Source organism: Pseudomonas sp. RIT-PI-a, from assembly GCF_001187875.1.
GTDB lineage: Bacteria > Pseudomonadota > Gammaproteobacteria > Pseudomonadales > Pseudomonadaceae > Aquipseudomonas > Aquipseudomonas coleopterorum.
Genome location: NZ_LGIR01000014.1, coordinates 170,202 through 227,121, shown reverse-complemented (window position 1 = coordinate 227,121; position 56,920 = coordinate 170,202). Strand labels below are relative to the sequence as shown.

At 59.5% G+C, this 56,920-nt stretch carries 54 protein-coding genes, 1 tRNA gene, 4 pseudogenes and 1 riboswitch (2 of these 60 only partly in view); of the genes and pseudogenes, 35 read left to right on the top strand and 24 right to left on the bottom strand.

Annotation, left to right across the window (positions count from 1 at the left end; genetic code table 11):
* The 3 genes in view from AC788_RS11375 to AC788_RS11365 are tightly spaced (at most 22 nt apart) and all read right to left on the bottom strand, a layout consistent with a single transcriptional unit that may run on beyond the window.
* Window positions 1–63, bottom strand: the 5' portion of a protein-coding gene (locus AC788_RS11375; protein ID WP_049860744.1) for an arsenate reductase ArsC. The gene continues 408 nt to the left of window position 1, outside the view; only the first 63 of its 471 coding nucleotides appear in the window; it begins with the start codon at window positions 61–63; its stop codon lies off the left edge, out of view.
* 9 nt (window positions 64–72) lie between these two features.
* Entirely contained in the window at window positions 73–1,362 is a 1,290-nt protein-coding gene (locus tag AC788_RS11370) for an arsenic transporter (RefSeq protein ID WP_049860743.1), read from the bottom strand.
* A gap of 22 nt (window positions 1,363–1,384) precedes the next feature.
* Entirely contained in the window at window positions 1,385–1,735 is a 351-nt protein-coding gene (locus tag AC788_RS11365) for a metalloregulator ArsR/SmtB family transcription factor (RefSeq protein ID WP_049860765.1), read from the bottom strand.
* Window positions 1,736–2,373: 638 nt separating this feature from the next.
* Between AC788_RS11365 and AC788_RS11360 the strand changes: the two genes are divergently transcribed.
* Window positions 2,374–3,351, top strand: coding sequence for an SIR2 family protein (locus AC788_RS11360; RefSeq protein ID WP_236690506.1), 978 nt, complete (start codon window positions 2,374–2,376; stop codon window positions 3,349–3,351).
* Window positions 3,352–3,353: 2 nt separating this feature from the next.
* Window positions 3,354–5,060 carry an ATP-binding protein gene (locus AC788_RS11355; RefSeq protein WP_049860742.1) on the top strand — a complete coding sequence of 569 codons (1,707 nt, stop codon included), beginning with the start codon at window positions 3,354–3,356 and terminating at the stop codon, window positions 5,058–5,060.
* Between the two features lie 376 nt (window positions 5,061–5,436).
* On the opposite strand, the gene AC788_RS21360 is transcribed toward AC788_RS11355, so the two are convergent.
* A protein-coding gene (locus AC788_RS21360) for an IS3 family transposase (protein WP_152965737.1) occupies window positions 5,437–6,599 on the bottom strand; the annotation gives its coding sequence in 2 pieces (ribosomal slippage) (window positions 5,437–6,347 and window positions 6,347–6,599; 1,164 coding nt in all).
* 102 nt (window positions 6,600–6,701) lie between these two features.
* Between AC788_RS21360 and AC788_RS22005 the strand changes: the two are divergent.
* The 7 genes and pseudogenes from AC788_RS22005 to AC788_RS11330 all read left to right on the top strand — a co-directional run bounded on the left by AC788_RS22005 (window position 6,702) and on the right by AC788_RS11330 (window position 10,843).
* Window positions 6,702–7,133 (top strand): annotated as a pseudogene (locus tag AC788_RS22005) (AzlC family ABC transporter permease).
* A gap of 267 nt (window positions 7,134–7,400) precedes the next feature.
* Complete coding sequence (locus AC788_RS21355; RefSeq protein ID WP_082223643.1) at window positions 7,401–7,703, top strand: AzlD family protein; 303 nt, start codon at window positions 7,401–7,403, stop codon at window positions 7,701–7,703.
* Window positions 7,704–7,905: 202 nt separating this feature from the next.
* A pseudogene (locus AC788_RS22000) lies at window positions 7,906–8,061 on the top strand (fluoride efflux transporter CrcB); the annotation flags it as partial.
* 10 nt (window positions 8,062–8,071) lie between these two features.
* Window positions 8,072–8,140: pseudogene (locus AC788_RS21995) on the top strand (DUF190 domain-containing protein); the annotation flags it as partial.
* A 146-nt stretch (window positions 8,141–8,286) separates the two neighbouring features.
* A riboswitch (Fluoride riboswitch) is annotated at window positions 8,287–8,359 on the top strand.
* A 79-nt stretch (window positions 8,360–8,438) separates the two neighbouring features.
* On the top strand, window positions 8,439–9,785 hold the full coding sequence (locus AC788_RS11335) for a voltage-gated chloride channel family protein (RefSeq protein ID WP_049860741.1): 1,347 nt from the start codon (window positions 8,439–8,441) through the stop codon (window positions 9,783–9,785).
* Window positions 9,786–10,089: 304 nt separating this feature from the next.
* Window positions 10,090–10,241 (top strand): annotated as a pseudogene (locus AC788_RS21990) (inorganic diphosphatase); the annotation flags it as partial.
* A complete protein-coding gene (locus AC788_RS11330) occupies window positions 10,241–10,843 on the top strand; it encodes a uracil-DNA glycosylase (protein ID WP_049860740.1) in 603 nt (200 codons plus the stop codon). The pseudogene AC788_RS21990 and the gene AC788_RS11330, both read left to right, overlap by 1 nt.
* Window positions 10,844–10,851: 8 nt before the next feature.
* On the opposite strand, the gene AC788_RS11325 is transcribed toward AC788_RS11330, so the two are convergent.
* Window positions 10,852–12,021 carry a TDT family transporter gene (locus AC788_RS11325; protein WP_049860739.1) on the bottom strand — a complete coding sequence of 390 codons (1,170 nt, stop codon included), beginning with the start codon at window positions 12,019–12,021 and terminating at the stop codon, window positions 10,852–10,854.
* Window positions 12,022–12,138: 117 nt separating this feature from the next.
* Between AC788_RS11325 and AC788_RS11320 the strand changes: the two genes are divergently transcribed.
* The 10 genes from AC788_RS11320 to nadE all read left to right on the top strand — a co-directional run bounded on the left by AC788_RS11320 (window position 12,139) and on the right by nadE (window position 23,012).
* Window positions 12,139–13,035, top strand: a complete 897-nt coding sequence (locus AC788_RS11320; protein ID WP_049860738.1) for a LysR family transcriptional regulator — start codon at window positions 12,139–12,141, stop codon at window positions 13,033–13,035.
* A 158-nt stretch (window positions 13,036–13,193) separates the two neighbouring features.
* Window positions 13,194–14,186, top strand: coding sequence for a beta-propeller fold lactonase family protein (locus AC788_RS11315; RefSeq protein ID WP_049860737.1), 993 nt, complete (start codon window positions 13,194–13,196; stop codon window positions 14,184–14,186).
* A gap of 322 nt (window positions 14,187–14,508) precedes the next feature.
* Entirely contained in the window at window positions 14,509–14,889 is a 381-nt protein-coding gene (locus tag AC788_RS11310) for a COG4315 family predicted lipoprotein (RefSeq protein WP_049860736.1), read from the top strand.
* Window positions 14,890–15,950: 1,061 nt separating this feature from the next.
* Entirely contained in the window at window positions 15,951–16,850 is a 900-nt protein-coding gene (locus AC788_RS11300; protein WP_236690505.1) for an SIR2 family protein, read from the top strand.
* Between the two features lie 115 nt (window positions 16,851–16,965).
* Window positions 16,966–17,646: a hypothetical protein gene (locus AC788_RS11295; RefSeq protein WP_152965736.1), complete on the top strand. Its 681-nt coding sequence runs from the start codon at window positions 16,966–16,968 to the stop codon at window positions 17,644–17,646.
* Window positions 17,647–18,171: 525 nt separating this feature from the next.
* Window positions 18,172–19,029, top strand: coding sequence for a glucose 1-dehydrogenase (locus AC788_RS11290; RefSeq protein ID WP_049860734.1), 858 nt, complete (start codon window positions 18,172–18,174; stop codon window positions 19,027–19,029).
* Window positions 19,022–20,275: a D-mannose isomerase gene (locus tag AC788_RS11285; protein ID WP_049860733.1), complete on the top strand. Its 1,254-nt coding sequence runs from the start codon at window positions 19,022–19,024 to the stop codon at window positions 20,273–20,275. The genes AC788_RS11290 and AC788_RS11285 overlap by 8 nt, the downstream gene beginning before the upstream one ends.
* Window positions 20,276–20,468: 193 nt before the next feature.
* On the top strand, window positions 20,469–21,455 hold the full coding sequence (locus AC788_RS11280) for a LacI family DNA-binding transcriptional regulator (RefSeq protein ID WP_161804297.1): 987 nt from the start codon (window positions 20,469–20,471) through the stop codon (window positions 21,453–21,455).
* 192 nt (window positions 21,456–21,647) lie between these two features.
* Complete coding sequence (gene copM, locus AC788_RS11275) at window positions 21,648–21,989, top strand: CopM family metallochaperone (RefSeq protein WP_049860731.1); 342 nt, start codon at window positions 21,648–21,650, stop codon at window positions 21,987–21,989.
* Window positions 21,990–22,184: 195 nt separating this feature from the next.
* Complete coding sequence (nadE, locus tag AC788_RS11270) at window positions 22,185–23,012, top strand: ammonia-dependent NAD(+) synthetase (RefSeq protein ID WP_049860730.1); 828 nt, start codon at window positions 22,185–22,187, stop codon at window positions 23,010–23,012.
* Window positions 23,013–23,105: 93 nt separating this feature from the next.
* Here the strand turns inward: nadE and pdxJ are convergent, their stop codons facing one another.
* From pdxJ to rpoE, 11 genes are all read right to left on the bottom strand, one after another.
* Window positions 23,106–23,849: a pyridoxine 5'-phosphate synthase gene (gene pdxJ / locus AC788_RS11265; RefSeq protein ID WP_049860729.1), complete on the bottom strand. Its 744-nt coding sequence runs from the start codon at window positions 23,847–23,849 to the stop codon at window positions 23,106–23,108.
* Between the two features lie 41 nt (window positions 23,850–23,890).
* Complete coding sequence (gene recO / locus AC788_RS11260; protein ID WP_049860728.1) at window positions 23,891–24,577, bottom strand: DNA repair protein RecO; 687 nt, start codon at window positions 24,575–24,577, stop codon at window positions 23,891–23,893.
* A 207-nt stretch (window positions 24,578–24,784) separates the two neighbouring features.
* Window positions 24,785–25,687, bottom strand: a complete 903-nt coding sequence (era, locus tag AC788_RS11255; protein WP_049860727.1) for a GTPase Era — start codon at window positions 25,685–25,687, stop codon at window positions 24,785–24,787.
* Window positions 25,680–26,369: a ribonuclease III gene (rnc, locus tag AC788_RS11250; protein WP_049860726.1), complete on the bottom strand. Its 690-nt coding sequence runs from the start codon at window positions 26,367–26,369 to the stop codon at window positions 25,680–25,682. Before rnc ends, era begins: the two co-directional genes overlap by 8 nt.
* Entirely contained in the window at window positions 26,366–26,743 is a 378-nt protein-coding gene (locus AC788_RS11245) for a DUF4845 domain-containing protein (RefSeq protein WP_049860762.1), read from the bottom strand. Before AC788_RS11245 ends, rnc begins: the two co-directional genes overlap by 4 nt.
* Window positions 26,744–26,795: 52 nt before the next feature.
* Window positions 26,796–27,650 (bottom strand): signal peptidase I, encoded by an 855-nt coding sequence (gene lepB, locus AC788_RS11240; protein ID WP_049860725.1) that lies wholly within the window; start codon window positions 27,648–27,650, stop codon window positions 26,796–26,798.
* Between the two features lie 9 nt (window positions 27,651–27,659).
* Window positions 27,660–29,456 (bottom strand): translation elongation factor 4, encoded by a 1,797-nt coding sequence (gene lepA, locus AC788_RS11235; RefSeq protein ID WP_049860724.1) that lies wholly within the window; start codon window positions 29,454–29,456, stop codon window positions 27,660–27,662.
* Between the two features lie 254 nt (window positions 29,457–29,710).
* The gene (locus AC788_RS11230) at window positions 29,711–31,096 is read right to left on the bottom strand and encodes a DegQ family serine endoprotease (protein WP_236690508.1); all 1,386 of its coding nucleotides are present in this window, start codon (window positions 31,094–31,096) and stop codon (window positions 29,711–29,713) included.
* 320 nt (window positions 31,097–31,416) lie between these two features.
* Window positions 31,417–32,367, bottom strand: coding sequence for a MucB/RseB C-terminal domain-containing protein (locus tag AC788_RS11225; protein WP_049860722.1), 951 nt, complete (start codon window positions 32,365–32,367; stop codon window positions 31,417–31,419).
* A gap of 8 nt (window positions 32,368–32,375) precedes the next feature.
* Complete coding sequence (locus AC788_RS11220) at window positions 32,376–32,969, bottom strand: sigma-E factor negative regulatory protein (RefSeq protein WP_049860721.1); 594 nt, start codon at window positions 32,967–32,969, stop codon at window positions 32,376–32,378.
* 30 nt (window positions 32,970–32,999) lie between these two features.
* A complete protein-coding gene (rpoE, locus tag AC788_RS11215; protein ID WP_011535354.1) occupies window positions 33,000–33,581 on the bottom strand; it encodes an RNA polymerase sigma factor RpoE in 582 nt (193 codons plus the stop codon).
* A gap of 566 nt (window positions 33,582–34,147) precedes the next feature.
* On the opposite strand from rpoE, the gene nadB reads away from it, so the two are divergent.
* Window positions 34,148–35,764 carry an L-aspartate oxidase gene (gene nadB, locus AC788_RS11210; RefSeq protein ID WP_049860720.1) on the top strand — a complete coding sequence of 539 codons (1,617 nt, stop codon included), beginning with the start codon at window positions 34,148–34,150 and terminating at the stop codon, window positions 35,762–35,764.
* On the opposite strand, the gene AC788_RS11205 is transcribed toward nadB, so the two are convergent.
* Both AC788_RS11205 and AC788_RS11200 read right to left on the bottom strand, forming a co-directional pair.
* Window positions 35,733–36,185 carry a protein YgfX gene (locus tag AC788_RS11205; protein ID WP_049860719.1) on the bottom strand — a complete coding sequence of 151 codons (453 nt, stop codon included), beginning with the start codon at window positions 36,183–36,185 and terminating at the stop codon, window positions 35,733–35,735. The two genes, nadB and AC788_RS11205, sit on opposite strands and share 32 nt — an antisense overlap.
* A complete protein-coding gene (locus tag AC788_RS11200; protein WP_043187050.1) occupies window positions 36,169–36,423 on the bottom strand; it encodes an FAD assembly factor SdhE in 255 nt (84 codons plus the stop codon). Before AC788_RS11200 ends, AC788_RS11205 begins: the two co-directional genes overlap by 17 nt.
* Window positions 36,424–36,549: 126 nt before the next feature.
* Here AC788_RS11200 and ygfZ point away from each other — a divergent pair, with 126 nt between their 5' ends.
* Window positions 36,550–37,491 (top strand): CAF17-like 4Fe-4S cluster assembly/insertion protein YgfZ, encoded by a 942-nt coding sequence (gene ygfZ, locus AC788_RS11195; protein ID WP_049860718.1) that lies wholly within the window; start codon window positions 36,550–36,552, stop codon window positions 37,489–37,491.
* A 74-nt stretch (window positions 37,492–37,565) separates the two neighbouring features.
* Complete coding sequence (locus AC788_RS11190; RefSeq protein WP_049860717.1) at window positions 37,566–38,378, top strand: HDOD domain-containing protein; 813 nt, start codon at window positions 37,566–37,568, stop codon at window positions 38,376–38,378.
* On the opposite strand, the gene AC788_RS11185 is transcribed toward AC788_RS11190, so the two are convergent.
* The gene (locus AC788_RS11185) at window positions 38,375–39,757 is read right to left on the bottom strand and encodes a sensor histidine kinase (RefSeq protein WP_049860715.1); all 1,383 of its coding nucleotides are present in this window, start codon (window positions 39,755–39,757) and stop codon (window positions 38,375–38,377) included. The genes AC788_RS11190 and AC788_RS11185 overlap by 4 nt on opposite strands.
* Window positions 39,750–40,421: a response regulator gene (locus tag AC788_RS11180; RefSeq protein WP_049860714.1), complete on the bottom strand. Its 672-nt coding sequence runs from the start codon at window positions 40,419–40,421 to the stop codon at window positions 39,750–39,752. The genes AC788_RS11185 and AC788_RS11180 overlap by 8 nt, the downstream gene beginning before the upstream one ends.
* A 281-nt stretch (window positions 40,422–40,702) precedes the next feature.
* Between AC788_RS11180 and AC788_RS11175 the strand changes: the two genes are divergently transcribed.
* The 4 genes from AC788_RS11175 to AC788_RS11160 all read left to right on the top strand — a co-directional run bounded on the left by AC788_RS11175 (window position 40,703) and on the right by AC788_RS11160 (window position 44,858).
* Window positions 40,703–41,686, top strand: coding sequence for a Bug family tripartite tricarboxylate transporter substrate binding protein (locus AC788_RS11175; RefSeq protein WP_049860713.1), 984 nt, complete (start codon window positions 40,703–40,705; stop codon window positions 41,684–41,686).
* 167 nt (window positions 41,687–41,853) lie between these two features.
* Entirely contained in the window at window positions 41,854–42,312 is a 459-nt protein-coding gene (locus AC788_RS11170; protein ID WP_049860761.1) for a tripartite tricarboxylate transporter TctB family protein, read from the top strand.
* 1 nt (window position 42,313) lies between these two features.
* A complete protein-coding gene (locus AC788_RS11165) occupies window positions 42,314–43,828 on the top strand; it encodes a tripartite tricarboxylate transporter permease (protein WP_049860712.1) in 1,515 nt (504 codons plus the stop codon).
* Window positions 43,821–44,858 (top strand): AbrB family transcriptional regulator, encoded by a 1,038-nt coding sequence (locus AC788_RS11160; protein WP_049860760.1) that lies wholly within the window; start codon window positions 43,821–43,823, stop codon window positions 44,856–44,858. The genes AC788_RS11165 and AC788_RS11160 overlap by 8 nt, the downstream gene beginning before the upstream one ends.
* On the opposite strand, the gene ung is transcribed toward AC788_RS11160, so the two are convergent.
* Window positions 44,855–45,541, bottom strand: coding sequence for a uracil-DNA glycosylase (gene ung / locus AC788_RS11155; protein ID WP_049860711.1), 687 nt, complete (start codon window positions 45,539–45,541; stop codon window positions 44,855–44,857). The two genes, AC788_RS11160 and ung, sit on opposite strands and share 4 nt — an antisense overlap.
* 157 nt (window positions 45,542–45,698) lie before the next feature.
* Between ung and AC788_RS11150 the strand changes: the two genes are divergently transcribed.
* From AC788_RS11150 to AC788_RS11135, 4 genes are all read left to right on the top strand, one after another.
* Entirely contained in the window at window positions 45,699–46,811 is a 1,113-nt protein-coding gene (locus tag AC788_RS11150; protein WP_049860710.1) for an enoyl-CoA hydratase/isomerase family protein, read from the top strand.
* Window positions 46,812–47,490: 679 nt separating this feature from the next.
* Window positions 47,491–47,715, top strand: coding sequence for a cysteine-rich CWC family protein (locus AC788_RS11145; RefSeq protein WP_049860709.1), 225 nt, complete (start codon window positions 47,491–47,493; stop codon window positions 47,713–47,715).
* Between the two features lie 7 nt (window positions 47,716–47,722).
* Entirely contained in the window at window positions 47,723–48,415 is a 693-nt protein-coding gene (locus tag AC788_RS11140) for a pseudouridine synthase (protein ID WP_049860708.1), read from the top strand.
* A 165-nt stretch (window positions 48,416–48,580) separates the two neighbouring features.
* Window positions 48,581–48,654: transfer RNA gene (locus AC788_RS11135), tRNA-Gly, on the top strand.
* 148 nt (window positions 48,655–48,802) lie between these two features.
* Here the strand turns inward: AC788_RS11135 and AC788_RS11130 are convergent.
* Complete coding sequence (locus AC788_RS11130; RefSeq protein WP_049860707.1) at window positions 48,803–49,720, bottom strand: LysR substrate-binding domain-containing protein; 918 nt, start codon at window positions 49,718–49,720, stop codon at window positions 48,803–48,805.
* A gap of 190 nt (window positions 49,721–49,910) precedes the next feature.
* Here AC788_RS11130 and AC788_RS11125 point away from each other — a divergent pair, with 190 nt between their 5' ends.
* The 4 genes from AC788_RS11125 (at window position 49,911) to AC788_RS11110 (ending at window position 53,948) form a co-directional block, all read left to right on the top strand.
* The gene (locus AC788_RS11125; RefSeq protein ID WP_049860706.1) at window positions 49,911–50,660 is read left to right on the top strand and encodes an SDR family NAD(P)-dependent oxidoreductase; all 750 of its coding nucleotides are present in this window, start codon (window positions 49,911–49,913) and stop codon (window positions 50,658–50,660) included.
* 100 nt (window positions 50,661–50,760) lie between these two features.
* Complete coding sequence (locus AC788_RS11120) at window positions 50,761–52,062, top strand: MFS transporter (protein ID WP_049860705.1); 1,302 nt, start codon at window positions 50,761–50,763, stop codon at window positions 52,060–52,062.
* Between the two features lie 18 nt (window positions 52,063–52,080).
* Window positions 52,081–52,929 (top strand): transketolase, encoded by an 849-nt coding sequence (locus tag AC788_RS11115; RefSeq protein ID WP_049860704.1) that lies wholly within the window; start codon window positions 52,081–52,083, stop codon window positions 52,927–52,929.
* Window positions 52,926–53,948 carry a transketolase family protein gene (locus AC788_RS11110; RefSeq protein ID WP_049860703.1) on the top strand — a complete coding sequence of 341 codons (1,023 nt, stop codon included), beginning with the start codon at window positions 52,926–52,928 and terminating at the stop codon, window positions 53,946–53,948. Before AC788_RS11115 ends, AC788_RS11110 begins: the two co-directional genes overlap by 4 nt.
* Before the next feature lie 124 nt (window positions 53,949–54,072).
* Here the strand turns inward: AC788_RS11110 and AC788_RS11105 are convergent, their stop codons facing one another.
* Together AC788_RS11105 and AC788_RS11100 are read right to left on the bottom strand one after the other, a co-directional pair.
* Window positions 54,073–54,807, bottom strand: coding sequence for an aspartate/glutamate racemase family protein (locus AC788_RS11105; RefSeq protein WP_049860702.1), 735 nt, complete (start codon window positions 54,805–54,807; stop codon window positions 54,073–54,075).
* A 19-nt stretch (window positions 54,808–54,826) separates the two neighbouring features.
* The gene (locus tag AC788_RS11100) at window positions 54,827–55,540 is read right to left on the bottom strand and encodes a GntR family transcriptional regulator (RefSeq protein WP_049860701.1); all 714 of its coding nucleotides are present in this window, start codon (window positions 55,538–55,540) and stop codon (window positions 54,827–54,829) included.
* Between the two features lie 304 nt (window positions 55,541–55,844).
* On the opposite strand from AC788_RS11100, the gene AC788_RS11095 reads away from it, so the two are divergent.
* Window positions 55,845–56,920, top strand: the 5' portion of a protein-coding gene (locus tag AC788_RS11095) for an NCS1 family nucleobase:cation symporter-1 (RefSeq protein ID WP_236690504.1). The gene runs 364 nt beyond the window's last position; the window shows 1,076 of its 1,440 coding nt (coding positions 1–1,076); the start codon lies at window positions 55,845–55,847; its stop codon lies off the right edge, out of view.

The following is a 56,920-nucleotide window of genomic DNA, read 5'->3' as shown; positions in this document are numbered from 1 at the left end:
GAACAGCCCCTCAGAGAGAACGCTCCGACAGCTGTTGGCCGTGCACATAAACAGTACTTTCATGGGTGTCTCCTAGACGGGAATGCTCAGCCGCAACGCCAGTGCCGCAAGCGTTACCAGCAAGATAGGGAGGGTGAGGATGCTGCCGACTTTGAAGTAGTAGCCCCAGGTGATACGGATATTTTTCTGCGCCAGGACATGGAGCCACAGCAGCGTGGCCAAGCTTCCGATTGGGGTAATCTTTGGGCCGAGATCGCAGCCGATGACGTTGGCGTAGATCATGGCTTCACGCACCAAGCCCGTAGCGTCGCTACCCTGAATGGATAGAGCGCCGATGAGCACACTCGGCATGTTGTTCATGATCGAGGACAACAGCGCAGCGGTGATGCCCGTGCCGAAGGTCGCGACCCACAGTCCATGTTCGGCGAACGTGTTAAGCAATCCCGAGAGGGAGTCAGTCAGACCGGCATTGCGCAGGCCATAGACCACCAGATACATGCCCAGCGAGAACACGACGATCTGCCAGGGTGCGTGCTTGATGACTTTCCTCGTCGAGATGATGTGGCCTTTCCCTGCGATGACCAGCAGGATCACCGCACACACAGCAGCGACGGCGCTGATAGGGATGCCTAACGGTTCCAGTGCGAACAGGCCAACCAGTAGTAGGCCAAGCACCCACCAGCCAGCAATGAAGGTCGCCCGGTCACGAATCACAGCCTCTGGTGCCTCAAGCTCATTCGCGTCGTACTGGGCGGGAATGTCCTTTCGATAAAACATCCAGAGCATGAACAGCGTCGCGGCCACTGCCACTAGGTTCACTGGCCACATGACTGAAGCGTACTCTCCGAAACCTACGCTGAAAAAGTCTGCCGAAACGATGTTGACCAGGTTCGACACCACCATGGGCAGACTGGCGGTATCGGCGATAAAGCCTGCGGCCATCACGAACGCCAAGGTCGATGCAGGGCTAAAGCGCAACGCCGTGAGCATCGCTATAACGATGGGAGTGAGGATCAGTGCTGCGCCGTCGTTGGCGAAAAGCGCCGAGACGGCTGCCCCGAGCAAGATCATCAAAGCAAACAGGCGCCCGCCTTTCCCACCGCCCCAGCGGGCGACATGAAGCGCTGCCCATTTGAATAAACCCGCTTCATCAAGCAGCAAACTGATGATGATTACGGCGATGAAAGTCGCGGTAGCGTTCCAGACGATGTGCCACACCACCGGCACATCCCCCAGGCTCACGACGCCAGCCAGTAGTGCCAAAACGGCACCCGCTGCCGCGCTCCAGCCGACACCTAACCCCTTGGGTTGCCAGATAACAAGGACGAGCGTAACTACGAAAATCGACGCAGCGATGAGCATGGGTATCTTCCAGATCAGGAGGTCAGCAGCAGGAGGCCTGGCGTACGGGCCGGTCTTCCATGGAAGCCAGCCTTCCTTGATGGTCGTTAACCCAAGACAGGTGGGCCTGCGTAGTGACGTTCAGAACATCCAGCGCCCACTGTTCAAGCTCGGGATGCAGCCGGTAGTAAACCCACTGACCCTGCCTGCGATCCGCGAGTAACCCGCAAGCACGCAACTGTGCAAGGTGTCTGGAAACCTTCGACTGGTTATCGTCCAGAGCCCAGATCAACTCGCAGACGCACAGCTCACCCTCAGCCGAAAGCATGAGCATAATCCGAGCGCGGGTTTCGTCCCCGAGGCATTTGAAGAAGGTGTGTGGTGGAAGGCTCACAAGCAATCAACCTCAATATGTGAATAACCGAATATACGCATATAAACATATCCAGCTCGCTTGTACAAATACCTAGTGACGGGACTCGATGATCCGGGCTTCAGTGATCGCCGATCACTTCAGCAGCGCGACGGAGATATCACTCGTCAGCCATCATATGCTCGGAGGTTTGGAGCTTGGCTGATCCCCCATGGACTCCCCATCTGACTCGGCTCCGGTGTAGGCGATCTGCCATACGTCGCTAAGTCCGCTTGCGATATGATGCCAAGCAGATATCAACACAGGCAGCTTGGGAACGGTTGAAGACCGAGGCTGTATGGCTTTCATTTCACAACACAGGATCGTGTTCTATGCCAGTCGACGCACCTCCATTTGTCCCTCCACCACGACTGCCTGTAATTCCTCTCCCACCTCCGTACCAAGGGCAGCAGGCATACCTTCCGCCAGGTGCGAGTGAGTGGATGCCGCTGACAGCTGAGGCTTATCAAGTCCTGAAAGGGGTCGAGCCTGATGATGAAAATATGATCAGCTCGAACAGGAATAGGCTTAGCGAGATGTTTTCGTCTGCTCTTCAGGTACCTAACCTAGGGTTTTTTGCTGGAAGCGGTACATCTCTAGGCAACCCAGGCGGGCCTAGCATGTGGAAGCTATGGCAAGACTCGATGTGCGACCCGCAGACCCATGCGCTGACAGCTGCCGGTCAGCAGGTTACTGAGCGTGTCCGTTACGCCGAGCGCCGAAATCCGAACATCGAGCATTTCTTATCACAGTGCGATGCCTACCTGGCGTTCAATGACGACCCAGTCGTTGATGAGTTTGTCGCACTCGTGAAGGAGCAAATCCTACACGCTTGCTCAACGTTCATTACCCTGCCCACTTCAGACATATCGGCATATCGTGAACTCCTCCAGAAGCTGGCTAGGAGAAGGGTTCGTGACCCGCGCCTGAAGGTGTTTACTACAAACTATGACATGTGTTTCGAAACGGCAGCGTCGGAACTGGGTATGGTCATTATTGACGGATTTTCCTACACCCGCAGACGCCGGTTTGACGGCAAACATTTCACGTACGACATCGTACGCCGGGAGGCAGACAGCCACGAGTTTGCCGAAGGCATTTTTCAACTGCTGAAGCTACACGGATCAGTCAGCTGGAGCCGAGATGGTCATGAAATCTACGAGGACAGCCGACCGACGCCGGAAAACGCGTGCCTAATATATCCCGCAAAAGGAAAATACCAGCAAGCGTTTCTTCAACCCCACTTGGAGCTGCTTTCAAGATTTCTGGAGTTTTTACGACAACCAAACAGCTGCCTGGTTGTGTCAGGATTCGGGTTTAACGATGACCACCTTTCCGAACCGATTTATTCGGCATTGCAATCCAACCCCAGCCTGAAGCTGATTCTCTGCGACTACAATGGCATCAGCCATGTCCACAACCGTGGGGACAATGGATCGAGCCCCTACTGGGGAAAATTCCGCGATCTCGCTGAACGCGGTTTCGACGTCCATTTCGTCAGCGGTTCATTTGGCGATTTGGCGGCTCACATCCCCCACCTGCGCACCGCTTCGCCAGCTGAACAGTTGGCGAATGCTGTTAAACGGATCGGTAGATAACCATGTCTCCAGAAGGGATACTTCTTAGCACACTGAAAATCGGAGTGGTCACCAGCGTTGCAGCGCAATTGATCAAAATCAACCTGGCACATGCTGGAGAAAACAGCGGTCGATATCTAGGTCAAAATCGCTATGGCAAAGGTGAGGTGGGGGAACTGGTACTGATCGAGGGTCAGCAAGCGGTGCTCCTAGGACGCATTACTGAAGTGAACCTTCCTGATCGTGAGCGTACCGAAATTTCCCAAGACTTCGCTGGCACGCAGGCTATTGACGCAATCGGCTTGATACGCCTGCTAGGGTCTGTTCACCCACACACCTTGAAGGTCACTGCAGGCGTCAGCTCCTACCCACGACTAGGAGACCGGGTCTACTCAGCACCCGGCTCGTTTATCTCCAAAATCCCGACACTGATTTCGAGCGGGATAAATGGGGAGCCCCCTCGCGTAGCGCTCAATCTCGGACATGTATCTGGGGATGGCGGTTTCGCGATTGCTGTAACGCCAGAAAAACTCTTTGGTCGACATTGCGCGATCTTGGGCTCAACTGGAGGTGGGAAAAGTTGGACGACTTCAAAGCTCATCGAGGAATGCCGTCGATACGCTTGCAAGATCGTGCTTGTGGACGCGACAGGGGAATACCGGTCACTCGAAGGGGAAGACACAACACATCACCATCTCGGAAACCCGCTGCATCGAACTCCAGGCTCTCTTGAGGTAGGTATTCCGCCCAGATGCTTCAATGAAACTGATTTCATCGCACTCTTCCAGCCGTCAGGTAAAACCCAAGGCCCCAAACTCAGAGAAGCCATAAGGAGCCTGAGGCTTGCCGCCTTAGCTCCAGATATCTTCACAGAAGGGTACGTCCCGAAGGTAGGTCAACTCAAAGCTGATTTTCGTCGAGCGATGAACAGGGATGACAACGCCAACCGGGTAGGCAATCCAAATCTTCCCTTCGATATGAGCATGTTGGTTCGGCAAATTGTCGAGGAATGCTGCATGCCGACGGGATACAACAACGACATGACCAGATGGGGCGCTGCAAGCACCGAGCTATCGTACTGCTCCTCTCTCATGACGCGAATCATGAGCGTAATGGACTCTCCGTCGTTGAGCTGTGTGTTTCGCCCGGCAGAAGGCCTTCCGAGCCTGGTTGAACATCTCGATGAATTTATCGCTGGAGAAAAGCGGCTGTTCAGAATATGCCTCAGCTCAGTCGGCTATGAATTCAACGCGAGAGAAGTCATCGCCAACGCCATCGGCAGACTGCTATTGCTGCGAGCCCGTCACGAGGCCTTTCGACAGCGACCGTTGATCGTCATTTTGGACGAGGCTCACAACTTCCTAGGGAAAACCCTAGGAGGTGAAGATGACGTTCAGAACCTGGATGCGTTCGAACTCATCGCGAAAGAGGGCCGAAAGTACGGACTCAACATTTGCCTGGTCACCCAGCGACCACGAGACATTACCGAAGGAGTGTTGAGTCAGATGGGCACGTTGCTGGTTCATAGACTGACCAATGACCGTGACCGAGAAGTGGTTGAACGTGCGTGTGGGGAGCTGGATCGTTCAGCCGCCGCTTTCTTGCCCAATCTGAAGCAAGGTGAGGTGGCTTTGGTAGGTGTAGATTTCCCAATTCCGGTGACTATTCAGATCGGGCGTCCCACCCAGCCTCCAAAATCGGATGGGCCAAGCTTTCAAGGGCTATGGTGAAATCGCAATCCTTGTCGATGGGCGCTAGCTTATCCGGGCGGACAATTTACCTGCAGCTTCGGGTTGGTCAGGGACGTCCACGTAAGAAAATTTTGGGTCGAAATTTGGCTGATAAGGCGTATACTTCGACCCTGAAAATGAAGCTGAAACGGCCAAAAGTATACGTTTTTACCCGAGCGTACCGGCTAAGACTTGATGAAAGCCCCGCCAGCGCTGAGCTTCGCGAATGTATACACAGACGGATATGAGTATTTTGCCAATGAAATTCAGGTAGGCAAAAGCGTATACATTAATCTAAAAAACACTAAGAACCCCCTTGCTAATGAAGGGGGTTTTTTTATAGAAAAATCAACTGCCTATACGCCCCGTGTAGTGGTCAACTGATCCCGGACACTGAATTGAGTTTTTCCTCAGCGACCGCAGGCGTTTGCCCTTCGTTGAACTGATGCGGTCGCCGCCAGTTGTATCGCTCCATCAGGAACCGGCCAATATCCTGTTGCGCTAGCGAAGCGCTCATATAGCCCACCGTCGGTATCCATTCAGTTTTCAGGCTGCGAAATAGCCGCTCCATTGGCGCGTTGTCATGGCAGTTGCCGCGCCGACTCATGCTCTGTGTGAAGCGGTATCGCCATAGTCTCTGGCGGAAACTCCGGCTGCCGTATTGACTGCCTTGATCACTGTGAAACAGCACATTTTGAGGCCGACCACGCTGCTCATAGGCCATGTCCAGCGCTTTGATCACCAGGTCGGCGTCGGGCTTGGCCGAGAACGCCCAGCCCACAACCCGGCGCGCATAAAGATCGATTACCGCCGCTAGATAGTGCCACCGACCTTCGGCCCAAACGTACGTGATGTCACCGCACCAGACCTTGTCGGGGGACGCCACGCTGAACCCTCGATCAAGCACGTTCGGGATATCAGGTCGCTCCACGGTCGCCTTTTTGTAGGCATGTGAGCCCGGCTGTTTGCTGATCAAGTTCATCTCGCGCATCAACTTACGTACCTTGAATCGCCCGATCTGCATGCCGTCCTCTTTCATCATCAGCATGATGCTCCTGCTGCCCGCAGCGCTTCGGCTTTGCGTAAACAGCTTGTTCACGCGACTGCGCAAAACCACCCGTTCGGCATCTGGATACCGACGTTTCCGGCAGTACGCGTAGTAGCACGATCGGGTTACTTCAAATACCGAGCACAACAGATCAATCGGCTCTTGAGCCCGAAGTTGATCGATTAACGCGAACGCTCGTGTTCCTCGGCCATCAAGAGCGCGGTGGCCTTTTTTAAGATGGATTTTTCCCGTTCTAGCCGGTTGATACGGGCTTCGAGTTCCTGGATTTTTTGCTGCTCAGGCGTCAGGGCTTTGCTGGTCGGAGTAGTACCGCCACGTTCTTGCTGGAGCTGGTTCACCCAACGGCGCAAGGCCGACTCAACAAGCCCAAGCGAACGGGCTGCTTCGGTATGGCTGTAGCCTTGGTCGAGCACCAGGCACGCCGCCTCGCGCTTGAACTCAGGGGTAAAGGTACGACGTTGCTTGGTCATCAGACACCTCTCTGTGGCGAGCATTCTCGCCTAAATGGGTGTCCGGTTTCATTAGACCACTACACTGGATAACGCTATTCGCTGGAGCACAAGAACGCTGCCATGATCGAAGAAAACATCAGAGCCGAAGTTGTAAGGGGCGTGAAAGACGCATTCCCCGTGCTGTTCGCCGTCGCGCCCTATGCGATGGTGCTAGGAGCTCAAGCATCCCAAGTCAGACTCTCCGTTGGGGAAGTGACCACCATGACAGGGCTGAATTTCGCTGGGGGATCTGAGTTTGCGGCTATTCAGCTCTGGTCGGCCCCTATCCCGATTTAGACGATCATTCTGATCACCTTCCTGATCAACAGTCGCCATATCGTCATGGGCGCTGCTTTGGCCCCATACCTCCAGCACCTTCCAAAAAGGAAAATTGTTCCGGCCCTTTTCTTCATGGCTGACGGAGGCTGGGCAATAAGCTATGCCGATACGCTGCGACGTTCTCTCGCCGGTTATGAAACGGCTTTCTGTAGGCCGTACTACTGGGGAGCGTAATTCCCCTTTTATCCGGTATGGGGGGGTTTGCTGTTCTCGGCGCTTTGATGGGGCCGGTGCTGGGAGATATAGACCGCTACGGGTTCGCCACGGCATTCCCAGGGGTCTTCATTGTCCTGCTCCGTGGCATGTGGAACGATTTGCCAAGCCGAGGCTGATTGGCTTGATAGTGGCAGCAGCTACCTTTCTCTTGGTTCCAGGCGCGTGGTTCGTATTAGCGGGCACCGTTGCAGGCATTGCTTGAGCATACCTAGAGGCTTCAGTCGAATGATCAGTTACGCCTCTCTCATGACGATAATAGGTATGGCTCTGGTGACTTACGCCACGCGAACCAATGGGTTTCTGCTGTTGCGAAACCGTAAGCTCAGTCCACGGGCACGGGCGGTACTAGACGTTGCGCCTGGTTGCGTTTTGATTGCGGCTATCGCACCGCACTTCGTCTCGCCACACCCTGAAAAACTTCTTGCATTGGCAATTACGATAGCGGCTGCCTGGAAAAGACCAATGTTGGTGATCGTGGCAGCTGGTGTTTCTTCGCTGGCACTTTTCAAATACCTGTTGAGCAGCTAGGGAAAACTACCGTCGAAATGGATCGATCTCTGATTCACTCGCGATGGGTGTAATTGCATTCACTTGACCACCCGTTTGCATTCGACTTGACCAGTCGTTTGCATCCGACTTGACCAGTGCACATGATGCGTACGTGAACCTTAGACAGGGTGCGTAGGTGTATCAGCTTCATGTCGCCAATCCAGGACAGGACTATGATTGGTTAACTACCTTTTTTACGTTTTCGGCAGAAACCGTTGTCCTAATCCAGAAAGGCAGGCTGTTCTGGGTGCTCGGCTCAGTTTCACTACACGTCTTGGGTTCGCTGGCAATGACGGCTGCCGGGCTTCTGTCCTATCAAATATTCGACACGCGCTGAGGAGATGAACATGAAAAGTTTCCTGGTGACTTTCTTTACCCAACAGAACCGTCGCTATCAGGGAAAGATGCTCGGCGAGGATATCTCGTGTTTTTCATAAAGACCCCAATTGAGATGGGCTTCGTCGGAAAAGATGCTACGTAGTCTAACGTGCTTTCATAAGCTGTGACTTGACGACGACTTTCCGTAACACGATTTTACATTTTGGACAGGACTAGCTAAGATCGGCGCATTGGAGATGGCATTCCTCCATTAACCAACCGCTGCGCCCGTAGCAGCTGATGATGCCTACAGAAACCTGATCAAACCAGGTCTGTAGGCGTTCGCGCTCAGAATCCCTTTTTGGTCAGGCCTACTTACTTTTTGTGGCTGGCCAAATGTCTAAATTTCGACGACCTGAACAACTCGACCTACTGCCCTATATTGCGAAATGGCTTGCGCTTGCTGGTCTTGTAGCTCTTTTGGCAGGCTCTGCCTCTGCGTTATTCCTCCTTTCTTTGGATCATGCCACCCAATGGCGAGAAGCCCATCCCTGGGTGCTCTGGCTCCTGCCAGTTGCTGGCTTCGCCGTCGGACTTGCGTATCACTTGATAGGCAAACCCGTTGATGCCGGAAACAACCTGATCATCGATGAGATCCATGATCCTAAGAAGATCGTGCCTTTGCGCATGGTGCCGATGGTGCTAATCGGAACCGTGGTTTCCCACCTCTTCGGTGCATCTGTGGGACGTGAGGGAACGGCGGTGCAGATGGGCGGCGCTCTTGCCGATCAACTGACGCATGTCTTTCGGCTACGCCGCGAAGATCGCCGGGTGATTCTCATGGCCGGTGTCAGTGCTGGCTTTGCGTCCGTCTTCGGCACCCCTCTTGCCGGGGCTTTGTTCGGACTTGAAGTGTTGGCCATCGGACGTATGCGTTACGACGCGCTTTTCCCTTGCGTGGTTGCGGCAATCGTTGCTGACCAAGTGGGGCAAGCCTGGGGAGTGGTTCATACGCATTACGTCATTGGCGAAGTGGTTCCCGTGCAGCTCTGGAGCGTCATGGCTGTGGTAGCTGCAGGAATTATCTTCGGCCTCACTGGCCTTCTATTCGCGACGGCCACCCATAAGCTCGGAGCTTTCGTTAAACGACTTATCTCCTATTCGCCACTACGCCCCTTCGCCGGAGGCCTGCTGATCGCAGTCGCCGTGTGGGCGCTCAGTGGTAACCATTACATCGACGTCGATAAATACATCGGACTGGGCATTCCGAGCATCGTCCAATCCTTTCACATGCCAATGGATCCTTGGGACTGGCTTGGAAAGATGTTGTTCACCGTTGTCTCCCTGGGGACTGGATTCAAGGGCGGCGAAGTCACTCCGCTGTTTTACATTGGAGCGGCCTTGGGGAACGCGCTAGCGCCCCTCTTACATCTCCCCTTCGGCATGCTGGCTGGTATCGGTTTTGTGGCCGTCTTCGCTGGCGCAGCTAATACGCCACTGGCAACCATTGTCATGGCCATGGAGCTCTTCGGCCCTGAAATTGCTCCGCTTGCAGCCATTGCCTGTATCGCAAGTTACCTCGTATCCGGGCATACCGGGATCTATCACGCCCAGCGCGTGGGTCACAGCAAACACCACCGTCCTCTGCCGGAGGAAATCCGGCTCTCCGATATCAAGCAATTTCATGCTCAAAGTGAATCTGCCAGCGAGCGGAAAGTGGCTCCTATAGGGGAAGAGAAATGACCGGACATCGCCAAGATCGCCTGACAGTTTTGCAGCTCTATGTCCCTGGTGCTAGCCGGGCTCGAGTTACAAATTTCTGGCACCACCTGAGTGTGCCCGCGCTTGCCCAACACCTTCTTAAAGTCGCCCAAAAAGATAAGATTGAGCAGATGATGCTCAAGCCGATTCTGCAGGCTATTTACCGGGCCAAGCATTTCCCATCATTACCCAGAGCTCGGTGATATGCGTCATCACGATGAAACGCTGCGCACCGTTGTGCAACCACGCTGACGAGTTGCGCAGGGTGCGAGCTCCCGCGCTATGACTCGCTCAGATTCAGCATTTTTTGAAAACTGCAAGGGACTGGAGCAAGGTAAACGGGTGAAGATAGGGCGTTGGCGTCACGCAGATGAGGTGCGGGAAGAGATTCGTGAATCGGTAGCGGCGTACAACCTGCAGAGGGAGGCTTCCAAGTAGTGTTACTCAATCAGAAGAGCGCAGATCAGGAAATTTCTCTGAAGGAAAGAGAAGACTTTTTGCTGCTGCCGAAAATTGCTGAATTGACGCGCTGGGTAACGGCCCAGTCAACGGGCGAAAGAACATTACCGTATTTCGATCCGCTGGATGGTGGCGTCTTCGCAAGGGTATTGATTTTGTTGGAATCGCCCGCTCGAACGATCAGTCTTCCACGGTACGTGTCAAGAGACAATGCGGGGCCTGCACAACGCAACCTCAAAGGTTTCATTGAGCAGGTTGGACTGGCACGTCACGAAACCGTCCTTTGGAATTTGTACCCTTGGCTACCAGATCTCGAAAAGCCCAAGGGTGCGCTCCGCAGAGCGCAAATCGACGAAGGTATCGAGATGCTGATCACGCTACTGACGCTTTTCCCTGATCTCGTCACTATCGTATTTGCCGGACGTGTTGCCCAGAAAGCCATACCGCGTGTTCGGCTCGCCTTCCCTGATTTTTCATTGCTGAAAATGCCACACCCCAGTCCCCTTTCTGTTTGCACTCACCCGAATGTTAGGCAGCGCATTTTGTCCACATTGCGTCACGCCAAACAGTCGATCGAGTAGCCAAAGGTTCAGGTTTTGCCCGCCTTGTTCAGTGAGGCAATACACGGCGAGACGAACAAGTTGCCGCGATAGGCACCCGCCAGGGTTTTGGCCGCGACGATCATCCACATGACGGTGAGCATCAACACCAGTGCCACGCCAAAGAAGCTAAAGAACGTGAGGTGCAGCATAGCGCCCAATTTGAGGGTTGTTACGGCGTACACTCCCAGCGGAAAGGTGAAGCCCCACCAGCCGAGGTTGAAAGGGATGCCCTCCCTAAAGTAGCGCCCGGTAATTAGCAGCGCCAATACCATCCACCACAATCCCAGCCCCCAGAACAGCACACCACCGATCAAGCCGATGCCCTCGGCTACGACGCCGATGCTTGCCATTCCATGAGCAGCAAAGATCGCTGGAGCATCGTTGCCCAGCACCAACATCCCCAAAGCTCCGGTACCGATCGGCCCTAAAGACAGCCAGCTCGATGCTGCCATGCTTTCATGAGGTAGTTTGTGCAGCGCCATGCGCAGTAACAGGATCACCAGGATGCTCAAGGCGACGGGCACCGAGTAGGCCCACAGCACGTAGCTGGTGATGAGCATGGTGAACTGTGCGCTAGCGTCAGCGAGGTGCGGAGCCAATAGACCGCCACTCGCGGCAGCCACCTCAGCCGCAACTACTGGCAGCAACCATACCGCTGTCATCTGATCGATGCTGTGCTGCTGGCGGGTAAACATCATGTACGGGATCAGCACCCCACAGGCCAATGCCATGGCGACATCAATCCACCACAACACTTCCGCTAAAGCGACTACCCCATCCCCCCAGCGTGGCAAACCATAAAGGAGAAAACCGTTGATGATGGTCGCCAATCCCATGGGGATGGTTCCAAAAAACATCGATACAGTGGAGTGGCCGAAGATCTGTTTGGCCTCATCGAAGAACAACACCCAACGGCTCGCGTACATCAGCGTGAACAGGCAAAACAGCACGATATTAAAAAACCACAAAGCTTCCCCTAACGCTTTGGGCCACTGCGCAGCAAAAGGCAGTTGGCCCAGAGCCAGAGCCAGAATCCCGGTGCCCATCGTGGCGGCGAACCAGTTGGGTGTGAACTGCCGGATCGCTTCTCGTGGATTGGACAAGGCCGCCAAGGGATGGCTGCCGCCCATGATAGCTGCGAGTCGTGTATCACTCATTTTCGCGCTCCCGCTTCAGTTTGCCGTCAATATGACATGGCTGAAGTATAGGTTGGTGGGCATAGCGGTAAAAACGGATAGTATAGGTTTACATTACCTATTAAGAAGGTAGATCCCTTGAAGCTTAGCCTGCGTCAGCTACAAATTTTCTGCGCCGTCGCGCAACACGGTAGCACCACCAGCGCAGCCATTTCGGTGTCACTGTCCCAATCTGCAACCAGCGCCGCACTCAACGAGTTGGAAAACGCCTTGGATACCAGGCTGTTCGACCGTGTCGGCAAGCGTTTAGTGCTGAACGATAACGGCCATGCCTTACTGCCTCAAGCCAGAAGGATACTTGAGAATGCACAACAGATAGAGGCCAGTTTCTTACCAGGCCATGCCGGTCTGAAAACACGCTTGCGGGTAGGATGCAGTACCACGATAGGCAATTATGTTCTGCCATTGATTCTCGGTGAGCTGCGTCAATCAACACCACATTTGAGGGTCGATGTCGACATGGCCAACAGCATGGCTATCGCAAGAAGAGTCGCTGATTTCGAGATTGATATGGGCCTGATCGAGGGGCCTTGCCACCTGCCCGAACTCAGTGCCGAGCCTTGGCTTGTTGATGAGTTGCTTATTGTCGCAGGCCAACGGCATCCCTTGGCACTAAAGCAGCAGGTCACACTTGATGATCTTCGTACCGCCGAATGGCTACTGCGCGAGCCAGGTTCTGGTACCCGCGAAGAAGTCGAACAATTGCTGCTGCGTCATCTGCACGATCTCGCCGAAACGCGCCAGATTGGCAGTTCAGAGGCTATCAAGCATACCCTCGCACAAGGCATCGGCATGAGTTGCCTGTCCCGCTGGGTCGTTCGGGATCTACTGGCCTCTGAAGTCCTGGTTGAACTGCCGCACGCCTTGCCTGCACTGACTCGACGTTTTTTTCTGATCCGCCACCGGGACAAATTCATATCGCCTGGGCTTGAGCGATTCTGGGAGAGCTGCAGTCAGTTCTTGAGCCAGAAATAGCCAGACCTATTTATAAAACAGGTAAGAGCTACCAAAACAAGTTGTTTCCGGAATTTATCAAATACGCATAAGGTCAACTCATAGCCCTGCAGCGATGAACGAGTTGTCTTTGCCAAGGCGCGAGTGGATGCTTGGCTTACCCTTATGAGGAAACCCTGATGAATGTGATAAAGAAAACCATCACAGCCCTGACGTTGGGTGTTGCGTTGGCCACAACGATGAGCGCGTTGGCCGCGGACGATCGCTGGACGTTCGACGGCGATATTCACAACAACTCGCTGGCTCTCAGCCCTGATGAAACGACGGCGGTGGTCTCTTACAGTCAGCGTCCAGATGTAGTGGTTTATGATTTGAAAACCGGAAAGGTTCGCCAGGTTCTCACCGGCTACGTCACGCCGCGAAATATTGTGTTTTCGCCAACTGGCGATGTGTTCTACCTCTCCGACAGCAGTTTGGGGGTCGTGCGCAAGATTGACACCAAGACTTTGAAAGTGATCGCAGATATTCCGTTGGGCGCAGGTGCTTTTGGTACCACACTCAGCAAGGACGGAAGCCTGCTCTACGTCAACAATGAAGCGGCCAGCACGCTGTCGGTCATTGACCTTGATCACCAGCGGCCAGTAGCTGTGGTACCTGGCTTCTCCCAACCGCGCCAAGGTATCCGGGTAAGCCCTGACGGCAAAACCGTCTATGTCACCAACTTTCTTGGGGACAAAATTACCCTGGTCGACAGCAAGACCAATATGATTGAAGGTGAGATCACTGGCTTCAACAAGTTGCGCGCCATCTCCATATCGGCGGACGGCAATACGCTGTACGCGGCTAACAGCGGCAGTAACAGCATCGCAGTTGTCGACACTCAAAAACGCGCCATTACAACCACCGTCATGGTGGGCAAAGACCCCTACGGCGCAGCACTTACTCCAGACGGGCTGCACGTCTACTCGGGTAACCTCGGTGACAACAGCCTTTCAGTGATCGACACCAAAACGCTGAAAGTGACCACCACTGTGACCGGTTTGAAGGCACCCCGCCAGGCCATTGTCTTCACCAAAGACAAGTCGAAGGCGTATGTCCTCAATGAGGACTTGAGTATCTCCACAGTCGATCTCGCCAGCAACAAGGTGGTGTCGACGCTAAAGCCCGACTGATTGAACAGCGCAGGCCTTCATGGGGGCCTGCTGATACTCCACGACCAAGTGAATAATAATGAGTGAACGTGATGAGTTCTGGATGATGAATCGCCGTCGCTCATCGAGATGAGCTAGTGATGCTTGACCGTGAGCGTCGCTTTGCTAAATTGAGTAAAGCACAGGGTCGGGGGAGCTCAGGATTCCAGCAAAAAATGATACCGGGACGTTTTTTCTACAGAGTCGAATAAAACTGTTTGTGGCTCGTCTACTGTCTGATGGCTTGCTGTTTCCAATAGCAGGTGAGCCTTCTAAAAATTAAAAAACACCAAAGGAAATACGTATGTTCAAAAAGATGATTCTCTCCGTCGCTGTTGCCGCCTGCTGCATGTCGGGTTTGGCGTTCGCCGATGCGCCAGTCAAGGTTGCTGAAACGGATAAGGGAAAAGTACTCGTAGATGCGAAAGGAATGACTCTTTATACCTTCGGTAAGGACACCTCGGGCAAGTCGGTCTGCAATGGGCCATGCGCTGCAAACTGGCCACCTTTGCCGGTATCCGCAGATGCGAAAGCGGGTCATGATTACTCTGTCGTCACTCGAGACGATGGCACAAAACAATGGGCATACAAAGGCATGCCACTTTACAGCTGGGTCAAAGATACCAAGCCAGGGGATACAACCGGTGACGGCGTCAACCAAGTCTGGCACGTTGCCAAGCCGTAACGTCAAATAATTAATAGGCTGGCTTGCGCCAATGGCTTTGTCAGTGGCGCAAGCCAGAAGAGTACGCACTTGACATTTTCGCCAAGTTCTACTCGAAAAAATCGAACGTAGGGCAAGCGTGGACACCCTTGCTGCGCTGATCGCTATAGTGGCCGAAGCGGATCATCTGGGTAGAAAAACTGCTGCTATCAAGGCAGCAGCCCTTTTACACTAAGTGCTTCTAATGCTGGCGATGGAGCTTCAGGCGCGCGGTGTTACCGTTGGCCTGATCGATTGGCTAGCGTTGAACGTCTTACCTCGTGTCGTACCTGCCCACTTGCATATCTGGATAAGCAGCGCTGCCTACATCCACGCGTATGCACATCTGAACACCGTGGTTTACCAGCATCCGGAAAAGGGGGGAAAAGTTTTGTCCTGGAAGTCTCCTACCAGACTGATGTGCAAGCTGCTTACCGGAGATATGGGAATTGACGTTTTGCACGCAATGCGTGCCGCAGTTAGAGTTGCGGACGGACATATCGAAGGTTGAGGTTCATTTAAGAAGCAGCGACACCGCAAGATCAGCACTCGCCAGCTTGCATGTGATCGACGATTTGGCGTCTAGTTGTTTCCCATGGACTCCCCATCTGACCCGGCTCCGGTATTGGCGATCCCCCATACGTCGCCAAGTCCGCTTGCGATATGATGCAAAGCACATATCAACACAAGCAGCTTGGGAACAGTTGAAAGGCCGGGGCCTTATGGCTTTTATTTCACAACACAGGAACGTGTTCTATGCCAGTCGGTGCCCCCCCATTTGCCCCTCAACCACGACTGCCTGTAATTCCTCTTCCACCCACGTACGGAGGGCAGCAGGCATATCTTCCACCAGGTGCTAGTGAGTGGATGCCGCTGACAGCTGAGGCTTATCAAGTCCTGAAAGGCGTCGAGCCTGATGATGAAAATGTGATCAGCTCGAACAGGAATAGGCTTAGCGAGATGTTTTCGTCTGCTCTTCAGGTACCTAACTTAGGTTTTTTGCTGGAAGCGGTACATCTTTAGGTAACCCAGGCGGGCCTAGCATGTGGACGCTATGGCAAGACTCGACGTGTGACCCGCAGACCCATGCGCTGACAGCTGCTGGCCAGCAGGTTACTGAGCGTGTCCGTTACGCCGAGCGCGATAATCCGAACATTGAGCATTTCTTGTCACAGTGCGATGCCTACCTGGCGTTCAATGACGACCCAGTCGTTGAAGAGTTTGTCGCACGCGTGAAGGAGCACATCCCACACGCTTGCTCAACGTTCATTACCCTGCCCACTTCAGACATATCGGCATATCGTGAACTCCTCCAGAAGCTGGCTAGGAGGAGGGTTCGTGACCCGCGCCTGAATGTGTTTACGACGAACTATGACATGTGTTTTGAAACGGCAGCGTCGGAACTGGGTATGGTCATTATTGACGGATTTTCTTACACCCGCAGACGCCGGTTTGACGGCAAGCATTTCACGTACGACATCGTACGCAGGGAGGCAGACAGCCACGAGTTTGCTGAAGGCATTTTTCAACTGCTGAAGCTGCACGGATCAGTCAGCTGGAGCCGAGAGGGTCATGAAGTCTATGAGGACAGCCGACCGACGCCGGAAAATGCGTGCCTGATATATCCCGCAAAAGGAAAATACCAGCAAGCGTTTCTTCAACCTCACTTGGAGCTGCTTTCAAGATTTCTGGAGTTTTTGCGTCAACCAAATAGCTGCCTAGTTGTGTCAGGATTCGGGTTTAACGATGACCATCTTTCCGAACCGATCTACTCAGCTTTGCAATCCAACCCAAGCCTGAAGCTGATTCTTTGCGACTACAACGGCATCAGCCATGTCCACAACCGTGGGGATAATGGATCGAGCCCCTACTGGGGAAAATTCCGCGATCTTGCTCAGCGCGGGTGCTGGATCTCAACACAGATATCCGATGATACAGCTTGAGAAATTACTCCGGCCACCTGCATGGGTAACGCTATAAACCATTAGAGGCTGTAGTCTCACCTTATCGCTGACGTAGACTCTGGGGATGACGTCCCACTACCGCGAGATCACAGTCATGGCAACAGACATAACTCCCACAGGAGGCTGCGAGCGCGCGGCAGCTCTGTTAGAGGTCTACGGGCGCACGGCCAACGGGCAATTTCTCCCTCGGCTCGCATTGGCAAACAACCTGCTCAAAAGCGTGAACGTCGGAATCACGAACATTCAGGTCAATGTCGCAAATCCGCCTGATCTGACTCCAGTGTTTGATGCGTTAAGGGCGCTGCCACAGCTGCTGCAGGACAAAACTCTTCAGAAGAACTACAGGGCTGTGCTCAACCACTACGAAAACTACCTCCATCACGGGGACGAGCTCTATCTCAAGGATGTGCTACTGCGCTGCGCCACCGAGGTTCCAGATTTCGAGTCTGCGCTGGAAGAAACGCTGAAGGCTCTAGCACCAGACCCGTATGATTATCGCTTTGCCCCAAAAAAACTGGAACCACTTAAAAGCCTCTGCAACTCATACCTCGGCATGCTGGCTTACAACTTCCATGCCGTGACGATCTATCATCCAGACACAGCAACTGACGAGACAGCGATTCAGGTCAAAACCCGACACCATGCAACAGTCCACACCGGCTACTCGCTGCCGAACCGCGCCATCGCCAAATCCACGAAACTGCGAAACATCGGCGTCATGCGCCGATCTTGGGCATACAGGAGATTGGGTGAGCCGGTCAGTATCGCGTACTGAGGCAGTAGCACAGCCAAGGAGCCTTTATTCAGTGCGTCACTGGCCAGCTCTTGGGGCTGGAGCATCACACCAATCCGGGTTCGAAATTAAGCTGATAAAGCGTATACTTCGACTCTCAAAACGAAGCTGAAAAGGCCAAAAGTATACGTTTTCACCTGAGCGTACCGGCTAAGAATTTATGAAATCCCCGTTAACACTGGCCTGTGCGAATGTATACGTAGACCTATATGAATACTATGCCAGTGATCCCAGGTTTCAATACCCCTAGCTCGTAATCGCACCGCCCCCTTCAAGCCTCTGCAAAGAGGCTTGAAGGGTTCACCTACCCCGCCTTTTTCCGCACATTCTTCGTGCTACCCAGCTCGCAAGCTGGAGACCAGCACATCCCTTGCCCGCGTTAACGTTCGATTTTTTTTCAAGCCTCGATGACTGATCGCGAGTGCCTGAATTTTTTTTGCATCGCGATGCAACGAATCTGCTTCGCTCAAATCAGAGGTTTTACACCCCCTGATCGAGAGTCTTGAAATGCAGATACTTCCCCAATCCCAGAATCGCATGCCCGGCCGTGAAACCGAATTGACGCCGCCTGCTGAGCATATCCGGCCTACTTACAAGGGCGCGGGTCGCTTGCAAGGCAAGAAAGCGATCGTGACCGGCGGAGACAGCGGCATCGGCCGCGCCGTGGCCGTCCACTTTGCCCGCGAGAGTGCAGATGTCGCCATCGTCCATTTGCCAGAGGAGGCAGACGACGCGGCGGAATCTATCCGAATGATCGAGGCGGAAGGCGTGCAAGCGCTTTCGATCGAAGCCGACTTGCGCAGCCCCAAAGCGTGCAAACAAGTGATCGACACGGCAATCGGCGCTTTTGGCAGCCTTCATATACTGGTGAACAACGCCGGCATCCAGAAAGTTGCCAAAGACCTGAGCGACATATCAGACAGTGATTGGCTATGGCACTTCGAAATCAATGTCCATGCGATGTTCTTTCTCAGCCGTGCCGCTCTGCCGCACCTCGGCGAAGGCGCATCGATCATCAACACCACATCGGTCAATGCCTTCGCCGGTAACGAGTTCCTTGTCGCCTATTCGACGACCAAGGCCGCTCAAGCAGGTTTTACTCGCGCACTTGCCCTTCAACTGGCCGCCAAAGGCATCAGGGTGAATGAAGTAGCTCCGGGACCTGTCTGGACCTCGATCCAGCCGGCCGGTTTCGGCCCCATGGATCCCCAGATGGTCGCCGACATGGGCAAGGATGTCCCCATGAAACGCATTGGACAGCCCAGTGAGCTTGGGCCGGCGTACGTCTATCTCGCCAGTGAAGAAGCCTCCTTCGTCACCGGGCAGACGATTCATGTCAACGGCGGGATGATCATCAATGGATAATGCCTTCGCCTATGTGGCGCCGCCCCTTTGCGCTTGGATAGACAATCCAAGACACAGCCATTGGCTTGATACGCAGGGGCAGCGCTTACTCGAATTTTCCAAACAATCAAAAGTGACGAACGGTTTCGCCGCGCTTGATGACCACGGTGAACTGACTGCCGATCCAGTGGCTGAAACCATCATCACGGCACGCATGACACACGCCTATGCACTGGGGGCCATTCTCGGCCTGCCCGGGTGCATGCCACTGGTCGAACATGGCGTAACGGCGCTGTTGGGTCCGTTACGCGATCCCGTCAACGACGGTTGGCTACCCGACGCTGCCGATGTATGCGGCCGGAAGCTGGCCTACGTCCATGCGTTCGTTGGCCTGGCTGCATCCTCAGCCTGCGTGGCAGGAGCGCAGAATGCGAGCGTTCTTCTGGACGCAATCGTCAACGTTCTGGAAAGGCACTTTTGGTCAGAGAGCGAAGGGGCGATGCGTGAAAGCTTCGCGGCCGACTGGGGCGATGAGGAGCACTATCGAGGTGCCAACAGCAACATGCACAGCGTTGAAATGTGCATGGCCCTGGCAGATGTACTGGATGCCCCCCTGTGGCGGGACCGCGCGCTCAGAATCGCGACCCGCGTGATCCATGTGCATGCCCGCGCCAATCACTATCGGGTAGCCGAACACTTCGACCCCTCCTGGCACATCGATAAAACCTACAACCAAGACAAACCCACGGATGATCTGCGTCCTTTTGGGATGACGCCCGGTCACTTCTTCGAATGGTCACACCTACTCGTGAAACTGGAAGCTGCGCTTCTGGCCAATGGCAAAGAGGCGCCTGCATGGCTGTTCCAGGATGCGGTAGGACTGTTCAATGCGGGTATTGAAACCGGCTGGGCTGCAGACGGTCTGCCCGGTATTGTCTACACCATTGGTTGGGATGATAGGCCTTGCGTAAAGAACAGAGCCCATTGGGTCCAGGCTGAAGCCATCACGGCAGCAGCCACTCTGCTCAAGCGTACAGGTGATATTCAATATGAAGACTGGTATCGGTCTTTCTGGAATTATGTCGATCAACACGTGATCGACAGACAACTTGGCAGCTGGCACAACGAAGTTGATCCGCAGGGCAAACCTTCTCGTCAGGTGTACCAAGGCAAAGCAGATCTTTATCATGCCTATCAAGCTACTTTGACGCCGACCCTACCCGTCACGCCCTCCATTGCTACAGTGCTAACACGTTGCAACAGGTGAACTGCGGTAACGCTGGACTCTGCTGACGAGGTAGTTGAAATTTCGTTTCAAAGCTTGAACGACTATCGGCAATACTCGATGCATTCCAGCGAGAACACAGGGAACCTGATGTGAATCCACACACGTATAGCCAACCCACCGGGCCCATGACCTCATGACGTCTTCAGGGCGCACGAACGCCACGTCCCACGACGTGGCACGCCTGGCCAACGTCTCGCAGTCAGCGGTTTCCAGGGCGTTCACAGCGGGCGGTAGCGTCTCCGAAGCGAAGCGCAAACGAATCATGGAAGCTGCGGCAGAACTGGGCTACCAGCCCAACCGTCTGCCCGGCATGATGTTGAGCGGTCGGTCGCACATCATTGCCGTGGTGGCTGGAGGTTTCTATAACCCGTTCCACACCATGGCGCTGGACGCCTTTCTCAAGGGCATCAGCGCTCGTGGCAAACAGGCGATGGTCATCCAGGTTGAAAGTGACCGTCTGCTCGACGCGGTGGTTGCAGACTTCGCCGGGTACAGAATCGATGGCGTCGTCAGTTCGCTCTCCGTGGGTTCACATGATATAGCGACAGCCCTCGCTGCTCACCGCGTCCCTGTGGTCACGCTCAACTCAGAGATTACCAACGACTATATCAAGGCAATCAACTGCGACAATCGAGCCGCAGGTCGGTTGGCCGCGCGCCACTTCGTGGAACGGGGAGCTACCCGTTTTGCTTTTATAGGCGGTCCGGGAGATCACATTGCGCATCGAGAACGTGGCCTGGGCTTTGCTCAGGAGTTGGCGGCGCTTGATGCCTGTGCACCTACCATGGTCGAGGGCGACTACACCTATCGTTGTGGATACGATTGGGGCTGTACGTTGGCCACTGACGGCAGCCGTCCGGATGCCGTGTTCTGCACCAATGATCTCATGGCCTTCGGCGTCATGGACGCCATCAGAAAAGAAGGTGGCCTGCGCTGTCCCGAGGACGTGATGATCATAGGCTTCGACAACACACCCGGCGGCGCCTGGAGAAGCTACGACCTGACATCGTTCGATCAGAACCTGGACACTCTCGTTGCAAGGGCACTCAGCCATATCGTGGAACCAGAAGACGAAATCGATGACAGCCAACCGATGCCTCGACTGATAGCAAGAGCAAGTACGAACAGAAATCAGCCAGGCAAAGAACAGGATGTCTAGCCTTTCAGTTCATCGAATGCAGCACGTACTTTCACCAATCGATAACCAATAAACCCGCCCCTTCACGGACTGACCTTGATCGTCCGCGAAGGTTTTCGGAAAACATTGCGTACACTCGAACAGTCCCCACACGGAACCTTCCTCACGGCTGCCCGTCAACCCATCGAACCCACTCTCGGATTGGTCACTACCATGAAAACCACCGTCGCCCTGCTCCTGGCCTGTATGGCCGCCCCCGCCTTCGCTGCCGAGATGTCGCACAGCAACAGCGACATGACGCCGATGCAGCATGAATACATGATGAGCATGGAAACCATGCAGAAATCCATGCACGAAGGCGGTATGGAAAAAGACGCCGACGTGGCGTTCGCCAAAGGCATGCTGGCCCACCACAAGGCGGCGCTGGACATGGCCAGGATCGAGCTCAAATACGGCAAGGACGCGGAAATGCGCAAGCTGGCCGAAGACATCATCAAGGCCCAGCAGGCCGAGATCGACCAGATGGAGACATGGGTCAAGAAGCATCAGAAGTGATGTAGACGTTCGCCTGGGAGTGCCGCCCCCTTCGCCGCTCTGCCCACAAGCCCGCTGCGTCCCACTGTAGGTGCATACACTGTGGGAGCGGGCTCTGCCCGCGAAGAGGCCAGTATGACCACTCCAACACTCCCCCTATTTTCGATGTAAGCTTTCACCCTCCCCGCTCGAACCCCACCTTCAAGGAGTCCGCCCATGAGCAACCGCCAAAGCGAGATCGCCGCCGCCCTGGCCGTGGTCCCCCCGTTCGCCGATGACCACGCCATCGATCAGGAAATAGAACGCCGCAAGGCCTTCATCAAGCAGTGCCTGACCAGCGCAGGCTTGAAAGTCCTGGTGCTGGGCATCAGCGGCGGCGTCGACTCGCTCACGGCCGGACGCCTGGCACAGTTGGCCATTGAGGAACTGCGCGCGAGCACGGGTGATACCGACTACCGGTTCATCGCCGTGCGCCTACCTTACAACGTGCAGCACGACGAGGACGACGCAGCGGCTTCCATGCGCTTCATTCGCGCCGACGTCGAAGAAACGGTGAACATTGCCAGCGCCGTGCAGGGCCTGGCGCAGCAAACCACTCAGCTTCAGGAACTGAGCGATGCCCGTCGCGACTTCGTGATGGGCAACGTCAAGGCGCGGGTGCGCATGGTTGCGCAATACACCATTGCCAATGCCAACAATGGCCTGGTGATCGGTACCGACCATGCGGCCGAAGCGGTCATGGGCTTCTTCACCAAATTCGGTGACGGTGCCTGCGACCTGACGCCCCTGAGCGGTCTGGTAAAGAATCAGGTACGCGCCATCGCCCGCCGCCTGGGCGCGCCGGATAACCTGGTGATGAAGGTGCCAACCGCCGACCTCGAAGAGCTGCGCCCCGGCAAGCCGGACGAAGACGCCCACGGTGTCAGCTACAAGCAGATCGACGCATTCCTCCACGGCGAGCCCGTGGGTGACGAAGCCTATGCGATCATCGTCAAGGCGTACGACCAGACCCGCCACAAGCGGGAGTTGCCGTTTGCGCCTTGAGCAGGGACCGCAGCGAGCCGTTCGCGGCCGCTGACCGCTCCTACAGAGGGCGGAATAGCGTAGAAGCGATCATGGGCCGCGAAAGCCTTGCTTTCAGCCCCTGCTGGCTACCTGAATCAGCGTCTTCATCTCCGCCACCGCCGCTTTGAACCCGACGAACAACGCATGGGCCACCAACGCGTGACCGATGTTCAACTCGTTCACGCCGCGAATCGCTGCGATCGGCTCGACGTTGTGATAGTGCAGGCCGTGGCCGGCATTGACGATCAAGCCCTGCCCCAGGCCGAAGCCGACGCCGTCGACGATGCGCTGCAGCTCAGCGGCCACTTCGCTCGGGGTCTGGGCATCGGCGTAGCGGCCGGTGTGCAGTTCGATCGCCGGCGCGCCGATGCGCTTCGAGGCTTCGATCTGGCGCTCGTCGGCATCGATGAACAGCGACACTTCGCAGCCCAGCTTGCTCAGGCGCTCGACCGCGGCCTTGATCTTGGCTTCCTGTCCGGCGACATCCAGACCACCCTCGGTGGTCAGCTCCTCACGGGTTTCGGGCACCAGGCACACATGGGCCGGACGAATCTGCTCGGCGAAGGTCAGCATGGCCTCGGTAACGCCCATTTCGAAGTTCATGCGGGTCTGCAAGACGTCCTTGAGCAGCAGCACATCGCGCGGCTGGATGTGCCGGCGGTCTTCGCGCAGGTGCACGGTGATACCGTCGGCGCCCGCTTCCTCGGCGTCGAGCGCGGCCTTGACCGGGTCGGGATAGCGCGTGCCACGGGCCTGGCGCAAGGTCGCCACGTGATCGATGTTGACGCCCAACAGAATGCGGTTACAGGTATCCACGAGAACTCTCCGAAAAATCCAAGGCACAGCATACGTGTTGGTCAGGGCTTGCGAAACAACTCGCGGCTGACCAGCGGACGACCGCCCAGGTGCACGGCCAGGGCCTGGCGCATCAGGCGCTTGGCTGCGGCCAGCGCGCCTGGCGTTTCCCAACTGGCCTGGGCCATGGCGAGCAATTCGGCGCCCTGAAACAGTCCGGGTTGCAGCAGCTCGACTCGCTCCAGGCCGGCATCCACCAACAGGCGGTACAAGCCGTCGGTTGCCACCGGGTCACCGTTGACGTCCATGTCCAGGGCGAAGCCATAGCCGAGCTGGTCCAGCAGGCGCCATTCGAAGGAGCGCAGCAGAGGCTCCAGAGCACGCCCGGCACCGAGCGCCTGGAGGGTCGCGGCGTAGTGTTCGAACACCTGAGGATGAGGGTCTTCGCTGGGCAACAGGCGAATGATCAACTCGTTGAGGTACAGGCCGCTGAACAGCGCGTCACCGAGCATCCATACCGCCACCCCGGCGGATTCCATGCGCGAGACGTTCTTGAGTTCGCCTTTGCCGCGAAACTCGACTTCCAGCGGCACGAAGGGCCGCGCCAGGGTGCCGGCCTTGCCGCGCGCATTGCGCAGCACGGCCCGCAGGCGGCCCTGGGGGGTGAGAAAGTCGACCAAGGCGCTGGTTTCGCGGTAGGCACGCGAGTGCAGGACGTAGGCGGGTTGTGGCGTTGGGGTGGTCGACATGTGGGCGACTCGGGATTGGCGGGTGTCTGAGCGGGCCTCTTCGCGGGCAGAGCCCGCTCCCACATAGACCGTGCATGCCCTGCGATGTGCTGCCCCGTGGGAGCGGTCAGTGGCCGCTCCCACAGAGATCGCGAACGCTCGGCGACGTGCTTCCTCGTAGGAGCGGTCAGTGGCCGCGAAAAGGCCAACGCGAGGCCAGGTTGTGGATTACTGGTCGTTATACCCGAGCGAACGCAGCGCGCGCTCGTCATCGGACCAGCCGCCCTTCACTTTCACCCACAGGTTGAGCATGACCTTGGAGTCGAACAGCACTTCCATATCCTTGCGCGCCTCCATGCCGATGCGCTTGATGCGCTCGCCCTTGTCGCCAATGATGATCTTCTTCTGACCATCACGTTCGACCAGGATCAAGGCATGGATGTGCAGGGTCTTGCCCTGCTGCTTGAATTCTTCGATTTCCACGGTGATCTGGTACGGCAGCTCGGCACCCAGCTGGCGCATGATCTTCTCGCGCACCAGTTCGGCGGCCAGGAAGCGGCTGCTGCGATCGGTGATCTGGTCTTCCGGGAAGAAATGCTCGTTCTCGGGCAAGTGCCCGGCAATGACCTTTTCCAGCGCGTCCAGGTTATGCCCCTGCTGCGCGGAAATGGGCACGATCTCGGCGTTCGGCAACTGCTCCTGCAGCCAGGTCAGGTGCGGCATCAGCTCAGCCTTGTCCTCGATGCGATCGGTCTTGTTGATCGCCAGGATCACCGGTCCCTGCACGTACTGCACGCGCTCGAGAACCAGCTGGTCTTCGTCGGTCCACTTGGTGCGGTCGACCACGAAGATCACTACATCGACGTCTTTCAACGCCGCCGACGCAGTCTTGTTCATGTAGCGGTTCAGGGCTTTCTCGTTGCCCTTGTGCATGCCCGGCGTGTCCACGTAGACCGCCTGGATCTCGCCCTCGGTCTTGATGCCCAGCATGTTGTGGCGGGTGGTCTGCGGCTTGCGCGACGTGATCGCCAGCTTCTGCCCCAGGATGTGGTTGAGCAGCGTCGACTTGCCGACATTCGGGCGGCCAACGATGGCTACATAGCCACAACGGGTAACGGGTGCATCAGTCATTGCCATTCTCCACGCCCAGGGCGATCAGGGCAGACGCGGCGGCCACCTGTTCGGCGATGCGACGGCTGACGCCCTGGCCCCGGCTTTTCTCATTCAGAAGGACGACTTCACACTCGACGAAAAACTGTCGGCAGTGCGGGTCGCCCTGGATATCCACCACTTCATAGCGCGGCAGTTCAGCACCGCGCGACTGGAGGAACTCCTGCAGGCGGGTCTTGGGATCTTTGTTGGTATCGACCAGGGTCAGCCCTTCGAACTGACCTTCCAGCCAGGCCAGCACACGATCGCGCGCTGCCTCCATACCGGCGTCCAGGTAGATGGCGCCGATCAAGGCTTCCAGCGCATCGGCCAGGATCGATTCACGACGGAAACCGCCACTCTTCAGTTCGCCCGAGCCCAGGCGCAGGTAGTCGCCCAGATCGAAGCCGCGGGCCAGGATGGCCAGGGTCTCGCCCTTGACCAGGCGCGCTCGCAGCCGTGAAAGCTGCCCTTCACGGGCTTGCGGGAAGCGTTCGAAAAGCGCTTCGCCCGCCACGAAATTGAGGATCGCATCGCCCAGAAACTCGAGACGCTCGTTGTTGCGCCCGGCGAAGCTGCGGTGAGTCAGTGCCAGCACCATCAGGTCCTGGTCCTTGAAGGTGTAGCCCAGTTGGCGCTCGAGGCGGCCGAGGGAAGCGGTCACGGCTTGACCACGCTGAACTGACGATCGAACTTCACTACCACGTCCAGATTCTGGATCAGTGGCTCACGCTTTTCATACTTGAGGTGGGCCTGAAACACATTGCCCGCATCGGTGACGCTCAAAACCTTGTTCAAATCCAGATCCTGAATATTGTTGACCTGCATGGCCCGGCTGACGTGGCCATAGAATTCACCCACCGTATCGACTCGGGCGGACTTGTCGGCGCCGATCGATTCGATGGCTTGGGAGAGGGTCCGGTTATCCATGTAGTGCGGCACCAGCTTGAAAGCCGTGCTCGCCACGAACGCCACCACCGCCAGGGTCAGCAACCAGCCGACGATGGACATGCCTTGCTGAAACTTCACTGCGTTCATGCCGGACACCTCGGAAAACATTCGGCGCCGTCCATGGACGGCGCCGACAGCGCTACTTGATCAGCCCGACTCGGGAGAAGTTGGGCAAGTGGCTGAGCTTGGGTTCAGGCCAGCTCATCCAGATGGCGAAGGCCTTGCCGACGATGTTCTGGTCGGGGACCATGCCCAGCAGCTCCTTGGGAATCGACGGGTCGTCCCAGTAGCGGCTGTCGTTGGAGTTGTCGCGGTTGTCACCCATCATGAAGTAGTGCCCGGCGGGCACGGTCCACTGGCTGTCGGGCGGCGCACGGTAGCGGGACATTTCCTGACGGATCACGTGTTCGACCTCGCCCAGCTTTTCCTTGTACAGCTCGGCGCTGCCCAGACTGCCCGGCTCGCTGCCGACCAGCTGGCGGGCGATCAACTCGCCGTTGACGTACAGCTGCTTGTCCGAAGTGTAGCGAATCCGGTCGCCCGGCAAGCCGATCACACGCTTGATGTAGTTGACGTTGGGGTCGCTGGGGTAGCGGAACACCATGACGTCGCCACGCTTGGGATCGTTGACCTCGATGACCTTCTTGTCCAGCACCGGCAGGCGAATGCCGTAGGAGAACTTGTTGACGAGGATGAAATCACCCACTTCCAGGGTCGGGATCATCGAACCCGACGGGATCTGGAACGGCTCCACCAGAAACGAACGCAGCACCAGCACGATGAACAGCACCGGGAAGAACGACTTGCCGTACTCCACCAGCAGCGGTTCCTTGTCCAGGCGTTCGACCACCGACGGCTCGGGCTGGCTGACGCTGCCCTCGTAGTTGGCGATCGCAGCCCGTCGCCGTGGCGCCAGGAAGACCAGATCAAGCAAGGCCAGCAGACCGCAAACGGCTACGGCGATAACCAACAACAGCGGGAAATTTAGGGACATAGGACTCGATTATTCCAACCTGAGCACAGCAAGGAAGGCTTCCTGTGGAATTTCCACGTTGCCGACCTGCTTCATGCGTTTCTTACCGGCCTTCTGTTTCTCCAACAGTTTGCGCTTACGGCTCACGTCGCCGCCGTAACACTTGGCCAGTACGTTCTTTCTGAGCGCCTTGACAGTGGTCCGGGCGATAATCTGTCCGCCAATGGCGGCCTGGATTGCCACATCGAACATCTGCCGAGGGATCAGCTCCTTCATCTTCTCGGTCAAAGCACGACCCTTGTAGGCCGCGTTGTCGCGGTGCACGATCAGCGCCAGGGCATCGACCTTGTCGCCGTTGATCAGCACGTCCAGCTTGACCAGGTTGGCCGACTGGTAACGCTCGAAATGGTAGTCCAGCGAAGCATAGCCACGGCTGGTGGATTTCAGGCGGTCGAAGAAGTCCAGCACCACTTCGTTCATCGGCAGGTCGTAGCGAACCTGAACCTGGCTGCCGAGGAACTGCATGTCGCGCTGCACGCCGCGCTTCTCGATGCACAGGGTAATGACGTTGCCCAGGTGCTCTTGAGGCACAAGAATAGTCGCCGATACGATCGGCTCGCGGAAGTCCTCGACGGATGAAACATCCGGAAGCTTCGACGGGTTGTCGACATAAATGGTTTCGCCGGTCTTCATGACCACTTCGAAGATCACGCTCGGGGCCGTGGTGATCAGGTCCAGGTCGTACTCGCGCTCCAGGCGCTCCTGGATGATTTCCATGTGCAGCATGCCCAGGAACCCGCAGCGGAAGCCGAAGCCCAGGGCGTCGGAGCTTTCGGGCAGGTACTGCAGCGACGAATCGTTGAGGGTCAGTTTCTGCAGGGCATCGCGGAAATCTTCGAAGTCTTCCGAGCTGACCGGGAACAGGCCGGCGTAGACCTGTGGCTGAATGCGTTTGAAACCGGGCAGCACAGGCACGTCAGGGGTGCTGCTCAAGGTCAGGGTGTCGCCGACCGGCGCGCCGTGAATGTCCTTGATGCTGCCGATGATGAAGCCCACTTCGCCGGCCTTGAGGTCAGCGGTGGCCGTGTGCTTGGGGGTGAAGACGCCGACGCTGTCGACCAGGTGCACCTTGCCGGTGGACTTGACCAGAATCTTGTCGCCCTTCTTCACCCGGCCATGGCGCACGCGCACCAGCGAGACGACGCCCAGGTAGTTGTCGAACCAGGAGTCGATGATCAGCGCCTGCAGTGGCGCATCGATGTCGCCGGTAGGGGCCGGGATGGTATGCACCAGGCGTTCGAGCACGTCGATCACGCCCATGCCGCTCTTGGCGCTGCACGCCACGGCGTCGGTGGCGTCGATGCCGATGATCTTCTCGATCTCGTCCTTGACCTTGTCCGGATCGGCCTGGGGCAAGTCCATCTTGTTCAGCACCGGCATCACTTCCAGGCCCTGCTCGATGGCCGTGTAGCAGTTGGCCACGGACTGGGCTTCGACGCCCTGCCCGGCATCGACCACCAGCAGCGCGCCTTCGCAAGCCGCCAGCGAGCGGCTGACTTCATAGGTGAAGTCGACGTGGCCCGGGGTGTCGATGAAGTTCAGCTGGTAGGTTTTGCCGTCCTGCGCCTTGTAGTGCAGGGTGACGCTGTGCGCCTTGATGGTGATCCCGCGCTCACGCTCCAGGTCCATGGAGTCCAGGACCTGGGCCTCCATTTCGCGGTCGGCCAGGCCGCCGCACATCTGGATGAACCGATCGGCGAGGGTCGACTTGCCGTGATCGATGTGGGCGATGATGGAGAAATTGCGGATATGACTCAAATCACTCACGGGTCAACACTCAAAAAGGCTGCGGGCCGGACGCCCAACGAAAAATAGCCGGGAATTGTACCTGAATAACGTTCGGGTGTGGGAGCCGGTGGGTTACGGGTGGCAGTGCCGACGTCTTCGCGGGCAGAGTCCCGCTCCCACAGTTCATGCGATCACTCGGTTCCGTGTGGGAGCGGGTCTCTGCCCGCGAAGGCCACACCACCGATTACAAAAAAGGCGACCCGAAGGTCGCCTTTCGTTCACCTACCCCAAGCTTATTCGGCCAGCTTGAAGGTAATGAAGCTCGCCCGCCCCTGACGCAGCACGCGCATGGACACCGAACGGTTCTTCGGCAGGCCCTTGGCGATGTCGGCGAACTGCTTCGACGACTCGATGGCCTGGTTGTTCAGGTGGGTGATGACATCACCAGGCTGCAGGCCGATCAGTGCCGCCGGACCGTCCTGCACTTCCTTGATGACCACGCCGCCCTTGAGCTCCAGCGACTTCTTCTGCTCGGCAGTCAGCTCCGCGACCGACACGCCGAGGCGGTTGCTGCTGCGCTCGGTCTGGGCCTTGGCACCGGCATCCAGGTCCTGATCGTCATCGGGCATCGCGCCGACGGTGACGTCGATGGTGCGGCGCTTGCCTTCGCGGATCACTTCCAGGCTCGCCTTCGCACCGGCCTTGAGACCGCCCACGAGATGCGGCAGGTCGGCCGACATGTCGATCGGCTGGCCGTTCATGCTCAGGATCACGTCACCCACCTGCAAGCCACCCTTGGCGGCCGGGCCGTCTTCGAGCACCTGCGCCACCAGCGCGCCGGCCGGCTTGTCCAGACCGAACGACTCGGCCAGGTCCTTGTTGACCTCCTGGATGACCACACCCAACCAGCCGCGGCTGACCTTGCCGTCTTTCTTGAGCTGATCCGACACATCCAGGGCCACGTCGATCGGAATGGCGAAGGACAGGCCCATGAAGCCACCGGAGCGGGTGAAGATCTGCGAGTTGATGCCCACCACTTCACCGTTCATGTTGAACAGCGGGCCGCCCGAGTTGCCTGGGTTGATGGCCACGTCGGTCTGGATGAACGGCACGTAGGCGTCGTTGGGCAAGGTACGACCCTTGGCGCTGACGATACCCTTGGTCACCGAATGGTCGAAGCCGAACGGCGAGCCGATGGCCAGCACCCATTCGCCCACTTTAAGCTTGGCGGAATCACCCAGCTTCACTGTGGGCAGGTTCTTGCCATCGATTTTCAGCAACGCCACGTCGGTCCGTGGATCGGTGCCGACCAGTTTGGCCTTGAGCTCGCTGCGGTCGGACAGACGCACGATGATTTCGTCGGCATCGGCGATCACGTGATTGTTGGTCAGCACATAGCCGTCAGCCGAAACGATGAACCCCGAGCCCAGCGACTGCGCTTCGCGCTGCCGATCGCCGCGCTGCGGAGACCGTGGTCCGCCGCGGGGCATGTTGCGCTCGAAGAACTCGCGGAACATCGGCGGCAGACCTTCCAGGTCCGGCATCTGGCTGGCAGCCACACCGCGGTCCGGCAGTTTCTGCGTGGTACTGATGTTCACCACCGCGGGCGACGCCTGCTCGACCAGTGTCGTGAAATCAGGCAGCGCTTCAGCCTGGACGCTGGCGATCTGGCCCAGCATCAGCACTGCCGCGAACAGTGAAAGAAAGGGTTTGAAACGTGGTATCGACATACGGCTCCCGTTCGTAACGAGCGTGGTTGAGCAATAGGGTTGTGCAGCCGCTGAAGGCAAATTCAGCGCAGAGCGGAATCCATGCTTGACTGCGGCGCACGGCAGCGAACCTGTGACGACTGAAAAGGCTCGCCCCCGAAGCACTGACCTATAAGAAAAAATCCGGCGGTTTGCAACCCGCATGAAACAGGTTTCACGTTAACTCGCGGCGATTATCCAGGCATGAAGCGCTAGCAAGGGCCATGAACACGCCATGACGCACGCCCCCTTCAGCGTAGAACATGAACATCCTGGCGCTGTATGGACAGGGCAATTCGCTCTGCTGTACCCAAGGGAATTTCACCCACCACGGTGATCATCATTTCGCCATCCGAAGACTTCAGGCGACGCGACACGGCTGCCGTGGGACCCAGCTGCACACGGGTATCACGCGCAGAGGCGCCATTGAGCGGTTCGAGAAACACAGAGAAATGCGCAAGGCCATCGGCGTACAGCAGGCTGGTCACATCAGCATTGCTGGCCGAAGATTTGCGCTGAGCGGTCTGCGCCAATTCGAAGCCGGCAGGTACCCAATTGGCCTGCCATGCGAGGGCATTGCCGGGGGCTGAACCGCTGCTCGCATGCAACACAGGCTTACAATTTGGCGTCGCCTTCAAGTCGGCAGGCGCAGGCGCTCCTGGCTGAAGCTGGGTGTACTGCAGACGTTCGAGCAGGCGCCCCTTGGCATCGATCAACAGGGACTTGAGCAACAATCCCGTGTGCGCATCCAGGTGCATTTCGAAGGCGTAGCGATCACGATCACGCGGCACCATGGTCACGACCACAGCGTCGCGCCCGGCGACTCTCGAAGCACCGGCCACACGCAATTGGTACCACGACATCAGCTTGAGCGGATCGAGGGTTGCGGCAGCGCTGCTGGACACCTTGCCACCCCCGGACACCGGGCTGCCCGTCATGCAGGTCAGCCGACCGTCGGTCTGCACCCGCTCGGAGGCGACGCCGTCGAGCTTGAGCACACGGTCGTGCACCGCGCCGTTACCGGCGCGGTGCCATATCTGGTAGGTAGAAAAGTCACCGTCGCGTTCGTAGACGAAGGTCCCCTGAAAATCCTGCGTACGCTCGGCTTGCGCCATTGCGTCCAGCCATTGAGCCGCATCGGGTGCGGCAATGGCCGGTGCGGCCAGGCCAAGTAGAATTGGCAGAAACAGGGCCGCACGCATGATCGGGATTAACGGTTTTCCATGCTCGCGGAGCGGGCGGATGGCAGGGCACTGTCAGAACCTTTGGCAGCGGCTTCTTGCGAATGCTGACGCAGGTAACCTGGCAGACGCTGGTCGTTCAGACCTTCTTCGCCTTTGAGCACACCGCTGGCCATCGGGCCTGGCGCATCGGAGCTGTCCGGTGTGTAACCGGCCAGCACGGCTGGACCTTGCACCATCGGGGTCGACGGGGCTTGCTGGGCTGGCTGCTGCTGAGCGAGCTCGGAGCCGGTGATGTCGTCCTGGTTGTACAGGCGAACACCGGCCAGCACGGCAACGGTCACCGATGCCGCAACGGCCAGACGACCGAGGCTACGCCACGGACCGCGAGCAGCCGGGGCTGGGGCGATGTCTTCGGCAATGGCTACCGACACCGCAGCCGACAGATCCAGACGCGGATCCAGAAGATCCTTGTGCATGACGGCACGAACGAGCTGGTAACGTGCCCAGGTGGCACGGACCTCGACATCGTCCAACGCGGTCAGTACCCGACGCAGTTCCAATTCGTCCGCTTCGTTATCCATCACTGCGGACAGCGATTCCTGCAGGGCTTCACGACTCATGGCGTTCCTCTCTTGGCTATCGCCGCTGTCTCAGGATTCCTGCAACAACGGCTGCAGGGCTTTGTCGATGGCTTCCCGGGCACGGAAAATCCGCGACCGCACGGTCCCCACCGGACACTGCATGACACTGGCAATGTCTTCGTAACTCAGACCATCGAACTCGCGCAGCGTCAGTGCCGTGCGCAGGTCTTCAGGCAGCTGCTGGATGGTTCGATGGACGGTGCCTTCGATCTCATCGCGCAGCAATGAACGTTCTGGAGACTCGAGGTCCTTGAGGCCATGATCGCCGTCATAGAACTCCGCATCTTCAGAACTTACGTCGCTGTCCGGTGGCCTGCGTCCGCGGGACACCAGATAGTTTTTCGCCGTGTTGATGGCGATACGGTACAGCCACGTATAGAACGCGCTGTCTCCGCGAAAGTTGCCCAATGCGCGGTAGGCCTTGATGAAAGCCTCCTGCGCCACGTCCTGGGCTTCATGGGTGTCGTGCACGAATCGCACGATCAACCCGAGAATCTTGTGCTGGTATTTCAGCACCAACAGATCGAAAGCTCGCCGATCACCGCGTTGTACACGCTCGACCAGCTGCTGATCCTCTTCCTGGGTTAGCATGAACACTCCTCATGGGTCCGGAAGGAGCGCTGCTCAGGCCATCGTTCAGGCTTGCAACCATAGACTCGGGCTATTCGCAAAAGTTCTCCCCTCCAGGCAAGTTTCCCGCAGGCCCGGATCAAGCCTGCACGGAAAGCGCAGCTCGAACGTGCCGAGCTGCGCCGATAATCTTTTCACCGATGACAGCACCCAGACCTAGCCAGTGCGCTCGTTGTTCGGCGTTGTTTCCTTCTTACGGGCAACCTTCTATTGATTGCAGGGGTTCTAGGAAAGTTCCCACAAATACGAAGGTGAAGCCCTACACACAAAGGCCATGAATTCCTGGCACTGAAGTGCTTCAGCACCGACTACCTGCCCAAAGTGCCTGCCGCCATAGCGCAAGCCTTGATGTGGCTGCTATAAATGCCGCGCCATACCGGTGGGAAACGATTCCCTCGTGTGTCGAAGGTGCCGCTATTGTGCCGCTACCCCCTTGGATATACCAGCGGGATGTGCACAACGGGCGCGAACGGCGCGGTGGATGGCGACTCACGCGACATTACTTTCGGCATGCGGATGACCTTCGAATGGGTAAGCAACGGCAAAACGATGTTCTTGTAATCGGTAGCGGAGCCGCGGGCTTGAGCCTTGCGCTGGCGTTGCCCGCCACGCTGCGCATCGCGGTCATCAGCAAGGGCGGGCTCGGCGACGGCTCCACACCGTGGGCCCAAGGCGGGGTCGCCGCCGTGCTTGCAGACTCCGACAGCGTGGAAGCTCACGTGCAGGACACCCTCGATGCCGGTGCCGGCCTGTGCAATGAAGAAGCGGTGCGCTTCACGGTGCAGCACAGTCGCGCAGCGATTGAGTGGCTGGTCGAGATGGGCGTGCCGTTCACCCGCGAGGATGATTCGGATCCGGAACATACCGGCTTCCCCTTTCACCTCACGCGTGAAGGAGGCCATAGCCAGCGCCGCATCATCCATGCGGCCGATGCCACCGGCGCGGCTCTGTTCGACACCTTGCTGGCCCAGGCGCGTCTGCGTCCGAACATCGAGTTGCTGGAACAGTGCGCCGCGGTCGACCTGATCACCGAACGGCGCCTGGGCCGCACGGAGGATCGCTGCCTGGGCGCCTATGTGCTGGATCACCGCAGCGGTGAAGTGGACACCCATGGGGCGCGCTTCACCGTCTTGGCCACCGGCGGCGCTGCCAAGGTCTACCTCTATACCAGCAACCCCGACGGCGCCTGCGGCGATGGCATTGCCATGGCCTGGCGCGCAGGCTGTCGCGTGGCCAATCTGGAATTCAACCAGTTCCACCCCACCTGCCTGTACCACCCCCAGGCCAAGAGTTTCCTGATCACCGAGGCGCTGCGCGGTGAAGGCGCCCTGCTCACGCTGGCCAATGGCGAACGCTTCATGCCGCGGTTCGATTCGCGCGCAGAGCTGGCACCACGCGATATCGTCGCACGTGCCATTGACCACGAGATGAAACGCACGGGCGCCGAATGCGTGTACCTGGACATCAGCCACAAGCCGGCGGACTTCGTGCGCAGTCACTTCCCGACGGTGCACCAGCGTTGCCTGGCATTCGGCATCGATATCACCTGCCAGCGCATTCCCGTGGTGCCCGCAGCGCACTACACCTGCGGCGGCGTGCTGGTCGATGAGCATGGCTGCACCGACGTCCCCCGCCTGTACGCCATTGGCGAGACCAGCTCCACTGGCCTGCACGGCGCCAATCGCATGGCCAGCAACTCGTTGCTCGAGTGCATCGTCTATGCGCGTTCGGCTGCCGAGCACATCGTCGCGCAACTGGACCAGACCCAAGCGCCCGGGCCGTTGCCGCAGTGGGACGCGAGCCAGGTGACCGATTCGGACGAAGACGTGATCATCGCGCACAACTGGGACGAGTTGCGTCGCTTCATGTGGGACTACGTGGGCATCGTGCGCACCACCAAACGCTTGCAGCGCGCCCAGCATCGAGTGCGCCTGCTGCTCGACGAGATCGACGAGTTCTACAGCAACTACAAGGTCAGCCGCGACCTGATCGAACTGCGCAATCTGGCACAGGTGGCCGAGCTGATGATCACGTCGGCCATGCAGCGCAAGGAAAGCCGCGGCCTGCATTACACGCTGGACTATCCGGACCTGCTGCCGCAGGCGCAGGACACTATCCTGCAGCCGCCCACCTTCGTCGGCTGAATTTGAGGCGCAGGCGCATGCGCCGGTGGGTGTCTGCGTCCAGGCCGTCGGGCAGCACACAGGCGCTGCGCACGCGACGCTGGCCGGCCAGGCGAAAGCGCAGAATGACCACCTGCGGCAGCGCCATGCTGTCCGGACGCAGTTGCACCGCCTGCCAGCCATCGGCCTCGGTCCACACCGACCAGCCACTGCGATCGCGACGCAAACCGGTGACGGCCTGGGGATGGGCGAGTAACACCTCTCGCGGCAGCACATAAAGCCCATGCGCAATGCACAGCACCCCGGCCGCAAGGTGCACGAGCACCGGCGCCTCCATCAAGCCGTTCGCCAGCCAGGCGGCGGCCTGCGCCAGTGCGTAGAGCGCCAGCAGCCGTCGTGAAGGCTGCCAGTGGCATTCGAAGCGGTTACTTGGGCTGGACACGGTCCAGGATCATCCGGACCATGCGCTGCAGCTCGGGGTCCTGCGACTCGTTGCGCTCCATGAACCAGCCGAACATGTCCTGATCTTCACATTCGAGCAGGCGCACATAGAGGTCGCGATCCACCTGATTCAAGTGGGGATAGACTTCCTTGACGAAAGGCACCAGCAACACGTCCAGCTCCAGCATGCCGCGGCGGCTGTGCCAGTAAAGCCGGTTGAGTTCAACGTTTTCGACCATGGGGGGCTCCTTGAATAGGCGCGCAGTATACAGAGGCGCCGATGGGGTGTCAGGGCGGCAGGGATAGCATTCCCCCGGTGCGGGGCTCTATGATGATGTCCATTCTTTTCAACTCAGCGATAACCCATGTCCGATACCGCTATGTTCTGCACCCTGGCCCACGAGGGCGTCCTGGCCGTTCGCGGCTCGGACGCCAGCAAGTTTCTGCAGGGCCAGCTGACCTGCAATCTCAACTACCTGGACGAGCACACTGCCAGCCTCGGTGCACGCTGCACCCAGAAAGGCCGCATGCAGTCCAGCTTCCGCATCCTGTTGCAAGGCGATGGCTGCGTGCTGGCCATGGCCCGCGGCCTGGTCGAAGCGCAGTTGGCCGACCTGAAAAAGTACGCCGTGTTCTCCAAGTCCAAATTGACAGACGAAAGTGATGCCTGGGTGCGTTTCGGCGTACAGCATGGCGATGGCGCGCTGACTGCTCTGGGCCTGCAACTGCCCCTGGAAACCGACGCGGTGGTGCGCCATGGCGCGCTGATCGCGGTACGGGTATCCCCCGCCCGAGCCGAGCTGTGGGCGCCTGCCGAGCAAGCGGAAAATCTGGCCGCGCGGCTGGGTGAACAATTGGCTCAGGGCTCGCTCGACGAGTGGCTGCTGGGGCAGATCCGCGCCGGTATCGGTCAAGTAGTGGAACCGACCCGCGAGCTGTTCATCCCGCAGATGCTCAACCTGCAGGCCGTGGGCGGCGTGAGCTTCAAGAAGGGTTGCTACACCGGCCAGGAAATCGTCGCGCGCATGCAGTACCTGGGCAAGCTCAAGCGCCGCCTTTACCACGTTCGACTGGCCGGCTCGACACGACCGGAGCCAGGTACCGGGTTGTTCTCGCCGGTGCACGGCAGCGCCATCGGCGAGATCGCCCTGGCCGCACCGACGAGCGATGGCTACGAGGCCCTGGCGGTCCTTCAGGACAACGCCGTCGAAGATGGTCGCATCCACCTGGGTAGCCTGGAAGGTCCGGCGCTGGAACTTCTCACCCTGCCCTATACACTTGATCGAGACCGAGAAATCCAGCGCTAGCAGCGTCCTGCCCAGCGCTAGCAGCGCCCTGCAAAGGGCCTGCGCACTCTACCACCGCGATGCCGAGGCGCCGAATGAACCAGCTGGCCGATACAGTACAACGCGACTTGCTGGCCGCCATCGAGCGAGACGACCTGGTTTTGCCGACCATGCCGGAAGTGGCCATCAAAATCCGCGAAGCGGCGGAGGACGACAACGTCAGCGTCAATCGCCTCAGCCAGGTCATCGGTCAGGACGCGGCGCTCTCGGCGCGTCTGCTTAAGGTGGTCAACAGCCCGCTGCTGCGGGCCAGCTTCGAAGTGACCGACGTGCGCACGGCGATCAATCGCCTGGGTGTCAACTACAGCAGCAACCTGGCCATCGGTCTGGTGATCGAGCAGATTTTCCATGCCCGCGCCCCTGCCGTGCAGAGCCGCATGCGTGAGGCCTGGCGAACCAGCCTGGAGGTTGCGGGCATGTGCACCGAACTGGCGCGGCGTTTCACTTCGCTCAAGCCCGACCGCGCCGCCCTGGCCGGCCTGGTGCACCAGATCGGCGTACTGCCGATTCTGACCTACGCTCAGGAGCGCAACGAACTGCTCTCTGACCCGGTTTGCCTCAGCCATGTGATCGAGCACATTCACCCTCGGATTGGCGACCGTATCCTGCGCAAATGGGATTTCCCGGCGATGCTGGCGAAGGTCCCCGGCCAGTTTCTCGATCTGAACCGGGACAACACCGAAACCGATTACGGCGACCTGGTGATGATCGCCACCCTGCTGCGCCTGCCGCACAACACCGGCCTACCGACCCTGGTCGAACACCCGGCGTATCAACGCCTGGAGATCAAGCAGAGCCCGGTGCTGCTGGCCAGTGACTTGATGCACGCACAGACGCTGCTCAGCTAGAGCGGAAAGTCGACACGCACTTTCAAACCGCCTCGGGCGCCATCGTGCAGGCTGATCCGCGCCATGTGGGCGCGACAGATCTCGCCGACGATCGCCAGGCCCAGCCCGGTACCGGCGCTGTGCGGGTTGCGCCGATAGAAACGCTCGAACACGCGATCGCGTTCATCTGCCGGAATACCCGGCCCGTCGTCCTCCACTTCGAGGATGCCGGGGGCCAGCACACGCAGGATGACGTTGCCGCCAGCCGGGGTATGGGCCAGGGCGTTGTCCACCAGGTTGCTGAGCAATTCGTTGAGCAACGTCGGCTCGCCGCGCAGCCAGATCGGCTGGTCGGCCTCCAGTGCCAAGGCTACCCCCCGGCCATGGGCCAAAGGCGCCATGGCCATGCCCAGTTCGCGCGCCAGCTGGCTCAGGTCCAGACGCTGGGCGCCGCCTTCGGCAATGGCCCGGGCGCCGTTCTCGACCCTGGCCAGGGACAGCAACTGGTTGGCCAGGTGGGTCAGCTTGTCGGTGCCCTGCACCGCTTCCTGCAACGTGGTCCGCCAGACCTCCGGCTGCTCGGCACGCAAGCCTAGCTCGACGCGTGCCTTGAGCGCGGCCAGCGGCGTGCGCAACTCATGGGCGGCATCGGCGATGAACTGCGCTTGCCGCTCGAACTGAACGCGCAGGCGTTCGGTGAAATGGTTGAGCGCCTGCACCAGCGGCCACAGCTCGCGCTGCACTTCCACCAATGGCAAGGGCCGCAGGTCATCGGGCTGACGGTCCTCGACTTCGTCGCGCAGGCGCTCCAATGGCCGCAACGCTGCGCTGACCGTGATCCACACCAGCAGCAACGCGCCGATGCCCAGCATGCCCAGACGCAACAGGGTGTCGGCCATCAGGCTGCGAGCCATGGAGACACGCGCCTCTTCGGTCTCGGCCACGCGAATTTCCGCCATGCCGATCATGTTTGGCTCGCTGACGGCCTTGAGCAGGCTGACCACGCGCACGTCCTGGCCCAGGTAGCGACCGCTGTAGAAGGTGGCCAGGGCCGGATAATCGTCCGTGCGTGGCGTGCCCTTGGGCGGCGCCGGCAGGTTTTCGTAGCCGGAGATCAGTTTGTTGTCGATGTCGTTGACCTGGTAATAGATACGTCCGGCGCTGTCGTAGGCGAAGGTATCCAGCGCCACGTAGGGCACGTCCGCGCTGAGTGTGCCATCGCGCTGGGACAGCCCGGCGGCGATGGTACGCGCCGACGCCAGCAGGGTCCGGTCATAGGCCGTGTCGGCCGCTTCACGCCCGTTCCAGTAGGCACTCAGGCCGCTGGCCAGCATGAGGAAGACCAGCAGCATCGCAAGGTTCCACAGCAACCGCCAACGCAGGCTGCTGACCTCACGCATCGCGGCTTTCCAACAGATAGCCCAGACCCCGGAAGGTGACGATGGCGATCGGCTGCTTGTCGAGTTTCTTGCGCAGGCGGTGCACGTAGATCTCGATGGCGTCGGCACTGGCCTCTTCGTCCAGGCCGAACACCTGGGCCGCCAACTGCTCCTTGCTCATCACCCGCCCTGGCCGGGCGATCAGCGCTTCGAGCACCGCCTGCTCGCGGGAGGTGAGGGTCAGCAACTCCTTGCCCAGGGTGAAGCGGCGCGTGTCCAGGTCGTAGGCCAGCGGACCGCAGCGCTGCTGCCGCTCTCCTCCAAGCACGGTGCGCCGCAGCAGCGCCTTGACCCGGGCTTCGAGTTCGGTGAGCTCGAAAGGCTTGGCCAGGTAGTCGTCGGCGCCCAGGTTCAGACCATGGACGCGATCCTTGACGTCGCTGCGCGCGGTGAGCATCAAGACCGGCAGGTTCTTGCCCCGCGCCCGCAGGCGCGCCAGCACCTCGAAACCATCGAGCCTGGGCAGGCCGACATCCAATATGGCGGCAGCGTATTCTTCGCTGGCCAGGGCCAGGTCCGCAGCCACGCCGTCGTGCAGCACATCGACGGTCAGGCCGGTGGCCTTGAGCGCCTGGGCAACACTTTCGGCCAACTGCAGGTGATCTTCTACAAGCAGGACACGCATCGGTATTCCTCACGGCCAATCTTTTTCAGGTCGAGATGATGTCGCCGCAGTACGATGTTGGCTGCCACCGAAACCTTGCGCGAACGACTCATCAAGCGCTTTATGGGCCCGAGTTTACAGGGCCGCGCCGCGCTGTGAAGCAGTCTTGGCAGATTGGCAGCCACTGAAAGCTTGGTGAAAGGTTCGCAACATATGGTTTCAGCAAGGCGGGTACTCAGAGACCTGCCACGCAAACGTCACCGTACGTTTTCGATAACAAGAACAACAATGGAGAAACACCCATGATCCGCGCCATGCGTCCGCTTGCCCTGGCTGTCAGCTGCCTGTTCATCAGTGCCCCGCTGCTCGCCCAGGAAGAACCCAAACGTCCTGAATGCATTGCCCCAGCCTCGCCTGGCGGTGGCTTCGATTTGACCTGCAAACTCGCTCAAAGCGCGCTGGTCAACGAGAAACTACTGTCCAAGCCCATGCGTGTGACCTACATGCCTGGCGGCGTCGGTGCCGTGGCCTACAACGCCGTGGTGGCCCAGCGTCCGGCCGATGCGGGAACCCTGGTGGCCTGGTCCAGCGGCTCGTTGCTGAACCTGGCTCAAGGCAAGTTCGGTCGTTTCGACGAAAGCGCCGTGCGCTGGCTGGCGGCGGTCGGTACCAGCTATGGTGCCATCGCGGTCAAGAACGACTCGCCTTACAAGACCCTGGATGACCTGGTCAAGGCGCTCAAGGCCGACCCGAGCAAGGTGGTGATCGGCTCCGGCGGCACCGTCGGCAGCCAGGACTGGATGCAGACCGCGCTGATCGCCAAGGCCGCCGGGATCAACCCGCGCGACCTGCGCTACGTGGCCCTGGAAGGTGGCGGCGAAATCGCCACGGCCCTGCTCGGCGGCCACATCCAGGTCGGCAGCACCGACATCTCCGACTCCATGCCGCACATCCTCAGCGGCGACATGCGGCTGCTCGCGGTGTTCTCCGACAAGCGTCTGGACGAGCCGGAAATGAAGGACATCCCGACCGCCAAGGAACAGGGCTACGACATTGTCTGGCCGGTGGTGCGCGGCTTCTACCTCGGGCCGAAAGTGACCGACGCGGAATACGACTGGTGGAAAGCGGCGTTCGACAAGCTGCTGGCATCCGAAGAGTTCGCCAAGCTGCGTGACCAGCGCGAGCTGTTCCCGTTCGCCATGACCGGGCCGGAGCTGGATACCTACGTGAAGAAACAGGTGGCCGAGTACAAGACCCTGGCCAAGGAATTCGGGCTGGTTCAGTAATCGGGCTGGGCCTTGTGATGCCTCTTCGCGGGCAGAGACCCGCTCCCACAGGTCTGCACATTCTGAACCCTTGTGGGAGCGGGGCGGGCGGCGAGCCCTCTGCCCGCGAATGGCTTTCCCCCGCCCCCCACCACCTTCACTCTTCACGAAGGAACATGACCATGATCATGATCGTTCAACGGCTTTTCGCCCTGCTGTTGCTGCTCGTCTGTGCCGGTCTGGCGCTGATGGCCTGGCCGTATCAGGCGCCCTTTTCCTATGAGCCGGTCGGCCCACGTGCCTACCCGCTGCTGATGCTCGGCCTGATGAGCCTGGCGCTGCTCTACCTGGTGTTTCGTCCTACCCCGATCGTGCACAGCGAGGAAGAGCCGCCGCTGGATCGCCCGACCTTGAAGAAGATCGCCATGTGCATCGGCCTGCTGCTGGTGTTCGCCGGGCTGTTCGAGCCGCTGGGCTTCATTCTCAGTAGCGTGCTGATCGGCATCCCGATGGCCCTGCTGTATGGCGGCCGTGCGGTGCCCAGCGTGATCATCATCACCTTGATGAGCATCGGCCTGTACGTGCTTTTCGACAAAGTCATGGACGTGCCGCTGCCCCTGGGTCTGCTCAGCGTTCTGGAGAACTGACATGGATACTCTTGGCTACCTGGGTCAGGGCTTCGGCGTTGCACTGACCCCTTACAACCTCGTCACCGCCCTGTCGGGCACCCTGATCGGCACCGTGGTCGGCCTGCTGCCGGGCCTGGGGCCGATCAACGGCGTGGCCCTGCTGATCCCGATCGCCTTCGCCCTGGGCCTGCCGCCGGAATCGGCGCTGATCCTGCTGGCGGCGGTGTACCTGGGCTGCGAATACGGCGGCCGCATCAGTTCGATCCTGCTCAACATTCCCGGCGAAGCCTCGACCGTGATGACCACCCTGGACGGCTACCCGATGGCCCGTCAGGGCCTGGCCGGCGTGGCGCTCTCGCTGTCCGCCTGGAGCTCGTTCATCGGTGCGTTCATCGCCACCTGCGGCATGGTCATGTTTGCTCCGATCCTGGCCAAATGGGCCATCGCCTTCGGCCCGGCGGAGTATTTCGTGCTGATGGTGTTCGCCATCGTCTGCCTGGGCGGCATGGCCGGTGACCGGCCGCTGAAGACGTTCATCGCGGCGTTGATCGGCCTGTTCCTGTCCAGTGTCGGTATCGACGCCAACAGCGGTGTGTACCGCTTCACCGGCGACAACATCCACCTGGCCGACGGCATTCAGTTCGTCGTGCTGGTGCTGGGCCTGTTCTCGATCAGCGAGATCCTCCTGCTGCTGGAAAAGACTCACCATGGCAGCGTGGCCGTCACCGCCACCGGGCGCATGATGTTCAACCTCAAGGAGGCCGCTTCGGTGTTCTGGGTGAACATCCGCTGCGGCGTGCTGGGCTTCATCATGGGCGTACTGCCCGGTGCCGGTGCGACCCTGGCCAGCGCCGTGGCCTACACCACCGAGAAACGCCTGGCCGGTGCCAACGGCAAGTTCGGCCAAGGTGACAAGCGCGGCCTGGCCGCCCCGGAAACCGCCATCGGCGCCACCGCCTGTGGCGCGCTGGTGCCGATGCTGACCCTGGGCGTGCCAGGTTCGGGCACCACCGCGGTGATGATCGGCGCCCTGTCGCTGTACAACATCACGCCCGGCCCACTGTTGTTCCAACAGCAGCCGGACATCGTCTGGGGCCTGATCGCTTCGCTGTTCATCGCCAACATCATGCTGGTGATCCTGAACATCCCGATGATCCGCATCTTCACCAAGATCCTCGCCGTGCCAAACTGGGCACTGGTGCCGGTGATCGCCATCATCACCGGGATCGGCGTCTATGCCGTGCACGCGACGACCTTCGACCTGTTCCTGATGATCGGCATCGGCATCTTCGGCTACATCCTTCGCAAGCTGGACTTCCCGCTGTCGCCGGTCCTGCTCGGGTTCATCCTGGGTGGTCTGATGGAGCAGAACCTGCGCCGTGCGCTGTCGATCTCCAACGGTGAGCTGCAGATTCTCTGGGGCAGCCCGATCACCGCCGGTGTCTGGGTCCTGACCGTTCTGATGCTGCTGTTGCCCGTGGTTCGCATCTGGCGCAAACGTGCCGCCCTGCGTCGTGCCGCTGCCGATGTTTGATCGGTTTCTGCACAGCTGGTGGGGTACACCCTTCGTCGGTCTGGCTGGCGGTTACCTCGCCAGCCTGATCGGTTGGCCACTGCCTTGGATGATCGGCTCGTTGCTGGCGATCATCCTGGTGCGCTGCCTGACACCCTGGCAACTGGCGGAAATACCCAACGGCCGCAAGCTCGGCCAATGGATCGTCGGCATAGGGATTGGCCTGCACTTCACCCCGTTGGTGATGGAACAGGTAGCGGGCCATTTCGGCCCGATTTTTTTTGGTGCGCTGATCACCAGCGTGTCCAGTGCCGTAGGCGTGTGGCTGATGCTGCGCACCGGTGAAGACCGGCCTACGGCTTTCTTTTCGAGCATGCCGGGCGGGTCCGGCGAGATGGTCAACCTGGGCGCGCGCAACGGCGCCGACCTCAGCCGCGTCGCGGCCGGGCAAAGCCTGCGGGTACTGGCGGTGGTGCTGTGCGTGCCGGCGCTGTTCAAGTTCCTGCTCGGCGAAGGCACGCCGATCAGCCACGAGGGCGCCGTCGACTGGGCCTGGCTGGCGCTGATTTTCCCGCTCGCAGGCCTTGCCGCCTGGATCTGGCAACGCCTGGACCAGCCCAACCCTTGGCTGTTCGGCCCCCTGCTGGTGAGTGCCGCCATGAGCGTGAGTTTCGACTTGCACATCGGCCTGCCCGACGGCGGCAGCCAGATCGGCCAGTGGCTGATCGGCAGCGGCCTGGGCTGCCACTTCAACCGAGCGTTCTTCCGTCGAGCACCATCGTTCCTGGCTCGCACGCTGGTCAGCACCGCCCTGACCATGGCCATCGCCGCGGGCTGCGCGCTGGCCTTGAGCGCCCTGACCCATCTGGACCTGCGCTCGCTGACGTTGGGCATGATGCCCGGCGGCATCGCCGAGATGAGCCTGACCGCCGAGGTGCTGCAACTGTCGGTCCCGCTGGTGACGGCGATGCAGGTGATGCGCCTGCTGTTCGTGCTGTTTCTGGCTGAGCCGCTGTTTCGCCAGTGGCAGAAACGTCGACCAGTGTCCTAGGGCAGGCGCCAGTCGATGGGGGTCAGGCCGTTCTGCTCCAGGAACTTGTTGGCGCGGCTGAAATGGCCGTTGCCGATGAAGCCCTTGTGCGCCGACAACGGCGACGGATGCACGGACGTCAGGACCAGGTGCTTGCTGTTGTCGATCAGCTTCTGCTTGCTCTGCGCATGGGCGCCCCAGAGCATGAAGACCACGCTGGACTGATGCTCGCTGACCACTTCGATGATGCGGTCGGTGAACGGCTGCCAGCCTTTCTTGGCGTGGGAGGCGGCATTCGCCCGCTCCACCGTCATGGTGGTGTTGAGCAGCAAGACACCCTGCTCCGCCCAGCTTTGCAGATAGCCGTGCTTGGGAATGTCGATGTTCAGGTCGCGCTTGAGCTCTTTGTAGATGTTCACCAGCGACGGCGGCGTGGGAATGCCCGGCTGCACCGAAAAGCACAGGCCATGGGCCTGGCCCGGACCGTGATAGGGATCCTGACCGAGGATGACGACTTTCACCTGATCCAGCGGCGTGGTGTTCAGCGCGTTGAAAATCATCGGCCCGGGCGGATAGATCTCTTTGCCCTGCGCATGTTCTTCACGCAGGAATTCGCGCAACTGCGCCATGCAGGGCTTGTCGAATTCCTCACGCAGTGCAGCTTTCCAGCTAGGCTCGAGTTTGATGCGGTCGTCTGTACTCATTTATCACCAGAAATCAGTAGGCAGCAGAAATCAGTGGGCGGACGGTAGGAAAGCGAACCCGGAAAGTCAAATCCAGACACAATCGCGCACTGCAACCCTACGTTGGCCATTTGCGGTCTTCGTCCCCCCGCCACCGCCCTTTCGATGCGAGGTCAGGATGGATTTGAATTTCGAAGAACTCAGCGCCGGCAATGGCGCACGTATCGGCGTCGTCTCCCTGAATGCGGAGAAGACGCTCAATGCTCTGACCTTGCCGATGCTCGAAGCGCTCGCGGGAAAATTCGATGCCTGGGCGCAGGACGATCGCGTGGTGTGCGTCGTGCTGCGCGGTGAGGGCGAAAAAGCCTTCTGCGCCGGTGGCGATGTGCGCAGCCTGGTGCAGGCCTGCCGTGCACACCCTGGCGAAGTGCCTGACCTGGCCGCGCGCTTCTTCGCTGCCGAATACCGCTTCGACTACCGCCTGCACACCTACCCCAAACCGGTGATCTGCTGGGGCCACGGCTATGTACTGGGCGGCGGGATGGGCCTGCTGCAAGCCTCGAGCATCCGCATCGTCACGCCCAGCAGCCGCCTGGCCATGCCGGAGATCACCATCGGCCTGTACCCGGACGTCGGTGCCAGCACGTTCCTGTCACGCATGCCGGGCAAGCTCGGCCTGTTCCTGGGCCTGACCGGCGCGCAGATCAACGCGCGCGACGCTCTGGACCTGGACCTGGCCGACCGCTGCCTGCGCGATGACCAATACGAAGACTTGCTCGACGGCCTGCTGCAACTCAACTGGCAGGAGCAGACCGCCATGCAGTTGAACAGCCTGCTCAAGGCCCTCGAACACGATGCGCGCGACACCGTGCCCGCCGCGCAATGGCTACCGCTCCGTGCGGCCATTGACGCGCAATTGGATGTCAGCGACGCGCCAGCGGCCTGGCACGCGCTGGTGCAACGGCAGCAGCACGACGACCCACTGCTGGCCAAGGCCGCCGGTAACCTGGCCAAAGGCTGCCCACTGACGGCCCATCTGATCTGGGCCCAGTTGGCCCGCGCTCGGCACTTGTCGCTGGCCCAGGTGTTCCAGATGGAATACAGCCTGAGCCTGAACTGCTGCCGCCACCCCGAATTCAGCGAAGGCGTGCGCGCTCGTTTGATCGACAAGGACAACCAACCGCACTGGCACTGGCCTGACGTCGACCATGTGCCACAGGCGGTGGTCGAGGCGCATTTCGGCAAGGCCTGGGAGGGCCGTCATCCATTGGCGGACCTGTGCGACTACTGAAGGCGATCTGCCCGTAACAACGAAAAACGGCGCCCCTGAGGGCGCCGTTGCAGGCTAGTGCCGACCGCCGCGGCCGGGGCCCCGACCAGGACCCCGGTCCGGACCTCGACCGCGGTTCCAATCCTGACCGTAATGGCGCGGCGGACCGTCACGCCACCTGGCATCGGGACCGCGGCCTGGCCCGAATCCAGGCCGGTAGTTCGGTGGCGGTGGACCGAAGTAGCGCGGGGGCGGTACCGCGTAGTAACGAGGCGCGGAGTAGTAACGCGGTCCTTCGTAGTACCGTGGCGCCGGCGTCACGTAATAACCGCTGCTGTAGGGCTGGCTGTACGGGTAGTAGCCAGCACGCGGCGCGCTGTCCACGGAGTAGACTTCGGTGCGGTAGTAACCTCCCCCTCCATAGGGCACACAGGCACTTGTCGACAAGGCCAATACCACGATCAAAAGAGCTCTAAGGGACATAAGCGGCCTCCTGGACCGCGAGAGGGATCGAACCAGCACGACTGGTCGGTACCCGGAACAACGGTTCTGGGCATAACTAAGACACCCGGAAAGATGCTGCATTTCACTCGGCAATAAATTGATACAAAGCCTCATCCAAGGGTGCCCGCCGGCGTCATTCGCCGCCGTGTCCCATGCTGCCGTAGAATGCGGGCACTCATCGCTGCATGGATCTCCCATGACCAACCCCGCTTCACTCGCCAGCCAGCTCTGCCCAGCCTGCGGAAGCCGCAACGACTGCACCCTGGCCGATGCAAAGACCGCCGCCCAGTCCTGCTGGTGCTACTCGGTGAGCATCGACCCCGCGGTACTGCAGGCCTTGCCCGAGCACCTGCGCAACGCCGCCTGCCTGTGCCCCCGCTGCGCTCAAGTGAGTGAGCAACTGTCGGCATCGAGGGCGTAACGCCGCCATGCGCCTGGACCGATTTCTTTCCAATCTCGAACGTTTCAACCGAAAACAGGTGCGCCTGGCCCTGATCGCAGGGCGCGTCCAGGTCGACGGCCGCGTGGTACGCGACCCGATGCACGCCGTCACCGAATTCAGCGAAGTCCGATTCGACCAGGAGCTGCTGCAAGCCGGCCATCCCGCCCGCTACCTGATGCTGCACAAACCACCCGGCTGCGTCAGCGCCACCCAGGACCCGCAGCACCGCACCGTCCTCGACCTGATCGAAGTGCCGGACAAGGATCAACTGCACATTGCCGGTCGACTGGATTTCAACACCACCGGGCTGATGATCCTGACCAACGACGGGCAATGGTCACGCCGCCTCACTCAACCGACCACCAAGCTGCCCAAGGTCTACCGGGTTGAAACCGAGCAGGTCATCGAACCCCATTACGTCGAGACCTTCGCGCAAGGTATTTACTTCGCCTTCGAAGACCTCACCACCCTCCCCGCCCACCTCGACATCCTCGGCCCGCGCATGGCGCGCCTGAGCATCGTCGAAGGGCGCTACCATCAGGTGAAGCGGATGTTCGGGCACTTCCAGAACAAGGTGGTCAAACTGCACCGCGAATGCATGGGCGAACTGGTGCTGGACGAAAGCCTGCAACCCGGCCAATACCGCAGCCTGAGCGCGGAGGAAATCGGTCTGGTTTAAGGGGGATCGAGCAGAGAAACGAAAATTAGCGCTTCAAATTGCAGGGCGCTTCTGGTACAAAGTCAGCCGCCCGGAGCAGGTATCGAAAGACGCATCGCACCGAGGTGGCCAAGCTGGCAATCGGGTTCGCAATGAACGGCCGGCGGCACGGAAACAAGGCGTCATGCGGGTATAGTTTAGTGGCAAAACGAAAGCTTCCCAAGCTTTAGTTGAGGGTTCGATTCCCTCTACCCGCTCCAGTTTTTCATGATCCTCCAAGCACTCCAACTCCCCTGCCACGCCTACTGGCGCCTACACCCCTAATCTGCTCGACCCGCAGGAACCGACAGCACTACTAAGTCTCCTACGCGCTCCCTCACCCTCAATCCGCCACTCACAAACAAAGCCTCAAAACACAAACCGATGCCCCATCTCCCCCTCCATCCACGTCAGAAACCGTCTGACCCTGGGAAAGGACGAGTGGGCTTTGGGAAACACCAAGTGGTGAGCGGCAACCGCGGCACTGAGCGCTTCAGGGGCCACTTCCACGAGTGCGCCCGACGCCAGGTATTTCTGTGCCAGCAGCGTGCTTTCCAGTGCGAACCCAAGGCCGTGGCTGGCAGCTTCCAATGTCATGTAGGAACGATCGAAGCTCAGCGCATAGGGATGTTCGGGGCGGGCCAGGCCGTGCTGGGCGAACCATTCGGGCCATTTGAGCAGCGTTGCTTCCGAGAGGATCAACTCCTTGTTCAGCAAGTCACCGGCGCTGGCGACTGGGCGTTTTGCCAATAACTGTGGAGAGGCCAGCACTGCAAAGGCTTCGTTGCGCACCGTTCGCACTTCGTAGCTGGGCCAGTTGGGCAGACCGTGGCGTATGTCGACGTCGATCTTGTCCCGGCTGAAGTGCAGTGACTCGTAGGAACACGACAGGTTGATCTGGATATCGGGATGACTCACGCGGAATGCTTCCAGGCGCGGCATCAACCAAAGCAGGCCGAAGCTTGGCGACGAATGCAGTCGCAGGCAGTCGAGGCTCACGTCACTGGCGGCTCTTTCGGTCGCCACTTCGAGGCTGTGCAGCAAGCCGGAAATGTCTTTCAGGTACTGCTCGCCCACCGGGGTGAGGGTGACGCCACGGGCGGCGCGCACGAACAGCTGGCGGCCGATCATCGCTTCCAGATTCGCCAACTGATGGCTCACGGCTGAGGGTGTCAGGTTCAATACTTCGGCTGCCCTGGCGAGATTGCCAAAGCGGGCCGTCTGCTCGAAGGCTTGAATGGCCCTCAGCGGTGGCAGGTCCCGGGGCGCACTGTCGTGGAGGCGCATAAGTACTCGGCTCTTGTTGTTGGGATGTTATGGGCGAGTCTCATTCAAGCATTCCGTGGGTCTGCTGACGAGAGGTGAATTTTTCTCAGCCAGCAGTGAGGTTTGCCATATTGCTGCCAGTGCGTGGGCGGAACACCCTGAGTCATCGATTCCCGAATCGAATCATAAAAACAATGACAGGAATTTCCCCATGCTTCTTCAAGGCAAAGTCGCAATCATCACCGGTGCTGCATCCGAACGCGGAATTGGTCGGGCCACCGCCATCACCTTCGCCCAGCAGGGTGCCCATGTCGTCATAGTGGATCTGGATGAGTCTGCCGCGCGCGACGCCGCTTCGGCGTTGGGTGAAGGCCATCTGGGTCTGGCCGCCAACGTCGCGGACGAACACCAGGTCAAACAGGCCGTGGACAAGGTCATCGCGCAGTTTGGTCGAATAGACATTCTGGTCAACAACGCCGGCATCACCCAGCCGATCAAGACCCTCGATATCCGCCCTTCCGACTACGACAAGGTGCTGGATGTCAGCCTGCGCGGCACCTTGCTCATGTCGCAGGCCGTCATTCCGGTCATGAAAAGCCAGGCTTGCGGCAGCATCGTCTGCATGTCGTCGGTATCGGCTCAACGTGGCGGCGGCATCTTCGGCGGGCCACACTACAGCGCCGCCAAGGCGGGGGTACTGGGCCTTGGCAAGGCGATGGCCAGGGAACTGGGCCCGGACAATATCCGTGTCAACTCCATCGCTCCAGGCCTGATTCATACCGATATCACCGGAGGCCTGATGCAGGACGAGCGTCGCCACGCGATCATCGATGGCATTCCGCTGGGTCGTCTGGGCGCGGCTCAGGATGTCGCCAACGCTGCGCTGTTTCTGGCCAGCGATCTGTCTTCATACCTCACCGGCATCACGCTGGATGTCAATGGCGGCATGCTGATCCACTGAGGGCAGGTAACCGGGTCGACAATGACCCGTGGTGTTCTAGATCGATGGCACGCCAGGCCACAGCGCCTGGCCGTCTATAAAAACAAGAGATCGGACAATCATGATAACTTCCATGACGCTCGAAGCGGTTTCGACCGTGCGCTCGAATGCTTATCGCAAAACCGCCTGGCGACTGATGCCGTTCCTGATGCTGTGCTACCTGTGCGCGTATCTGGATCGCGTCAACGTGGGCTTCGCCAAACTGCAGATGATGAGCGACTTGTCGCTGAGTGAAACCGTGTACGGCCTCGGTGCCGGTATGTTCTTTCTCGGCTATTTCCTCTGCGAAGTTCCCAGCAATCTGATTCTGCACAAAGTGGGCGCGCGCAGATGGATCGCCCGCATCATGATCTCGTGGGGCATCATCTCCGCCCTCTTCGCCTTCGTGGAAACGGCGTGGCAATTCTATGTGCTGCGCTTCCTGCTGGGCATCGCCGAGGCCGGCCTGGCGCCGGGTTTGCTGCTCTATCTCACGTACTGGTTCCCCTCGTATCGCCGGGCCAGGATGACGGTGCTCTGGTTCATCGCGATTCCACTTTCGGGCATGATCGGCGGCCCTCTTTCCGGCCTGATCATGGCCAAATTCGCAGGGTTTCATGGCTGGGCCGGATGGCAGTGGATGTTCGTCATCGAGGCCATTCCGACGGTGATCGTCGGCCTGATGGTCCTGGCGTATCTCAAGGATGGCGTGCACCAGGCCACCTGGCTCACCGATGACGAAAAGGAGCTGGTGAACAAGGAACTGGCGGAAGACAACAGCCGTAAGGTCACTCACGGCTCGGTTCGCGATTTCCTGCGCGATCGTCGCCTGTGGATGCTGGCCTGCATCTACTTCTGTGTGGTGATGGGTCAATACGCGATCACCTTCTGGCTACCGACCTTGATTCGCAACGCCGGTGTTTCCGACCCGCTGCACATTGGCCTGGTCACCAGCCTGCCCTACATGTGCGCCATCGTGGCCATGTTGCTGATGGGCCGAAGTGGCGACAAGCATCGCGAACGTCGCTGGCATCTGATTGCGCCCATGATCGCGGGTGCCCTGGGCCTTACGTTGGCGGCCCTCTTCGGCGCGAACCTGGTCATTTCGGTCCTGAGTCTCTGCCTGGCGGCGGCCGGGGTTCTGTCTGCCTCTTCGCTGTTCTGGATGCTGCCGACCACGCTGCTGGGCGGAGTCTCAGCCGCTGCGGGAATTGCCGGCATCAACAGCTTCGCCAACCTCGCCGGCTTCTGCTCGCCCTACCTGATTGGCTGGATCACCACGACCACAGGGTCGAGCGCGATAGGGATGTACCTCATCACCGGCGTGCTGTGCATCGGTGCGTGCCTGGTACTGCGAATCCCCGCCGCTTCGGTCAATCGTTGAGTCAACGGAGTACGTGCAATGACTGCTATTTCATCCAAGGTTTCTGAAACATCACTGGCACAACGCGCCCTCAACATCCGTCGTCATGCGCTGCGCATGGGCCAGGTACAAGGCCAAGGCTACGTCGGTCAGGCATTGGGGGCGGCTGACTTGCTCGCTGTGGCCTACTTTCACGCGCTGAATTACGAGCCCCATGACCCCGAATGGGAACAGCGTGACCGCTTCTACCTCTCCATTGGCCACTACGCCATCGCGCTGTATGCGGCCCTGATCGAAGCTGACATCATCCCGCTGGACGAGCTCGAAACCTACGGCTCCGATGACAGCCGCCTGCCAATGTCGGGCATGGCGACCTACACCCCGGGGATGGAAATCACCGGCGGCTCGCTGGGCCAAGGTCTGGGCATCGCCGTGGGCGCGTGCCTGGGGCTCAAGCGCAAGGGTTCCGATTCGTTCGTCTACAACCTGCTGTCCGACGGTGAACTGAACGAAGGGTCGACCTGGGAAGCGGTGATGTCGGCCTCTCACTGGAAGCTCGATAATCTGATCGCCATCGTGGACGTCAACAACCAACAGGCCGATGGCCGCTCCAGCGAAGTGCTGGCCTTCGAACCCATCGTTGACCGTTGGCAGGCGTTTGGCTGGTTCACCCAGCGTGTGGATGGCAATGATCTGGACGCGCTGGTCAAGGCCTTCGATGCCGCGCGCAGTCATGGCGGCACGCAACCGCGGGTGATCATCTGCGATACCAGAATGGGTAGAGGCGTGCCGTTCCTGGAAACCCGGGAGAAGGCCCATTTCATTCGCGTGGATGAGCATGAATGGAACCTGGCCTTGAACCACCTCGAAGAAGGGGACACTGTATGAACGACTTCAAGAACGACACTGCCCAGGCGCCCGCGGCCGCCAAGAAGAAACTCACGACCTCGGCAATGATCGCCTCGATCGCTTCTGAAGGTCAGGCAACCCGGTCGGCACCTTTTGGCCACGCCCTGGCGGCCCTGGCTGCACAGCGGCCGGATATCGTTGGCCTGTCCGCCGATCTGGCCAAGTACACCGACCTGCATATCTTCGCCCAGGCACACCCCGATCGGTTCTACCAGATGGGCATGGCTGAACAGCTGTTGATGAGTGCCGCTGCAGGCATGGCGCGCGAAGGCTTTGTTCCCTTCGCCACGACCTATGCCGTGTTTGCCTCGCGCCGTGCCTATGATTTCATCTGCATGGCCATCGCCGAGGAGAATCTCAACGTCAAGATCGTCTGCGGGTTGCCGGGGCTGACGACCGGCTATGGCCCGAGCCATCAAGCCACCGATGATTTGGCCATCTTCCGCGCGATGCCGAATCTGATGATTGTCGACCCCTGCGATGCGCTCGAAATCGAGCAGGCCGTTCCTGCCATCGCCGCTCACAACGGGCCGGTGTACATGCGTCTGCTGCGCGGCAACGTTCCGCTGGTACTGGACGAATATGGCTACACCTTCGAGATTGGCAAAGCCAAGACCCTGCGCACGGGCAATGACGTGCTGATCATCTCGACCGGCTTGATGACCATGCGAGCCTTGGAGGCTGCCCAGGCACTTCAAGCCGATGGCATCGATGTCGCCGTACTGCACGTACCGACCATCAAGCCGCTGGACGAACAGACCATTCTGGCGGAAGCGCGAAAGCCAGGCAGGCTGGTAGTCTCGGCGGAGAACCACTCCATCATCGGTGGCCTGGGCGAAGCGGTGGCGACTGTCCTGCTGCGCAATGGCGTGACGCCCGCATTCCGGCAGATTGCCCTGCCCGACGCCTTTCTCGACGCCGGTGCATTGCCGACATTGCACGACCGTTACGGGATTTCCACGCAGGCGGTGTGCGCTCGGATCAAAGGCTGGCTGTGATGGCTTGATCGTCGGGGGCTGCGTGCCCCCGATTCAAGGAATGAACCGGCTGAAAGAGGCAGTTCCAATTCGTAGTGTTGAGGTCGAGGGGCCGCCCAGCCTCCCCTCCAGCTTCGCGCTGCACCTACTGCCCAAAATGCCCAAACCGCCCACTGAACCGCTTAGCGAGCGGATACGCCAAATCGCCGTGCTTGCTCGTTCCCAGCCCCAATTCCACCAGCACCTGCGCCAATTTGACTGCCGCCGCCACGCCATCGATCACCGGCAGGCCGACGCGTTCGCTGACCCGCGCAGGCAGGTCGGCCATGCCGCCACAACCCAGCACGATGGCGCCGGCGCCTTCCTGGTCGCGGGCCTGCAGAGCCTGCTCGGCGATGCGCTCGACCAATACCTCGTCGCCCAGGGTTTCAAGTTCCAGCACAGGGATGTCGACGCAGCGCACCGAGGTGCAGTGCTCGGTCATGCCGTAGTTGCGCAGCAGGTGCTCGGCGATGATGCGCGTACGGGTGAGCGTGGTGACCACGGCGAAGCGAGTGCACAGCAGGCTGGCGACATGAAAGGCGGCTTCGGCGATGCCGATCACCGGGCCGCGGGCCAGCTCGCGGGCGGCCAGCAGGCCGGGGTCGCCGAAGCAGGCGATGATGTGCGCGTCATAACCGGCGGCCACGCCCTTGCGCACTTCTTCCAGCACGCCGACCGCCGCGATGGCTTCGTCGAAATGGCCTTCGATCGATTCCGGGCCGTCCTGCGGGCAGCAGGCGATGATCTGCGTATCGCGACCGGCGACGGCACCGGCGGCGCGGCCGATACTGGCGGTCATGGACGAGCTGGTGTTGGGGTTGATGACCTGGATTTTCATGAAAGGCTCGGCAGCTGGATCAGCGTTTGAAGATGGATTTGAAGTCGGGCTCGGCCACGGGTTTGGCGTCCAGCTGGAGGCTGGCGCGAATGCTCGCCAGATGTCGGGCCATCCAGTTCGACGCGAGTGCGCCCTCTCCCCGTTCGAGCAGCTCGATCAGCTCGACGTGCTCTCCACAATCGCAACCGACGCTATGGCGCGAACCGTACACCGCGATGATCAGCGACGAACGCGTGGTCAACTGGGCGATCTGCTCGCTGAGCACCTGATTGTCGGCGGCCACCGACAGCTGCACGTGAAACCGCGCCGAGAGCTGAATGGCATGGCTATGCCGCCCCTGATCTTGCGCCTGATGCTCCTGCTCGGCGAGCTCTCGCAGCCGCTTGAAATGTTCGGCCGTGGCGTGGGCGACCACGGTCGGCATCAACGCAGGCTCGATCAGTTGCCGGGCGGCGAATACATCCTGAGCCTCCTTGGCGCTGGGATGGGCCACTTCCGCACCACGGTTGGCCCGCAGGGTGACCAGACGCTCCAAAGCCAGACGCTGCAAGGCCTTGCGAATGCCCGTGCGGCTGACGTTGAACACTTCGGCCAGGGCATCTTCGGGAAGGCGCACGCCCGGTTGCAGGCGGTGCTCGACGATGGCGTCGAGGATCTCCTGATAAATGTGTTCATCACGACTGACGGCCGTAGAGCCATCGGAACTGTTGGCAAGAAAAAGGGGAGAATTCACGAAATCGTTTCCTGGGTACGCGTGAGGCAATCGTATACAAACTGAATTGTCTTCGCCATCTTTGCCCCGGACCAAGATCGGCATTCATCAAACCGCACCAATACGGGCCTCCACAGCCAGAAAATGCGCGAAAACAGCACAAGATATTTACAAAGCAAGCACGACGCTGGCTGCGCCATCACTGAAAACCCGTTGGTTTTACGCTTCGATACACGCTGGCACGCATCCTGCTCCATGGATCGTATACAACAACGCCGACCCCCGTATGCAATGCTCGGAGCGGCCACGACCCTGGAGCGTGTGCGTGAACAATCCCGACCTACCCAAGGGCTACAGCCCTCGCTTGTACAACGAAGACCTGGGCCCGGTAGTACAGAAGTGGAACTGGTACAACATCTTTGCCTTCTGGATGAGCGACGTGCACAGCGTTGGCGGCTATGTGTTCGCTGCCAGCCTGTTCGCCCTGGGCCTGGCCAGTTGGCAGGTGCTGATCGCGCTGCTGGTGGGCATCGGTATCATTCAGGTGATCGCCAACCTGGTCGCCAAACCCAGCCAACATGCGGCGGTGCCCTACCCGGTGATTTGCCGCCTGGCTTTCGGCGTGTTCGGCGCGAACATTCCGGCGGTGATTCGCGGCCTGATCGCGGTCGCCTGGTACGGCGTGCAGACGTACCTGGCGTCCAGCGCACTGATCATCGTAGTGCTTCGTTTCTTCCCGGGCATGGAAAGCTACGCGCAGGTGCAGTTCGCCGGCCTGTCGTACCTGGGCTGGATGGGTTTCCTGTTCCTGTGGGCCGTGCAGGCGGCGGTGTTCTGGACCGGCATGGACTCGATCCGACGTTTCATCGACTGGGCCGGGCCGGTGGTCTACGCGGCGATGTTCATTCTCGCCGGCTGGATCGTCTGGAAGGCGGGTTGGAGCAACATCAGCTTCACCCTCGCGGAAAAATCCCTGAGCGGCTGGGAAGCCTTCGGCCAGGTGGTGATGGCGACGGCTCTGGTGGTCTCGTACTTTTCCGGCCCCACGTTGAATTTTGGCGACTTCAGCCGCTATTGCCGGACCATGGCTGACGTGCGGCGCGGCAACTTCTGGGGTCTGCCGGTGAATTTCCTGGCGTTCTCGCTGGTCACCGTGGTGATCGTATCGGGAACCTTGCCGGTGTTCGGCGAGATGCTTCACGACCCGATCGCCACAGTGGCGCGTATCGACAATGACGTTGCAGTGTTGCTGGGCGCCTTTGCCTTCGTCACGGCAACGATCGGCATCAACATCGTCGCCAACTTCGTCTCGCCCGCCTTCGACTTCGCCAACTGCGCGCCAAGCAAGATCAGCTGGCGCGCCGGCGGGATGATTGCCGCCGTGGCCTCGATCTTCATCAC

What these genes read in the sequence shown, in the direction of transcription:
- AC788_RS11370 (WP_049860743.1), bottom strand. Translation starts at nt 1,362, where the DNA reads ATGCTCATCGCTGCGTCGATTTTCGTAGTTACGCTCGTCCTTGTTATC.
- AC788_RS11360 (WP_236690506.1), top strand. Translation starts at nt 2,374, where the DNA reads ATGTGGAAGCTATGGCAAGACTCGATGTGCGACCCGCAGACCCATGCG.
- AC788_RS11355 (WP_049860742.1), top strand. Translation starts at nt 3,354, where the DNA reads ATGTCTCCAGAAGGGATACTTCTTAGCACACTGAAAATCGGAGTGGTC.
- AC788_RS21355 (WP_082223643.1), top strand. Translation starts at nt 7,401, where the DNA reads ATGATCAGTTACGCCTCTCTCATGACGATAATAGGTATGGCTCTGGTG.
- AC788_RS11335 (WP_049860741.1), top strand. Translation starts at nt 8,439, where the DNA reads ATGTCTAAATTTCGACGACCTGAACAACTCGACCTACTGCCCTATATT.
- AC788_RS11325 (WP_049860739.1), bottom strand. Translation starts at nt 12,021, where the DNA reads ATGAGTGATACACGACTCGCAGCTATCATGGGCGGCAGCCATCCCTTG.
- AC788_RS11315 (WP_049860737.1), top strand. Translation starts at nt 13,194, where the DNA reads ATGAATGTGATAAAGAAAACCATCACAGCCCTGACGTTGGGTGTTGCG.
- AC788_RS11310 (WP_049860736.1), top strand. Translation starts at nt 14,509, where the DNA reads ATGTTCAAAAAGATGATTCTCTCCGTCGCTGTTGCCGCCTGCTGCATG.
- AC788_RS11300 (WP_236690505.1), top strand. Translation starts at nt 15,951, where the DNA reads ATGTGGACGCTATGGCAAGACTCGACGTGTGACCCGCAGACCCATGCG.
- AC788_RS11295 (WP_152965736.1), top strand. Translation starts at nt 16,966, where the DNA reads ATGGCAACAGACATAACTCCCACAGGAGGCTGCGAGCGCGCGGCAGCT.
- AC788_RS11290 (WP_049860734.1), top strand. Translation starts at nt 18,172, where the DNA reads ATGCAGATACTTCCCCAATCCCAGAATCGCATGCCCGGCCGTGAAACC.
- AC788_RS11285 (WP_049860733.1), top strand. Translation starts at nt 19,022, where the DNA reads ATGGATAATGCCTTCGCCTATGTGGCGCCGCCCCTTTGCGCTTGGATA.
- copM (WP_049860731.1), top strand. Translation starts at nt 21,648, where the DNA reads ATGAAAACCACCGTCGCCCTGCTCCTGGCCTGTATGGCCGCCCCCGCC.
- nadE (WP_049860730.1), top strand. Translation starts at nt 22,185, where the DNA reads ATGAGCAACCGCCAAAGCGAGATCGCCGCCGCCCTGGCCGTGGTCCCC.
- recO (WP_049860728.1), bottom strand. Translation starts at nt 24,577, where the DNA reads ATGTCGACCACCCCAACGCCACAACCCGCCTACGTCCTGCACTCGCGT.
- era (WP_049860727.1), bottom strand. Translation starts at nt 25,687, where the DNA reads ATGACTGATGCACCCGTTACCCGTTGTGGCTATGTAGCCATCGTTGGC.
- AC788_RS11245 (WP_049860762.1), bottom strand. Translation starts at nt 26,743, where the DNA reads ATGAACGCAGTGAAGTTTCAGCAAGGCATGTCCATCGTCGGCTGGTTG.
- lepB (WP_049860725.1), bottom strand. Translation starts at nt 27,650, where the DNA reads ATGTCCCTAAATTTCCCGCTGTTGTTGGTTATCGCCGTAGCCGTTTGC.
- AC788_RS11230 (WP_236690508.1), bottom strand. Translation starts at nt 31,096, where the DNA reads ATGCTGGGCCAGATCGCCAGCGTCCAGGCTGAAGCGCTGCCTGATTTC.
- AC788_RS11225 (WP_049860722.1), bottom strand. Translation starts at nt 32,367, where the DNA reads ATGCGTGCGGCCCTGTTTCTGCCAATTCTACTTGGCCTGGCCGCACCG.
- AC788_RS11220 (WP_049860721.1), bottom strand. Translation starts at nt 32,969, where the DNA reads ATGAGTCGTGAAGCCCTGCAGGAATCGCTGTCCGCAGTGATGGATAAC.
- rpoE (WP_011535354.1), bottom strand. Translation starts at nt 33,581, where the DNA reads ATGCTAACCCAGGAAGAGGATCAGCAGCTGGTCGAGCGTGTACAACGC.
- nadB (WP_049860720.1), top strand. Translation starts at nt 34,148, where the DNA reads ATGGGTAAGCAACGGCAAAACGATGTTCTTGTAATCGGTAGCGGAGCC.
- AC788_RS11200 (WP_043187050.1), bottom strand. Translation starts at nt 36,423, where the DNA reads ATGGTCGAAAACGTTGAACTCAACCGGCTTTACTGGCACAGCCGCCGC.
- ygfZ (WP_049860718.1), top strand. Translation starts at nt 36,550, where the DNA reads ATGTCCGATACCGCTATGTTCTGCACCCTGGCCCACGAGGGCGTCCTG.
- AC788_RS11190 (WP_049860717.1), top strand. Translation starts at nt 37,566, where the DNA reads ATGAACCAGCTGGCCGATACAGTACAACGCGACTTGCTGGCCGCCATC.
- AC788_RS11185 (WP_049860715.1), bottom strand. Translation starts at nt 39,757, where the DNA reads ATGCGTGAGGTCAGCAGCCTGCGTTGGCGGTTGCTGTGGAACCTTGCG.
- AC788_RS11180 (WP_049860714.1), bottom strand. Translation starts at nt 40,421, where the DNA reads ATGCGTGTCCTGCTTGTAGAAGATCACCTGCAGTTGGCCGAAAGTGTT.
- AC788_RS11175 (WP_049860713.1), top strand. Translation starts at nt 40,703, where the DNA reads ATGATCCGCGCCATGCGTCCGCTTGCCCTGGCTGTCAGCTGCCTGTTC.
- AC788_RS11170 (WP_049860761.1), top strand. Translation starts at nt 41,854, where the DNA reads ATGATCGTTCAACGGCTTTTCGCCCTGCTGTTGCTGCTCGTCTGTGCC.
- AC788_RS11165 (WP_049860712.1), top strand. Translation starts at nt 42,314, where the DNA reads ATGGATACTCTTGGCTACCTGGGTCAGGGCTTCGGCGTTGCACTGACC.
- AC788_RS11160 (WP_049860760.1), top strand. Translation starts at nt 43,821, where the DNA reads ATGTTTGATCGGTTTCTGCACAGCTGGTGGGGTACACCCTTCGTCGGT.
- ung (WP_049860711.1), bottom strand. Translation starts at nt 45,541, where the DNA reads ATGAGTACAGACGACCGCATCAAACTCGAGCCTAGCTGGAAAGCTGCA.
- AC788_RS11150 (WP_049860710.1), top strand. Translation starts at nt 45,699, where the DNA reads ATGGATTTGAATTTCGAAGAACTCAGCGCCGGCAATGGCGCACGTATC.
- AC788_RS11145 (WP_049860709.1), top strand. Translation starts at nt 47,491, where the DNA reads ATGACCAACCCCGCTTCACTCGCCAGCCAGCTCTGCCCAGCCTGCGGA.
- AC788_RS11140 (WP_049860708.1), top strand. Translation starts at nt 47,723, where the DNA reads ATGCGCCTGGACCGATTTCTTTCCAATCTCGAACGTTTCAACCGAAAA.
- AC788_RS11130 (WP_049860707.1), bottom strand. Translation starts at nt 49,720, where the DNA reads ATGCGCCTCCACGACAGTGCGCCCCGGGACCTGCCACCGCTGAGGGCC.
- AC788_RS11125 (WP_049860706.1), top strand. Translation starts at nt 49,911, where the DNA reads ATGCTTCTTCAAGGCAAAGTCGCAATCATCACCGGTGCTGCATCCGAA.
- AC788_RS11120 (WP_049860705.1), top strand. Translation starts at nt 50,761, where the DNA reads ATGATAACTTCCATGACGCTCGAAGCGGTTTCGACCGTGCGCTCGAAT.
- AC788_RS11115 (WP_049860704.1), top strand. Translation starts at nt 52,081, where the DNA reads ATGACTGCTATTTCATCCAAGGTTTCTGAAACATCACTGGCACAACGC.
- AC788_RS11110 (WP_049860703.1), top strand. Translation starts at nt 52,926, where the DNA reads ATGAACGACTTCAAGAACGACACTGCCCAGGCGCCCGCGGCCGCCAAG.
- AC788_RS11105 (WP_049860702.1), bottom strand. Translation starts at nt 54,807, where the DNA reads ATGAAAATCCAGGTCATCAACCCCAACACCAGCTCGTCCATGACCGCC.